Raw genomic sequence first — 45,117 nt, forward strand, 5'->3', positions numbered from 1 at the left:
AGCCAGCGCACCCACCACGGCCCCTGCGACCGGCGCGGCGGGCGGTGCCGGTGGCGACGCGGGCACCTGGGGGCCGGCTCCGTCGCCCGCGGTGGCCGCCGGGGCCGCGCCGGTCGCAGGGGCCGTGGTGGGTGCGCTGGCTGGGGCCGACGCCGCCTGGCGCAGTTGCTCCAGCTCTTGCAGGTTGCGGTTCAGCTCGGCGACGCGCTGCTCGGTCTCGCCGCGCTGGCGCGCTTCGGCGATCTGGGCCTCGGCCGGTGCCGGGGCGCCGGGCTTGGTCAGGGTGAGCTTGTCCTGGGCGCTGGCTTGCGGTTTGTCTTCGGCCACGGCCGCCTGCACGGCGCCGGTCGCCGTGCGCGAGGCCGGGGGCGCCTCCTGCGCCGGGGCGGCGGCAGCCAGACGCCGGCGGTATTCGTTGAAGTCCCGCGTCTGCGCGGCGACGATGCGGCGCGCTTCTTGCGGATCGACAGCGGCCGCCCCCGCGGTGTCCGGCAGATCGATGACCGCGCCCGCGCGCACCAGGTTGATGTTGTTGCGGATGAAGGCCTGGGGATTGGCGCGCAGCAGCGCGACGAGCATCTGCTCCAGCGTGACGTCGGCCGGCTTGTGCTCCGCGGCGATGCGACCGGCCGTTTCCCCCGGTTTGACGGTGATTTGCTTGGGCGCGGTGGCGGTCTGGGCGGCGGGCCGGTCGGTCGACGCAGCGCGCGGGGGCGTGCCGGGGGCCGCCGCCGACGGCTGGGCAGGGGGCACCGGTTGCGCCGGCCGCACGTCCGTCACGATGGGGGCGGCCGGGGTAGGGGGCGCGGCCGTGACGGCCGGTGCCACCGGGGTGGGCGGGCGCAGGTTGGGCGGATCGAACAGCAGGGTGTAGCTGCGCAGCAGTTCGCCGCCCGCCCAGCGGGCCTGCACCACCAGATCGAGGAAAGGCTCGGACACCGGACGGGCGCTGCGCACCACGATGACCGTGCGCCCGTCCGTGCGCCGCTGCACCTCCAGCGACACGTCCTGCAGCAGGGCGTTGAATTCCAGATTGGCGGCGCGAAAACGCTCCGCCGGTGCAATGCCGACCTGCAGGCTGGCGGCCTCGGCGTCGGTGATGGCGGGCACCTCGATTTCGGCGCGCAGCGGCTCGCCCAGTTGCGACTGGACCGCCACGCGACCCAGCGCCAGGGCCCACGCATTGCCCGCCAGGGTCGAGGCCAGTGCCGCCGCCAAGGCGATGCCCCGCCAAGCACCGCCCGCACACCACCCCCCGCCGCCAGCCGGGCGGCCGACGGTCGGCAGGGATGGCGGGCGCGGGGAGGAGCGGGGTTTCGGCACAGGGATCCTTTGTGGGCGCATCACGGAAGCGGCGTCAAAACACCTTAGCATCAATGTGTTACGGCGACAAGCTGACGGCGTGCCGCAACCGCCGCGCGCCACCCGTCGCCCTCCCGCCGATCCGCAGGGCGTTGCAGCCGAGCAACGCCCTGCGGGCCAGGCGCACCGGGATGCCCCGACTATACCGCCGTCAGGCCCCGAGCAGGATGCGCAGCATGCGGCGCAGCGGCTCGGCCGCGCCCCACAGCAGCTGGTCGCCGATCACGAAGGCCGAGACGTACTCCGGCCCCATGTTGAGCTTGCGCACGCGGCCCACGCCCACCTGCAGCCCGCCGGTGATGGCGGCCGGGGTCAGCTCCTTGACGGTGAGGGCGCGGTCGTTCGGCACCCACTTGACCCAGGGGTTGCCGCTCTTGATGATGGCCTCGATCTCCTCCAGCGGCAGGTCGCGCTTGAGCTTGAGCGTCAGCGCCAGGCTGTGGCAGCGCATGGCGCCGATGCGCACGCACAGGCCATCGACGGGGATGGTCTGCTCGGTGCCGAGGATCTTGTTGACCTCCGCCTGGCCCTTCCACTCCTCCTTGGACTGGCCGTTGGGCAGCTGCACGTCGATCCAGGGGATGAGGCTGCCGGCCAGCGGCGCGCCGAAGAACTCGGTCGGCACGTCCTCGCGGATCGCCTGCGCGACTTTGCGATCGATCTCCAGGATCGCCGAGGCGGGGTCGGCCAGCAGGTCAGCCACCGCGCCGTGGATCACGCCCATGCCCTTGAGCAGCTCGCGCATGTTGTTGGCGCCGGCGCCGCTGGCGGCCTGGTAGGTCATGGAGCTGACCCACTCCACCAGGTTCTCGCGGAACAGGCCGCCCAGCCCCATCAGCAGGATGGAGTTGGTGCAGTTGCCGCCGATCCAGTTGCGGCCACCGGCGGCCAGCGCCTTGCGGATGACGTGCTCGTTGACCGGGTCGAGGACGATGACCGCGTCCGGCTCCATGCGCAGCGCGCTGGCCGCGTCGATCCAGTGCCCCTGCCAGCCGGCGGCACGCAGCTTGGGGAACACTTCCTTGGTGTAGTCGCCGCCCTGGCAGGTGATGACGATGTCGCACTCGGCCAGCGCGGCCAGGTCGTGCGCGTCGCGCAGCGTCTTGTGCGCCTTGGCCTGCGCCGGGGCGGGGCCGCCGGCGTTGGAGGTCGAGAAGAAGATCGGCTCGATCAGGTCGAAGTCGCCTTCGGCGATCATGCGGTCCATCAGGACCGAGCCGACCATGCCGCGCCAGCCGACCAGGCCGACCTTGTTGCCAACGTTGCTCATCGCGTGTGCCCTTTCAGTAGAGGAAGTGGGGGAAACCCTTCTGCTGCCCGGCTCGTCTGGCCGGTGTGGGCGCACGACGAACCAGGCTGGAATCAGCCGGTAATGGTGGTCGTGGTTTTGGTGGTGGCGCGCGCGCCCACCGCGGCCGGGGCGGCAGCGGGGTTCAGCTGGAACGGGCAGGGCGCGGGCATGATGGACCGATTCTACCGGATGCGACCTGATGCCACGCTGACAACCCGCGCCGGCCGGTCAGCGGGCCGCGCGGGCGACCGCCCAATCGGCAAATGCCGGCAGCAGCGCGGCGGCGTGGGGGGTGGGTTGCAGGGCGTCGCGCACGCTGGCCGGATCCATGCCGTGTTGGCGCAGCGTCTCGGCCAGGTGGTCCACATAGGCTTGCACGGCGGGCAGCGAAAACTCGGGGTGGAACTGCACGCCCCAGGCACACGGGCCGACCCGAAACGCCGCGTGTGGCTCCTGCGCATGGTGGGCCAGAGCCACGGCCGTCGAGGGCAACCGCACCACGCTTTGCAGATGCACCATGGGGGCGGCAAAACGCGCAGGCAACGCCCCGAACAGCGGGTCCGTCTGCGCGGCCGGATACCGTTCGACGTTCACCGTCCCCACGTCCGGCCCTTGCGGGCGGTAGCCGACCTCGCCCCCCAGGGCGTGCGCCAACAGTTGGTGGCCGTAGCAGATGCCCAGCACGGGACATTCGGCGGCCACGGCGTCGCGCAGCCACGCGGCCAGGGCCTCGCTCCACGCCGCACGCTCCGACACCATGGCGTGCGAGCCGGTGACGATTGCGCCCGCCATGGCATCGGGCGCGGGCGGCAGGCCCGCACGGGCATCATGGACCTGCACGGGAAGCGGCCCGCCCGCCAGCCCGGCGGCGATCCAGTCCTCGAAATCGCCGTGCGTGCGGGCCAGATCCGCCAAGGTCTCGCCCGCCTTGATGATCCAGATCGGCTTCACGTCACCCCGGCGGTCACCCCAGCGCCCGCACCACCGCGTCGCCCATCGCCGCGGTGCCGACGACGGCGCAGCCGTCGCTGGCGATGTCGGCGGTGCGCAGGCCGTCGGCCAGCACCTTCTGCACCGCGGCCTCGATGCGCTCGGCCGCCTCGGGCTGCTTGAGCGAGTAGCGCAGCATCATCGCCGCCGACAGGATGGTGGCCAGCGGGTTGGCCACGCCCTTGCCGGCGATGTCGGGCGCGCTGCCGTGGCTGGGCTCGTACAGCCCCTGGCCGCGCTCGTTGAGACTGGCCGACGGCAGCATACCGATCGAGCCGGTCAGCATCGCCGCCTCGTCCGACAGGATGTCGCCAAACATGTTGCCGGTGACGATGACGTCGAACTTCTTGGGCGCCTTGACCAGCTGCATCGCGGCGTTGTCCACGTACATGTGGTCGAGCTCGACGTCGGGGTAGTCGCGGTGCACCTCGGTGACGACGTCCTTCCAGAGCTGGAAGGTTTCCAGCACGTTGGCCTTGTCGACACTGGTGACCTTGCGGTTGCGTTGCCGCGCGGCCTCGAACGCCACGCGCGCGATGCGCTCGATTTCGGGCCGGCTGTAGCGCATCGTGTCGAACGCCTCTTCGGCACCGGCAAACGGGCCGTCCGGCGCGGCCCGTCGCCCGCGTGGCTGGCCAAAGTAGATGTCGCCGGTCAGTTCGCGGATGATCAGGATGTCCAACCCCGCCACCAGCTCCGGCTTCAGGCTGGAGGCGTGCGTCAGCTGCGGGTAGCAGATCGCCGGGCGGAAGTTGGCGAACAGCCCGAGCGCCTTGCGCAGGCCCAGGATGGCCTGCTCCGGCCGCAGCGCGCGCGGCAGCGTGTCGTACTTCCAGTCGCCCACGGCGCCGAACAGCACCGCGTCCGCCTGCTGCGCGAGCTTGAGCGTCGCCTCCGGCAGCGGATGGCCGGCGGCCTCGTAGGCGGCGCCGCCCACCGGGGCGGTCTCCATCTCCAGCGGCAGGGCCAGCGCCTTGAGCACCTTGACGGCCTCGGCGACGATCTCGGGCCCGATGCCGTCACCGGGCAGGATGGCGATCTTCATGGATGTCCTGATGTCATGGGGAAGGCGCGGCCGGGGGCAGGCCCTGCCGCGCGGGGGAGCATGGGGCGCCCGGTCAGCCAGCGAAGGTGCGCGCCAGCCACGGGAAGCGGGCCAGCCGCTCGGCCTCGAAGGCGCGGATCTTGTCGGCGTGGCGCAGCGTCAGGCCGATGTCGTCCAGCCCGTTGAGCAGGCAGTAGCGGCGGAACGGCTGCACCTCGAACGGGATCTCGGCGCCGTCGGGCTGTACGATGACCTGGCGCTCCAGGTCGATCGTCAGCTCGTAGCCGGGGAAGGCGTGCACCTCGTGGAACAGGCGGTCGACCGTGGCCTCTGGCAGCACGATCGGCAGCAGGCCGTTCTTGAAGCAGTTGTTGAAGAAGATGTCGGCGAAGCTCGGCGCGATCAGCGCACGGAAGCCATACTGCTGGATCGCCCACGGCGCGTGCTCGCGGCTGGAGCCGCAGCCGAAGTTCTTGCGCGCCAGCAGGATGCTGGCCCCCTGGTAGCGCGGCTGGTTGAGCACGAAGTCCGGGTTGGGCTTACGCTGGCTTTCCGGTACGCCGGGCTGGCCCGGCTGGTCCAGATAGCGCCACTCGTCGAACAGGTTGGGGCCGAAGCCGGTCTTGCGAATCGACTTCAGAAACTGCTTCGGGATGATGGCGTCGGTGTCGACGTTTTCCCGGTCGATGGGCGCGACGAGCCCTTTGTGGATGGTGAAGCGCTCCATTTACTTCTTGCCAGCGTCCTGGATGACCTGGCCACCTTTCTGGATGTCCTTGCCGAGCCCCTGAACCGTGTTGCAGCCCGCAAGCAGCAGGCCCAGACAGGCGAGGGTGCAGCACAGCGCGCGTTTCATGGTGAGCTCCTGGGGGTTAGACGATCTGGCGTACGTCGACGAAGTGGCCGTGGATGGCGGCTGCCGCCGCCATGGCCGGGCTGACCAGGTGCGTGCGCCCGCCCGCACCCTGGCGGCCTTCGAAGTTGCGGTTACTGGTCGAGGCGCAGCGCTCGCCGGGCTCCAGCCGGTCGGCGTTCATGGCCAGGCACATCGAGCAGCCGGGCTCGCGCCACTCGAAGCCCGCGGCGCGGAAAATCTCGTGCAGTCCCTCGCGCTCGGCCTGCTCCTTGACCTGACCCGATCCGGGCACGACCATCGCGAGCTTGACGTTGCGCGCCACCTTCTGGCCGAGTTTGCGCACCACGGCCGCCGCTTCGCGCATGTCCTCGATGCGGCTGTTGGTGCACGAGCCGATGAACACCTTGTCCACGGCGATGTCGGTCAGGGGTTTGCCCGGTTGCAGGCCCATGTACTGCAGGGCGCGCTCCATGGCGCTGCGCTTGACGGGGTCCTTCTCCTTGTCGGGATCGGGCACGCGCTCGGTCACGGGCAGTACCATCTCGGGCGAGGTGCCCCAGGTGACCTGAGGCAGGATCTGGGCGGCATCCAGCTCGACCACGGCGTCCCAATGGGCATCGGGGTCGGAGTGCAGGGTGCGCCAATGGGCGACGGCCTGATCCCACTCCACCCCGCTGGGGGCCATGGGCCGACCGCGCACGTACTCGAGGGTCTTGTCGTCCACCGCCACCAGGCCGGCGCGCGCGCCCGCCTCGATGGCCATGTTGCAGACCGTCATGCGGCCTTCCATGCTCAGCGCGCGGATGGCGCTGCCACCAAACTCGATGGTGTAGCCGGTGCCGCCGGCGGTACCGATGCGGCCGATGATGGCCAGCACGATGTCCTTGGCCGTGCAGCCGCGCGGCAGCGTCCCCTCCACGCGGATCAGCATGTTGCGGGCCTTTTTGGCCAGCAGCGTCTGCGTGGCCAGCACATGCTCGACCTCGCTGGTGCCAATGCCATGCGCCAGCGCACCGAACGCGCCGTGGGTGCTGGTGTGGCTGTCGCCGCACACCACCGTCATGCCGGGCAGGGTGGCGCCGTTTTCCGGCCCGATGACGTGCACGATGCCCTGCCGCTTGCTCAGGAACGGAAAATACGCCGCCGCCCCGAACTCGCGGATGTTGGCATCCAGCGTGACGATCTGCTCCTTGCTGATCGGGTCAGCGATGCCGTCGTAGCCGTGCTCCCAGCCGGTGGTGGGGGTGTTGTGGTCGGCGGTGGCGACCACCGACGACACGCGCCACGGCTTGCGGCCGGCCACGCGCAGTCCCTCGAAGGCCTGCGGGCTGGTCACCTCGTGCACCAGATGGCGGTCGATGTAGAGGATGGCGGTGCCGTCCTCCTCGGTGTGGACGACGTGCTCGTCCCAGATCTTGTCGTAAAGGGTGCGTCCCATGGCGGAGGGGATAGGCGTGGGCGGCCTGCCATTGTAGGCCTAGACCGCGATGAACGGGGCGCGTCGACGGCGGTGCCGGGGACCATCCCGCGGGCACCGCCGCCCGGGTCGATCAGCGCTGGGCGATCGGCACGACGTCGCGCTTGGCCGCACCGGTGAAGAGCTGGCGCGGACGGCCGATCTTGTACTCGGGGTCGCCGATCATCTCGTTGAGCTGGGCGATCCAGCCCACCGTGCGCGCCAGCGCGAAGATGCCGGTGAACAGGTTGACCGGGATGCCGATGGCGCGCTGCACGATGCCGGAGTAGAAGTCCACGTTGGGGTAGAGCTTGCGCTGCACGAAGTAGTCGTCTTCCAGCGCGATCTTCTCCAGCGTCTTGGCCAGCTTGAACAGCGGGTCGTTTTCCAGCCCCAGCTCGCCCAGCACTTCGTTGCAGGTCTCCTGCATCAGCTTGGCGCGCGGGTCGTAGTTCTTGTAGACGCGGTGGCCAAAGCCCATCAGGCGCACGCCCGAGTTCTTGTCCTTGACCTTGGCGATGAATTCACCGATCTTGTCCACGCCGCCCATGGCCTGGATTTCTTCCAGCATGTTCAGGCAGGCCTCGTTGGCGCCGCCGTGGGCCGGGCCCCACAGGCAGGCCACGCCCGCGGCGATGGCCGCAAACGGGTTGGTGCCGGAGCTGCCGCACAGGCGCACGGTGGAGGTGGAGGCGTTTTGCTCGTGGTCCGCGTGCAGGATGAAGATGCGGTCCATCGCGCGCTCGAGCACCGGGTTGACTTTGTACTCCTCGCACGGCGTGCCGAACATCATGCGCAGGAAGTTGCCCGCGTAGCTCAGGTCGTTGCGCGGATACATGTACGGCTGGCCGATGCCGTACTTGTAGGCCATGGCGACCAGGGTGGGCAGCTTGGCGATCAGGCGGATGGCCGCGATCTCGCGGTGCTGCGGGTTGTTGATGTCGGTGCTGTCGTGGTAGAAGGCCGACATGGCGCCGATCAGGCCCGTGAGCACCGCCATCGGGTGCGCATCGCGCCGGAAGCCACGCAGGAAGAACTGCATCTGCTCGTTGACCATGGTGTGCATGGTCACGCGCTTGCTGAAGTCGGCTTTTTGGTGTTCGTTGGGCAGCTCACCGTACAGCAGCAGGTAGCAGGTCTCGAGGTAGTCGCACTGCGTGGCGAGCTGCTCGATGGGGTAGCCGCGGTAGAGCAGCTCGCCCTTGTCGCCGTCGATGTAGGTGATGGACGATTGGCACGACGCCGTGGACAGGAACCCGGGGTCGTAGGTGAACATGCCGGTCTGGGCGTAGAGCTTGCGGATGTCGATCACGTCCGGACCCACGGTGCCGGAGTAGATCGGCAGCTCGACGCTGGGCGCGCCGTTGGAAAACGACAGCGTGGCTTTGTGGTCTTGCAGTTTCATGCGGATTCCTTGGGTCTAGCGGGGGAGCTACGGGGATGACGGCGCGTCGGCCCGCGGCGGGGTGCGCAGCAGGGCCAGCACGTCGACGACCTCGGGGGTCGCCAGCGCGCCGTCGGGCTCGCGGCGGCGCAGCAACAGGTCGAGCAGATCGTTGTCGCTCAGGTCCATCAGCGCTTCCAGGCCGCGGGCCTGCCGCACGGTGAGGGCCTCGCCGTGCCGATCGAAGAAGCGCTCGATGAACAGATCGTTTTCGAGCAGACCGCGGCGGCAACGCCAGCGCAGCTTGCTGAGCTGGCGTTCGTCGAGCCGTGCGCGGTCGTCCATGGCCGGGTTCGTGAGCGCGGGGCGGTCAGACGGCGCGGCGCACCATCAGTTCCTTGATCTTGCCGATGGCCTTGGTGGGGTTGAGGCCCTTGGGGCACACATCGACGCAGTTCATGATGGTGTGGCAGCGGAACAGCCGGTACGGGTCTTCCAGGTTGTCCAGGCGCTCGCTGGTGGCCTGGTCGCGGCTGTCGGCGATGAAGCGGTAGGCCTGCAGCAGGCCCGCCGGGCCGACGAACTTGTCCGGGTTCCACCAGAAGCTCGGACAGCTGGTGGAGCAGCTGGCGCACAGGATGCACTCGTACAGGCCGTTGAGCTCTTCGCGCTCTTCGGGCGACTGCAGGCGCTCCTTTTCGGGCGGCTGGGTCTCGTTGATCAGGTACGGCTTGATCGAGTGGTACTGCTTGAAGAACAGCGTCATGTCCACGATCAGGTCGCGCACCACGGGCAGGCCCGGCAGGGGCTTGAGCACGATGGTGTCGGGCAGCGTGCGCAGGTTGGTCAGACACGCCAGCCCGTTCTTGCCGTTGATGTTCATCGCGTCCGAGCCGCAGACGCCCTCGCGGCACGAGCGGCGAAACGCCAGCGTCGGGTCGATTTCCTTGAGCTTGATCAGCGCGTCCAGCAGCATGCGCTCGGTGGTCAGTTCCACCTCCAGCGTCTGCATGTAGGGCTTGGCGTCCTTGTCCGGGTCGTAACGGTAGATCTTGAAGATGCGTTTGGCCATGGAAAAACCTCCGGCGTGGGGACGTCAGAACGTGCGGACCTTGGGCGGAATCGACTCGACCGTCAGCGGCTTGAGGTTGACCGGCTTGTAGGTCAGGGAGTTGTCGGCGCTGTGCCACAGGGTGTGCTTCATCCACACCTTGTCGTTGCGGCCCAGCGGGCACTCGGCGTCGTCCGGGCCACGCTCGTAGTCCTTGACGGTGTGCGCACCGCGGCATTCCTGGCGGGCGGCGGCGGACGTCATCGTGGCCTGGGCGGCTTCGATGAGGTTCTCGACCTCCAGCGCCTCCACGCGCGCCGTGTTGAACACCTTGGACTTGTCCTTGAGCACGATGGCGCCGACGCGCTCGCGCAGCGCGTTGATCTTGCACACCCCCTCGTCCATGCTGGCCTGGGTGCGGAAGACGCCCGCGTGCTGCTGCATGGTGGCGCGGATGTCGTTGGCCACGGCCTGCGCATACTCGCCGTCGGTGCGCGATTCCAGGCGGCTGAGCCGCTCCAGCGTGCGATCGGCGGCGTCCTTGGGCAGATCCTTGTGCTCGCGACCGCGATCGAGGTGGGCCACGATGTGGTTGCCGGCCGCGCGGCCGAACACCAGCAGGTCCAGCAGCGAGTTGGTGCCGAGGCGGTTGGCGCCATGCACCGACACACAGGAGCACTCGCCGACCGCGTACAGGCCGTTCACCACCTTCTGGCCGCCCTGGCCGTCCGGCACGACGACCTGGCCGTTGATGTTGGTCGGGATGCCGCCCATCTGGTAGTGGATGGTCGGCACCACCGGGATCGGCTCCTTGGTGATGTCGACGTTGGCGAAGTTGATGCCGATCTCGTACACCGACGGCAGGCGCTTGTGGATCGTCTCCGGGCCCAGGTGGTCGAGTTTGAGCAGGATGTAGTCCTTGTTCGGCCCGCAGCCGCGGCCTTCCTTGATCTCCTGGTCCATGCAGCGGCTGACGAAGTCGCGCGGCGCCAGGTCCTTCAGCGTCGGCGCGTAGCGCTCCATGAAGCGCTCGCCGTTGCTGTTGAGCAAGATGGCGCCCTCGCCGCGGCAGCCCTCGGTCAGCAGCACGCCCGCGCCGGCCACGCCGGTCGGGTGGAACTGCCAGAACTCCATGTCCTGCAGCGGGATGCCGGCGCGCGCGGCCATGCCCAGCCCGTCGCCGGTGTTGATGAAGGCGTTGGTGCTGGCGGCGTAGATGCGCCCGGCGCCACCGGTGGCCAGCAGCGTGGCCTTGGCCTCCAGGATGTAGACGTCGCCGGTCTCCATCTCGAGTGCCGTCACGCCCACCACGTCGCCGTCGGCGTCGCGGATCAGGTCCAGCGCCATCCACTCGACGAAGAACGTGGTGCGCGCGGCGACGTTCTGCTGATACAGCGTGTGCAGCATCGCGTGGCCGGTGCGGTCGGCGGCGGCGCAGGCGCGCTGCACGGGCTTCTCGCCGTAGTTGGCGGTGTGGCCGCCGAACGGGCGCTGGTAGATGGTGCCGTCCGGGTTGCGGTCGAACGGCATGCCCATGTGCTCCAGCTCGTAGACGACCTTGGGCGCCTCGCGGCACATGAACTCGATGGCGTCCTGGTCACCGAGCCAGTCCGAGCCCTTGACGGTATCGTAGAAGTGGTAGTGCCAGTTGTCCTCGGACATGTTGCCCAGCGACGCGCCGATGCCGCCCTGCGCGGCGACCGTGTGCGAGCGCGTCGGGAACACCTTGGACAGCACCGCGACGTTGAGGCCGGCGCGCGCCAGTTGCAGCGACGCGCGCATGCCGGAGCCACCGGCGCCGACGATCACCACGTCGAAGCGCCGGCGGGGAAGGTTCGCAGTCAGGGTCATGGCTTACAGCCTCCAAAGCACTTGAAACGCCCAGCCCGTGCAACCGACCAGCCAGACGAGGGTGAACACATGCAGGGCCAGGCGCAGGCCCACGGGTTTGACGTAGTCCATCCAGATGTCGCGCACACCCACCCAGGCGTGCCACACCAACGCGATCACCACGGCGAAGGTGAGGAACTTCATCCACTGCGCCGCAAAGATGCCGGCCCAGGTTTCGTACCCGATGGGGCCGGAGGTGAAGATGACCTGCGCCAGCAGGACCACGGTGAAGAGGGCCATGAGCACCGCCGTGACGCGCTGGACCATCCAGTCGCGCAGGCCGTAGTGGGCGCCGGTGACGACGCGCTTGGAGCCGTAGTTGACCGCCATTTGTCGTTACTCCGTCAGGGGGGAATCAGTACAGGCCGAACAGTTTGGCGCCCAGCACGACCGTCAGGCCCAGGCTCAGCGCCAGCGTGACGATGGCCGACGAGCGGCCGTAGGCCTTGTCCACCTTGTGGGTGGCGTCCATGATGAGGTGGCGCACGCCGGCGCAGAAGTGGTGCAGATAGGCCCAGATCAGCGCCAGCGCCACCAGCTTGACGAACCAGCCGGGCACGAACCCGATCCCCGCGGAGAACGCCGCCGTGAAGCTGCCGTAGGACAGCTCCGACGACAGCGAGGTGTCCATCATCCAGACCACGAACGGCAGCAGCAAGAACATCAGGGCGCCGCTGACACGGTGCAGGATCGACACCCAGCCCGCCGGCGGCAGGCGGTACGTCGTCAGGTCCTTGAAGGCGTTGATGTTGCGGAACTCGGGCCGCGCAGGGCGCAAGGGCGTCATGGGGTTTTCTCCTGGGGGTCAGAACGTGCCACCATGGTCGGCAAGGCCGTTGGCGGCCATGACGGCGAACTCGTTATGGTTCATCGGGTCGCTGACGGGGAACTGTCACATTCTATTGCAATGCAGCATGACGAAGGGGTGGCGGGAAGGGGCTAGCTGAGCTCGTTGCGGTAGTGGTGCCGGTCGGTGCGATACAGGCCGCGGCGCAGCTCCATCGGCACACCGTTGTAGGTGTAGGCCAGGCGCTCCACGCTCAGCAGCGGGGTGCCGGCGGGGACCTGCAGGCGCTCGGCAGCCGTCTCGCTGGCGGCGACCGCCTTGATGCGTTCTTCGGCGCGCACCATGCGCACGCCAAATTGCGTCTCGAACAGGGCATACATGGGGCCGGCGTGCTCGGACAGCGTCTCCAGCGTCAGGCCGCGAAAGGCGCTGCCCGGCAGCCAGAGGTCCTCCAGAATCGTCGGGGTGCCCTGGAAGGACAGCACGCGGCTGACTTGCACCACCGCATCCCCCGCGCGCAGTTGCAAGGCGGCGGCCACCTCGGCGCTGGCGCGCATGCGCCGGCAGCCCAGCACCTCGCGCTTCGCGGGGCCTTCGCTGTCCAGCGTGCCCACATCGGGGTGCAGGCGCAGAAAGCGGTACTGGATGTGCTGCTCGGCGTGGGTGGCGACGAAGGTGCCTTTGCCTTGCCGGCGCACCAGCAGGTTGTCGGCGGCCAGCTCGTCGATGGCTTTGCGCACCGTGCCCTGGCTGACCTTGAAGCGCGCGGCCAGCTCGATTTCGCTGGGAATCAGGTCGCCGGGTTTCCACTCGCCGGCCTGCAGGCTGTGCAGGATGAGCGTCTTGATCTGCTGATAGAGCGGGCTGAAGGCGGGCGTGGAGGTGCCGGCGGCAGGCGCGGCCGCGACGGCCGAGCCCTCCGCGCCCAGGGCGGGGGTCGGGGGGCGGGCGGACAGGCCGTCGGGTTTCATGACCGCAATCATATCTTATATAAGACATAAGACAAATTGACGCCCCCGGGTTTACCAGAGTACACTCGCGGGGTTCATCCCCACGTTCCCCATTGGAGATTTCCATGAGCAAAAAGCCCGTCCGCGTGGCCGTCACCGGTGCCGCCGGCCAGATTGGTTATGCGCTGCTGTTTCGCATCGCCTCCGGCGAGATGCTGGGCAAAGACCAGCCGGTGATTCTGCAGTTGCTCGAGATTCCCGACGAGAAGGCGCAAAAGGCCCTCAAGGGCGTGATGATGGAGCTGGAGGACTGCGCCTTCCCGCTGCTGGCGGGCATGGAGGCGCACAGCGACCCGATGGGCGCGTTCAAGGACACCGACTACGCGCTGCTGGTCGGCGCGCGTCCGCGCGGCCCGGGCATGGAGCGCAAGGACCTGCTGGCCGCCAATGCACAAATCTTCACGGTGCAGGGCAAGGCCCTCAACGCCGTGGCGTCGCGCAACGTCAAGGTGCTGGTGGTGGGCAACCCGGCCAACACCAACGCCTACATCGCCATGAAGTCGGCCCCGGACCTGCCGGCGAAGAACTTCACCGCCATGCTGCGCCTGGACCACAACCGGGCGCTGTCGCAGATCGCCGCCAAGACCGGCAAGCCCGTCTCCAGCATCGAAAAGCTGTGCGTGTGGGGCAACCACTCGCCGACGATGTACGCCGACTACCGCTTCGCCACCATCGAGGGCCAGTCGGTCAAGGCGATGATCAACGACGAGGACTGGAACCGCAACGTCTTCCTGCCCACCGTCGGCAAGCGCGGCGCGGCCATCATCGAGGCGCGCGGCCTGTCGTCGGCCGCTTCGGCCGCCAACGCCGCCATCGACCACATGCGCGACTGGGCGCTGGGCACGAACGGCAAGTGGGTGACCATGGGCATCCCGTCGCAGGGCTGGTACGGCATTCCGCAGGACGTGATGTTCGGCTTCCCGGTCACCTGCGCCAATGGCGAGTACACGGTGGTCGAAGGCCTGCCGATCGACGAGTTCAGCCAGCAGTGCCTGAACAAGACGCTGGCCGAGCTGGAAGAAGAGCGCCAGGGCGTCGCGCACCTGATCTGACCGGGACGGACGCGCGCATGCCCACGCCCCCGTCGGCCTCCTCGCGCCATCCGCGCGAGGTCTTGCTCGGGGCCCAGGCCGGGGCCGTCTGGCTGCCCGCCTGCGACCACTATGCGGGCGTCGAGGCGCGCATGCGCAAGAGCCTGGCCCTGCAGGCCGAGTGGTCCGCGCGCCACGGGACGTGTCTGTTCGACGTCACGCTGGATTGCGAGGACGGCGCCCCGGTGGGGGGCGAGGCCGATCACGCCGCGCTGGTGGTCGAACTGGTGCGCGGGCTGGACTGGGCCGCGCCGGTGCCGCCGCGCGTGGGCGTGCGGGTGCATCCGGTGGGCCATCCGGCGTTCGAGGCCGACGTGGCCGCCATCGTCGGCGCCGTCGGCGCGCGCCTGACGCACCTGATGATCCCGAAGGTCGAGTCGGTGGCCGACGTGGCGCGCGCCGTGGCAGCGGTCGATGCGGCCGGCGCGCCCGCGCTGCCGCTGCATGTGCTGATCGAGTCGCCGGCGGCGGTGCATCGGGCGTTCGACATCGCCGCGCAGCCGCGTGTGGCGTCGCTGAGCTTCGGGCTGATGGACTTCGTCTCGGCGCACGGCGGGGCGATCCCCGCCGCGGCGATGACGGTGCAGGGCCAGTTCGAGCACCCGCTGGTCTGTCGCGCCAAGCTGGAGATCGCCAGCGCCGCACACGCGCACGGCAAGGTGCCGTCGCACTGCGTGGTCACCGAGTTCCGCGACCGTGACGCGGTGCGGCGCGCCGCCGAGCGTGCCGCCGGGGCCTTTGGCTACACGCGCATGTGGAGCATCCACCCCGACCAGATCGAGCCCATCGTCGCGGCGTTTCGGCCGCGGCCCGATGAGGTCGAGCAGGCCGCCGAGATCATCGACCGCGCCGCCGCGGCCGATTGGGCGCCGATATCCCACCAGGGTCATTTGCACGACCGCGCGTCTTTCCGCTACTTTTGGCAGGTGCTGGAGCGGGCCCACGCCACCGGCGTGGCGCTGCCCGAGACGGTGCGCGGCCACTTTCGATGAGATTTCCACCGACTGGAGCACACACCATGTTGCAAGCCTATCGTGACCATGTGGCCGAGCGCGCCGCGCTGGGCATCCCGCCGCTGCCGCTGAATGCGCAGCAGACGGCCGACCTGATCGAGCTGATCAAGAACCCGCCCGCGGGCGAGGATCCGCAGTTTCTGCTGGACCTGCTGACGCACCGCGTGCCTCCGGGGGTGGACGACGCGGCCAAGGTCAAGGCGTCGTTCCTGGCCGCGGTGGCGCACGGTGACATCCAGGTCGGGCTGATCAGCAAGGCCAAGGCGACCGAGCTGCTGGGCACGATGGTGGGCGGCTACAACGTCAAGCCGCTGATCGACCTGCTGGACGACGCCGAGGTGGCGACGATCGCAGCCGAGGGTCTGAAGAAGACGCTGCTGATGTTCGACGCCTTCCACGACGTGGCCGAGAAGGTGCAGGCCGGCAACGCACATGCGCGCGCCGTCATGCAGAGCTGGGCGGATGCGGAGTGGTTCCTGTCGCGCCCGGAGGTGCCCAAGAAGATCACCGTCACCGCCTTCAAGGTGCCCGGCGAGACCAACACCGACGACCTGTCGCCTGCGCCGGACGCCTGGAGCCGCCCGGACATCCCGCTGCACGCGCTGGCGATGCTGAAGAACAAGCGCCCGGACGCGCCGTCCGAGCCGGACGAGGACGGCAAGCGCGGCCCGATCAGCGTGCTGCAAAAGCTCAAAGAAAAGGGGCACCTGGTCGCCTACGTCGGCGACGTGGTCGGCACCGGCTCCAGCCGCAAGTCGGCCACCAACAGCGTGATCTGGTGGACCGGGCACGACATCCCGTACGTGCCGAACAAGCGCTACGGCGGCGTGACGCTGGGCGGCAAGATCGCGCCGATCTTCTTCAACACGCAGGAAGACTCCGGCTCGCTGCCGATCGAGGTGGACGTCAGCAGGATCGAGTTCGGTGACGTCATCGACATCTACCCCTACGACGGCAAGATCGAGAAGAACGGCGAGGTCATCGCCACCTTCCAGCTCAAGAGCGAGGTGCTGCTGGACGAGGTGCGCGCCGGCGGCCGCATCAACCTGATCATCGGCCGGGGGCTGACCGCCAAGGCGCGCGAGTTCCTGGGTCTGCCGGCTTCCACGGTCTTTCGCCTGCCGAAGGCCCCGGTGGACACCGGCAAGGGCTACACGCTGGCGCAGAAGATGGTCGGCCGCGCCTGCGGACTGCCGGAAGGCAAGGGCATCCGCCCCGGCACCTACTGCGAGCCGAAGATGACCACCGTCGGCAGCCAGGACACCACCGGCCCGATGACGCGCGACGAGCTGAAGGACCTGGCCTGCCTGGGCTTCTCGGCCGACCTGGTGATGCAGTCGTTCTGCCACACCGCGGCCTATCCGAAGCCGGTGGACGTCAAGATGCACCGCGAGCTGCCGGCCTTCATCAGCAGCCGCGGCGGCGTCAGCCTGCGCCCAGGCGACGGCGTCATCCACTCGTGGCTCAACCGCATGCTGCTGCCGGACACGGTCGGCACGGGCGGCGACAGCCACACGCGCTTCCCGATCGGCATCAGCTTCCCCGCCGGCTCCGGGCTGGTGGCGTTTGCCGCCGCCACCGGCGTCATGCCGCTGGACATGCCCGAGAGCGTGCTGGTGCGCTTCAAGGGCCAGATGCAGCCCGGCATCACGCTGCGTGACCTGGTGCACGCGATTCCGCTCTACGCCATCAAGCAGGGCCTGCTGACGGTGGAGAAGAAGGGCAAGAAGAACATCTTCTCCGGCCGCATCCTGGAGATCGAGGGCCTGCCCGATCTGAAGGTGGAGCAGGCGTTCGAGCTGTCCGACGCCTCGGCGGAGCGCTCGGCGGCGGGCTGCACGATCAAGCTCAACAAGGAACCGATCATCGAGTACCTGCAGAGCAACATCGTGCTGCTCAAGAACATGATCGCCGACGGCTACCAGGACGCCCGCACGCTGGCGCGCCGCATCAAGGCGATGGAGGCCTGGCTGGCCAAGCCGGAGCTGCTGGAGGCCGACCCCGACGCCGAATACGCCGCGGTGATCGAGATCGACCTCAACGAGATCAAGGAGCCCATCCTGTGCTGCCCCAACGATCCGGACGACGCCAAGTTCCTGTCCGAGGTGCAGAACACCCCGATCGATGAGGCCTTCATCGGCTCGTGCATGACCAACATCGGCCACTTCCGCGCGGCGGCCAAGCTGCTGCATGGCCAGCGCGACATCCCGGTACGCCTGTGGGTGGCGCCGCCGACCAAGATGGACCAGAACGAGCTGATCAAGGAAGGCCACTACGCCGCCTTCGGTACGGCCGGTGCGCGCACCGAGATGCCCGGCTGCAGCCTGTGCATGGGCAACCAGGCGCAGGTGCGCGAGGGCGCGACGGTCGTCTCCACCAGCACGCGCAACTTCCCCAACCGCCTGGGCAAGAACACCAACGTGTTCCTGGCCTCGGCCGAGCTGGCGGCCATCGCGTCCCGCCTGGGGCGCCTGCCCACCCCGGCCGAGTACCACGCCGAGATGGGCGTGATCAACCAGAAGGCCGGCGAGGTGTACCGCTACATGAACTTCGACCAGATCGAGGAGTACGCGGAAACCGCCAAGGCCGTGACGGTCTGACCCCACGGCGTTTGCCCTGCTGAGCGGCCCCCTCGGGGGCCGTTTTTCGTGTTTCCCCTGCTCGGCGGCGTGCCGCTACCATTACGCATGACTTTGCGCATTCCCGAACTGCTGCTGCCCGCCGGCTCGCTGGCGCGCATGCGCGCGGCCTTCGACTTCGGCGCCGACGCCGTCTACGCCGGCCAGCCGCGCTATTCGCTGCGCGCGCGCAACAACGAATTCCGCCTGGAGCAGATCGCCCAGGGCATTGCCGAAGCGCACGCGCGCGGCAAGCGCTTCTTTGTGACCAGCAACCTGATCGCGCACAACGACAAGGTGCGCACCTACCTGCGCGACCTGGCGCCGGTGGTGGCGCTGCGGCCGGATGCGCTGATCATGGCCGACGCGGGCCTGATCATGCTGGTGCGCGAGGAGATGGAGCGCGGCCGCTGGCCCGAGGTGCCGATCCACCTGTCGGTGCAGGCCAACACGACCAACTGGGCAGCGGTGAAGTTCTGGCAGCGCGCCGGGGTGTCGCGCATCATCCTGAGCCGGGAGCTGAGCCTGGAGGAGATCGCGCAGATCCGCGACGCCTGCCCGGACGTGGAGCTGGAGGTGTTCGTGCACGGGGCGCTGTGCATTGCCTACTCCGGGCGCTGCCTGCTGAGCGGCTACTTCAACCGGCGCGACCCCAACCAGGGCACGTGCACCAACGCCTGCCGCTGGGGCTACCGCACGCACGCGGCCGGCGAGACCGACGCCGGCGACGTGCAGCCGCTGGGCGCTGTGGGCTGTGGCGCCGGATGCCGCAGCGCGGCGGGCGCGGACGGCGAGGGCGAGGCCGGCCGCTTGGGCGCCGACTTCGACTTTGCGCGCGAGCAGGCGCAGGCCGAGGCGCAGTGGGAGCCGGCGCCGTCCACCACCGGCGACGGGCGGCGCCACCCGCTCGCGGACCGCGTCTGGCTGTTGGAGGAGGCCTCGCGCCCCGGCGAGCTGATGCCGGTGATGGAGGACGAGCACGGCACCTACATCCTCAACAGCCGCGACCTGCGCGCGGTGGAGTATGTGGAGCGGCTGGTGCGCATCGGTGTCGATTCGCTCAAGATCGAGGGCCGCACCAAGAGCGCCTACTATGTGGCGCGCACGGCGCAGGTGTACCGGCGCGCGATCGACGAAGCGGTGGCGGGCCGGCCGTTCGACCCCAGCCTGTTGGCGGAGTTGGATGGCTTGTCCAACCGCGGCTACACCAGCGGCCTGCTGGAGCGCCGGCCGGCGCAGGACTATCAAAACTACGCCAGCGGCCACTCCGCGCCCACCCGCAGTCAGTATGTGGGTGACGTCGTCGGCGTGCGTGCCGACGGCTGGGCCGAGGTGGAGACCAAAAACCGCTTTGCCGTGGGCGACCGGTTGGAGGTGATCCACCCGCGCGGCAACCGCATCGTGACGCTGGCGGCGATGCAGGACGCCGAGGGGCGCGCGATCGAGGTTGCGGCCGGTAATCCGCTGCGCGTGTGGGTGCCGCTGGAGGGGCCGGCCGACGGCGCCCTGCTGGCCCGTTTGCTCTGATGGGGCGCGCCGCGCCTCAGCCCCGGATGGGGCCGGGGCGCACCAGCAGCTCCAGCGCCTGCCGCAGGGCCGGGGGCGGGGCGGGCGTGTCGGGGTCGGTGTCCACCACCTCGTAGCGCGTGCCGGCGGGCAGCAGGTGCACCCGCACGTCCAGCAGCGTCAGCGGCTCCTCGGGGTCCACCTCGCGCACGTTGGAGCGCATTTGCCGGCCGTCCACCAGGGTCACGGCACCGTTGCCCAGGACTTCGATGGACCGTCCGCGCTCGATCACCAACGCCGTGTCCTCGTCGATGCCCACCCCCAGCAGGTCCGGCCGCAGGGCGAGCGCCGACAGCAGCCGCCCGAGGCGGTGCCGTTCGTTGAAATGCTGGTCGATGATGGCGCTGGCGAGCAGCCCCAGGCCGATGTCGAGCGACACCGCGTCGCGGTACGGCCGCAGCGTGGGCTCGCCGATGGCCAGCATTTGCCGCGACAGCGCCGCCGCCCCCGCGCTGGTGCCGCCGATGCAGCAGCCGCGCACATGGAAGGCCAGGTGCAGGGCGCGCGCGGCCTGCGACTCCCAAAGCACGGACATCAGCCGCCGCTGGTCCCCGCCGCTGATGTAGACGCCGTCGGCGTCCAGAATGCGCTGCACCGCCGCGGGGTCGTTGGCTTCTTCCGCCGTGCGGAAGTCGATGGGCTCGACCCGCTGCGCGCCCAGCTCGGCAAAGACGCTGCGGTAGCCCTCCCAGGCGCCGGCCGGATCGCCGCTGGCCGCGGTGAGCAGGAGCAGCCGTGCCTGCGGGCCGCCGCTGAGCTCGATGAAACGGCGCAGGATCAGGCGGTCGCGCTGGCGGTCCTCGGCCCCGCCGACCGCGATCAGATGCCCGTAGCGGCGGCGGGCCGGGGTGGCGTACCCGGCGCCGGGCAGGCCCATCAGCCCGGTCAGTCCCGCAGCCAGACCGCCCGCCAGGCCCAACACACAGTCGCGACGGGTGGGCATGCGTGGCTTACAGGGTGGCCAAAACGGCGCGCGCGGCCTGCAGCGTCGCCTCGATCTCGGCCTCGCCGTGCGCGGCGCTGACGAAGCCGGCCTCGTACAGCGCCGGGGCGAAGTAGACGCCGCGCTCCAGCATCCCGTGGAAGAAGCGGTTGAAGCGCGGCGCGTCGCTGGCCATGACCTGGGCGTAGTTCTGCGGCAGCTGCGGCAGCAGGAAGAAGCCGAACATGCCGCCTTCGCTGTCGACGCTGAACGGCACGCCGGCGCGGTCGGCCTCGGCCTTGAGGCCCTCGACCAGCGCGCGCGTGCGCGCCGCGAGCTGCTCGAAGAAGCCCGGGCGCTGGATGAGGCGCAGCGTGGCCAGCCCGCAGGCGGTGGCCACCGGGTTGCCCGACAGCGTGCCGGCCTGGTAGACCGGCCCGAGCGGGGCCAGCTGCTCCATCACCGCGCGCTTGCCGCCGAAGGCCGCCAGCGGCATGCCGCCGCCGATGACTTTGCCCATCACCGTCATGTCCGGCTCGAAGCCCGGGATCAGGCGCGCGTAGAGGCTTTGCGCGCCGCCCAGCGCGACGCGAAAGCCGGTCATGACCTCGTCGAACACCAGCAGCGCGCCGTGCTGTGTGCAGAGTTCGCGGCAGCGGCGCATGAACGGCACGCTGGCACGCACGAAGTTCATGTTGCCGGCGATCGGCTCGATCATCAGCGCGGCGATCTGCGGCCCGTGCTCGGCGAACGCCGCCTCCAGCTGCGCGACGTTGTTGTATTCGAGCACCAGCGTGTGCTGCACCACCTCCGGCGGCACACCGGCGCTGGTGGGGTGGCCGAAAGTGGCCAGCCCGGAGCCGGCCTTGACCAGCAGCGCATCCGCATGGCCGTGGTAGCAGCCCTCGAACTTGATGATCTTGGGCCGGCCGGTGGCGCCGCGCGCCAGGCGGATCGCGCTCATGCCGGCCTCGGTGCCGGAGCTGACCAGGCGCACCATCTCCAGGCTCGGCAGCAGGCGGATGATTTCTTCGGCCAACTCGATCTCGCGCTCGGTGGGCGCGCCGAACGAAAAGCCGTCGCGCACGGCGGCCTGCACCGCCTCGAGCACCTCGGGGTGGCCGTGGCCGAGGATCATCGGCCCCCAGGAGCCGATGTAGTCGATGTAGCGCCGCCCGTCGGCGTCCCAGAAGCAGGGGCCCTCGGCGCGGGTGATGAAGCGCGGCGTGCCGCCGACGGCGCGGAAGGCGCGCACCGGCGAATTGACGCCGCCGGGGATGACGGCCTTGGCACGGTCGAACAAGAGTTGATTGCGGTCGGTCATGGTGAGGGAGAGGATTCGTCCGGGGCGTCGGCGCTGTCGTCGTCGGCCCAGAACAGTCGGTCGGGCACGGCGTGGCCCATGCCGGGCTGAAAGCCATTGGCCAGCGCCTGGTCCAGGTAGCCCAGCGCCTCGGCGCCGGCTTGCGAGAGCTCGCTGCCGTGTGCCAGCAGCGCGGTCAGGGCGGCGGAGAGCGTGTCCCCGGCCCCGATGAAGGTGGCGTCGATGCGCTCGAACTCGGCGTGGGCGAGCACGACCTCGGGCGAGGCCAGGTGGTTGTCGATGCGCTCGCCGCGCGCCTGGCCGGTGACCAGGGTGTAGGGCACGCCGTGCACCGCGGCGGCGCGGGCGATGTCGCGCGGGCCGGGCGGGCGCTCGTCGTCCCAATCGGGCAGCAGCCAGCGCGCCAGGGTGTGGTGGTTGCCCACCAGCACATCGGTCTGGGGCAGCACCAGGGCCTCGCAGGCTTCCAGGTAGGCCTCGCGCTCGCCGTCGGTCCACCAGGCCAGCTCGGGCAGGTAGGTGACCACGGGCAGTTCGTCGTAGTCGCTCAGGATGGCGCCGATGGCGGCCAGTCCGGCCGGGCTGCCGGCAAAGCCGACCTTGATCGCCGCCACGGACACGTCTTCCAGCACGGCGCGGGCTTGATCGTCGATCCAGTCGGCCTCCAGCGCATAGTGGCCGTGCAGGTGGCGCGTGTCGCGCAGCCACACGCAGGTGGCCACCGGCAGCACATGGCACGACGCACTGGCGATGGCGGTCTGGTCGGCCGCCAGTCCGCCGGCGCCGCTCGGGTCGCTGGCATTGAAGCACAGCACGCAGGGCGGGCGGGCCGGCGCTTCGCTGGCAGCGGTCGGGGTCTCGGGCATGGGGCGCGGGGGCCGTGGCTACAATGGGCCCATTCTACTTGGACGTGTCTGACCCACCTGCCATGACCACCCCGAACCGTACCTGGATGTGCCTGATCTGCGGCTGGATTTACGACGAGGCGGCGGGCGACCCCGAGCATGGCATCGCGCCTGGCACCCGCTGGGAGGACGTGCCGGTCAACTGGACCTGCCCGGAATGCGGCGCGCGCAAGGAAGATTTCGAGATGGTGCAGATCTGACACCCCGCCCCCGACGCCCGCACCGGCCATGGACCCCCGCCCTGCCGCGACTCGCAAGGTGCTGGTGGTCGATGACAGCCTGACGGTGCGGCGCAGCGCCGAGCGCGCCTTGCGCGGCGGGGGGCACGAGGTGTTGCTGGCGGCCGACGGCTTCGAGGCCTTGGCGCTGATCCACGACTTTGCGCCGGATCTGGTGTTCTGCGACATTCTGATGCCGCGGCTGGACGGCTACCAGACCTGCGCCATCATCAAGCGCCACCCCCGCTTTGCGGCCGTGCCGGTGGTGATGCTGTCCTCGCGCGACGGGGTGTTCGACATCGCGCGCGCGCGCCTGGCCGGCGCCAGCGATCATCTGGCCAAGCCGTTCACGGCCGAGGGGCTGCTGGAGGCGGTGGCGCGCTACGCCCCCTCCGGCGCGGTGGCCGAGGCGCCGTAGCGGGCGGCGGAGCGGCGGCCGTGAAGGACATCCTGGTGGTCGACGATTCGCGCACCGAGCAGGTGTATCTGCGCAACCTGCTCACGCGCCACGGCTACCAGGTGCGCAGCGCCTACGATGCCGAGCAGGCGTGGCGCGCGCTCGAGGCCCAGCGGCCCGACCTGATTCTGATGGATGTGGTCATGCCGGGGACCAACGGCTTTGCGCTTACCCGCACGATTGCCCGCCACCCGGCCTATGCCGATGTGCCCATCGTCATCTGCTCCAGCAAGCGGCAAGAGACCGACCGCGTCTGGGGCCTGCGGCAGGGCGCGCGCGACTATCTCACCAAGCCGCTCGATCCGGCCGTGCTGCTCGGCAAGATCGAGGCGATCCTGGCGGACGGCGGAGACGGCGATGGCGGCGTTGGCTGAGCACCCGGCGCAGGGGCCGCATGGCCTGACGGCGTTTCAGGCCGACCTGGCCCGGCGGCTCGCGGCCGCCGTGCGCGAGCCGGTGCGCCCCGGCTGGATGGCCTTGAGTTGGCGGGGCGTCGAGGTGCTGCTGCCGCTCACCGATGCCAGCGAGATCGTATCCCCCCTGCCGGTGCAGCCGCTGCCCCACGCCCGGCCGTGGGTGCGGGGTGTCGCCGGGGTGCGCGGGGCGGTGGTCGCCCTCATCGACTGGGTGGCGGCGCTCGGTCTGCCGCCAGCCGGTGGCGCAGTCGGGCCGGACCGGCCCGCGCCGACCCATTGGCTGATCCTGGCCCCGGCCACCGGCTTGCCCCTGGCGCTGTGCGTGGACCGGCTGCCGGGGCTGCGCGGCCCCGCACCCCTGACGCCGGCGGCTGCGCCCGCCCCATGGCGCAAGGCCTGGCGGGACGCCGATGGCCGGGTGGTTCCCCAAATGGACGCCGCCCTGATCCGCGACCGCATCGCCCCAGCGGGGCTGCACCAGCCCGCCTGGGCACCGCCACCGAGGACCGACCATGTTTGATGCCCTGCGCCAGCGCGCCGCCCCTTCCCGCGCCCCGGTCGTGGACGATGTGCCGTCCGGGCTCGACTCCACGCTGGGCGAGGCGGGCTCCACCCTGGGGGACTCCACCTACGCCCGTCCCTCCGCCGCCGCGCGCGGGGACCGGTCCGCCCGTCCGCCCGCGGCCCCAGCCGGTGCCGCTCGCCCGCGCGCCACGGCAGCCGAGCCCGTCGAGGCCCATCAAGCCGACGGGGCCGGCGGGCCGGCTTTGTGGCTGGCGGGGCTGGGCACGCTGGCCATGGCCGTGTCCGCCATCGCCCCGGTGTTCGCGGGCGACGCGCTGCCGCTGCCGCTCGCCTGGTGGCCCGCGTTGACCGCGGGGGGCGGCGCGCTCGCCGTCGCGGGTCTGGCAATGGCCTGGCGCGCGCAACGGATCCGGGTGCGCCAGCGGGAGGCCGAGCTGGAGCGCACGCGGGCCCAGGCGCTGGAGCAGCAGCGCGAGGCCAAGCGGGTCAACGACGCCACCCAGGCCGCCATCCTGCGCCTGATGAACGAACTGCAGGCGGTGGCGGAGGGCGATCTGACCCAGCAGGCATCGGTGACGGAGGACATCACCGGCGCCATCGCCGACTCGGTCAACTACACCGTGGAGGAACTGCGCACCCTCGTGGCCCAGGTGCAGGCCGCCGCGCAGCGCGTCGCCGAGACCACGGCGCGCGTGGAAAACACCTCCATCGAACTGCTGGCCGCGTCCACCGAGCAGTTGCGCGAGATCCGCGAAACCGGTCAGTCCGTGCTCGACATGTCCGGCCGCATCACCGAGGTGGCCGCGCAGGCGCAAGCCTCGGCCGATGCGGCCCGGCAGGCCCGGGCCGCCGCCGAGTCGGGCGCGCGCGCCGTGCAGGAGACCATCGGCGGCATGAGCACGATCCGCGAGCAGATCCAGGACACCGCCCGGCGCATCAAGCGGCTGGGCGAGTCCTCGCAGGAGATCGGGGAAATCACCGACCTGATCGCCGACATCACCGAACAGACCAATGTGCTGGCGCTCAACGCCGCCATCCAGGCCGCCAGCGCGGGCGAGGCGGGGCGGGGCTTTTCGGTCGTGGCCGAGGAGGTACAGCGGCTGGCCGAGCGCAGCGCCGACGCCACGCGCCAGATCGCCGCGCTGGTGCGCGCCATCCAGGCCGACACGCAGGACGCCGTGCTGGCGATGGAGCGCTCCACGCGCGAGGTCGTCGAAGGTGCGCGGCTGTCCGACAACGCCGGCGCGGCGCTGGCCGAAATCGACCGCCTGTCGCGGCAGGCGGCGGAGCTGGTGGAACAAATCGCCGGTTCGGCCGGTCGCGAGGCGGCGCTGGCCGGGCAGACGGCGACCAGCATCCAGCACATCCTGGGCGTCACCGAGCAGACCGGCGAGGGCACGCGCTCCACGGTGCAGCAGGTGCGCGAGCTGGCCCGCGTGGCGGACGAGCTGCGCCAGTCGGTGGCCCGCTTCAAGATCCGCTGAGACGTGGCCGAGCGCGACGACGCCCCGCCATCACCGCCCATCGCCGTGGGCGGGCCGGGGGCCGATCCGGGGCCGCTGGCGTGGCTTCGGGAGGCGCTGGAGCACACGCTGGACGCCACCCTGGCCGCGGTGCGGCAGTATGTGGCGGCGCACGAGCGCTCCCGCGCGGGCGATCTGGCCGCGGTGGACGACAGCGAGCTGCGCTGGCAGGTCCAGGCCCTGCACCAAGCCGCCGGCGCGCTGGACATGGTGGAGCTGCCGGCCGAGGCCCGCACCGTCGCGGCCCTGCAGGCCGTGTTGGAGCGGCTGGTGCAGCGCCCGCTGGCGGCAGAGGCCGCCGTCCTCCCGCTGGTCGAGCGCGGCGTGTGGGCGCTGCGCGATCAACTGCAGCGCCACCTGCGCCAGCAGGGGCTGCCGGGGCTGGCGCTGTTCCCCACGTACCGGGATTGGCAGCAGTGGGCGCAGGGCCGCGCGCACCCGGCCGACCTGTGGGGGGCATCCCTGCCGCCGGCGGTGGAGCCGCCCCCGGGCCCGACCGTCGCGCCTGGGCCGCGCGTGCGCACCCACCTGGAGCGGTTGGCGCTGCCGCTGTTGCGCGAGGGGCGCCCCAGCGCGGCCGCGGCCTTGGCCCGGCTGGCCGGTGGCGTGTCGCGGGCGGTGGACGATGGGGCGCAGCGGCGGTTCTGGCTGATCGCCGCCGCGGTGTTCGAGGGGCTGGCCGCCCAGCGGCTGCCGCTGGATGTGTGGGTCAAGCGGGCGCTGGCCGCGCTGCTGCGCCAGCTGGCGGCCGAGGGGGCCGTCGGGGCGCCGAGCGCCGACGGGGCCGCATCGGCCCGCTGGGACGCCGCCGCGCGCGAGTGGCTGTACCTGGCGGCGCGCATCGACCCGGCGCCCGACGATGCGCTGCCGCATGCCGCCGTGCTGTGGCGCGCGATGGGCTGGCAGGCCCCGTTGCGGTGGGATCCCGAGCAGCGGGTGCTCGGCGCCGTGGACCCGCACGTTGTCGCCCGCGTTCAGGCTGCCGCGGCCGATGTGCAGCGCCGCTGGGAGGCGGCCGATGCTCAGGGCGGCACCGCCCCGCCGGCTGCCGCCGTGACGGCCCTGGCCGATGCCTTGGCCGACGGGCCCGATCCCTGGCCGACCCTGGCAGACGCCTGGCGGGCCTGGGCCGCACACCCCGAGGGGGCCGGCACACCGTCGAGCGAACCCGTGCTCGCGCTGCTGGGTTTGCAGGCGGAGCTGGAGTCCGTCGATCCCCTGGACCCGGCACAGGCCGACCGGCTGCGCACCCTGGCGGACCGGCTGCGTGCCGCGGCGGCAGGACAGGCGCTGCCCCCACCGCCACCGTGGTTGAGCGAGCGCTACCGCGCCTGGAGCGAGCGCGAGGGCGCCCGGCGCCTGACGGCCGAGTGGCGCCACGAACTGGCCGCGCTCGAAGCCGCTTTCGAGGCCCTGTGGCGCCAGGGCGATGCCGCGGCATGGACCGGCCTGCGGGCGGTGCCCCAGCGCCTGCAGCGGCTGCGCGGCCATGCGGCCCTGATGAACATGCCCGCCGTGGCCGACGCCTTGACCATCATGGACAAGGCTGTGACCGAATGGCTGGCGCAGGGCGCCTTGCCCGCCCCGGCCGAGCGGCAGGCGCAAGTCGAGCGCATTGGGGCCAACCTCGCCGCCCTGGGGGCTTGGATCGACGTGTGGGAGCGCGAGCCGGCGCTGGCGGCGCAGACCTTCGGCTTCGATGCCGAGGCAGGGGTGTTGCGCGCGGTGCAGGCCGCCGCCACGGCCGTGCGCGCCGAGCCGGCGGCCGCCGACGCGAGCGCCGAGGCCCCTGCCGACACCGATGCCGAGTCCGACGCCCCCGACATCGACGAGCGGGCGATCTTTCTAGCCGAGGCGCGCGACCTGCTGGCCGGCATGGCCACGGCGCTCGACGCCCTGCGTGCCGCCCCCGGCGACCAAGCGGCCCTGGCGCGGCTGCGGCGGCTCTTTCATACGCTCAAGGGCAGCGCGCGGCTGGTCGGGCTGACGGCGCTTGGCGAGGCCGCCTGGCAGGCCGAGCGGCGGCTGAACACCTGGCTGGCCGAAGCGCGGCCGCTGGCGCCCGCCGAGCGGGACGCGATCGCCGCGGCGCACGCCTGTCTGGTCCCGTGGGTGGACGCCTGGGCGCATGGCGGCCCACCGGCCGACGACGCGCGGCGCCTTGCCGAGGTGGAAGCCGCGTTGCAGGGGGCCGAACCCCAGGCGGCGCAGCCCCCCGCCCCGACTGAGCCGGCGCCCATCCCGGTGCCTATGCCGGCGCCGATCCACATTGGCCCGTTGGTGCTGGATCCCGAGCTGTACCAGGTCTTTTTGCAGGAGGCGGATGGGCATTCCCTGGCGTTGGAGCAAACGCTGGAGGATTGGGCCGACGGGGTGGGCGGCGCCGGCGAGACCGCCGACGTGCAGGCCGCGGCCGAGCGGGCCCATGCGCTGGCCGGTCAGGCCGCCACCATCGGGCATGCCCCGCTGGCCGCGCTCGCGCGTGCGCTGGAGGAGGCGCTGCTGCGCGCCGCCACCCACCCCGCGCCGCCAGCGAACGACCGGGCCGTCGTGGCGCGTGCCGCCCGCGAGTTGCGTGGGCTGCTGCACCAACTGGCCGCGGGCTGCTACCGCGAACCCGCGGCCGACACCTTGAGTGCCTTGGCCGACTGGCCGCCGGCGCCGACCAATATTGCTCCCGACGCCCCGGCGGCGCTCGACGACTTTCGGACGGAAGCCGCCGATCTGCTGCCGCGCCTGTCGGCCGCGCTGGTCCGGTGGGCCGGCCGGGGCGACGGTGCCGCCCAGGCGGAGCTGCTGCGCTTGCTGCACACCGCCAAAGGCGGGGCGCGCCTGGCCGGTCTGGCGGCGCTGGCCGAGCAGGCGCACGCGCTGGAAGCCCAGGTGCTGGCCGTGCCCGCCGACGGCCCCGTGCCGCCGGCCCTGCGCCAGGCCCTGGACGCCTGGATGGCCCAGGCCGAACAGGCGGGCCGCGGCGATTCGGCCGAACCTCCGCCCGCCGCCCCGGCCCTGCGGCCCCCGCTTTCCGCATCCGCCTCGCCCCTTTCGCCCCCCGCGCCGGGGGAGCCCGAGCCGGTGCTGCGCGTGCGGGCGGACCTGATCGAGCGGCTGCTGGCGGGCGTGACCGACCAACTGGCCAACCGCCAGCGCCTCGGCGGGGAGCTGGGGGCGCTGCGCCGCTCGCTGCGCGACATGGCGGCCAACGTCGAGCGGCTGCGCCAGCAATGGCGCGAGCTGCAGCGCCAGACCGAATCCCAGACGCCGGCGCGCGTTTCGGGTCCCGTGCCGGACGGCTTCGACGCCCTGGAGCTGGACCGCTACACCCGCGTGCAGGAGCTGACCCGGTTGCTGGCCGAGTCCATCGACGACGTGGCCACCGTGCAGCACCAGATGCAGCGCGCGGTGGCCGCTGCCGAAGGGCATCTGGCCGCGCAGGAGCGCCAGGCCCGCGACGGACAGCGCGCGCTGCTGGAGGCCCGGCTCGTGCCCTTCGACAGCGTGGCCGAGCGCCTGGCCCGCGGTCTGCGGCAAGCCGCCGAGGCCCGCGGCCGCACCGTCGAGTGGCACCTGGAGGGCGGTGCCGCGGTGCTGGACCGCGCCGTGCTCGAACGGCTGGTGCCGGTGCTGGAACACCTGCTGCGCAATGCGGTGGTGCACGGCATCGAGTCGCCCGAGGCTCGGGTCGCCGCGGGCAAGCCGCCCGCGGGACGCATCGCCCTTGCGTTGCAGGTGCAGGGGCAGGACCTGAGCCTGACGCTGACCGATGACGGCGCCGGGCTGGATCTGGAGGGACTGCGCCGTCGTGCCGTGGCGGCCGGTCTGCACCCGGCGGATGCGCCGTTCACGCGCGGCGACGCGGTGCGCTGTGCGCTGGCGCCGGGCATCAGCACGGCAACCCAGGTGGACGAGTGGGCGGGGCGCGGCATCGGGCTGGATGCGGTGCGCAGCGAGCTGCTCGCGCTGGGGGGGCGGATCGAGGGCTTCGAGCCCGCCGGGGGCGGGACCGGCTGGCATCTGGTGGTCCCGCTGACGACGGCGATCACCGCCGTGGTGCTGGTGCGGGTGGACGACCGGGTGATCGGCCTGCCCGTGCCCTGGGTGGAGGCGGTGCGCCGCGTCCACGGCCCGGAGCTGACCGCGGCCGAGCTGGCCGGCCAGTGGCGCGAGGGGGCGGCGCTGATGCCCTTGTTCTGGCTGGGCGCGCTGCTGGGCGTGTCGCCGCGCCCGTCCCCGCGTGCCGATCGCCGCGGCATCCCCGTGCTGGAGTGCCACAGCGCAGGCCGCCGGGTCGCGCTGCGCGTGGACGCCGTGCTGGGGCGTCAGACGGTCGTGCTGCGTCCGCTGCCGCCGTTGCTGGCGCGCCAGCCCGGGCTGGTCGGTGCCAGCGTGCTGCCCGACGGCGGTGTGGTGCTGATCTACCATCCGCTGGCGCTGATGGCCGAGTATGGCGAGGGGGCGCGCCGCTGGGCGGCCGACACGGGGGGCACCCCGGCAGCGCAGGCTGCGCGCAGCGCGTCGCCCCCTGCCGTGGCCCCTCTGGTGTTGGTGGTGGACGACTCCATCACCGTGCGCCGCGTCACCCAGCGCCTGCTGCGCCGCGCCGGCTATCGGGTGGCGTTGGCGGGCGACGGGGTCCAGGCGCTGGAGCGCCTGCGCGAGGAGGCGCCGGTCGTCGTGCTGTGCGACATCGAGATGCCGCGCATGGACGGCTTCGAGCTGGTGCGGGCCTTGCGCAACGATCCGCGCTGGACCGATCTGCCGGTGGTGATGGTCACCTCCCGCCTGGCCGACAAGCACCGCGCCCATGCCGAATCGCTGGGCGTCAACCACTACCTGGGCAAGCCCTATGCCGAGGACGAGCTGCTCGCGCTCGTCGCGGCCTATGCGCGGCTGGCGCCGCCGGGCGGGCGCGGGCTCAGCCCTTCCTGACCACGGCGTAGCGCTCCAGCGTGCGGGCGCGCGCCTCGGCATGGTCCACGATCGGCATGGGATAGTCGCGCCCCAGCACCACCCCGGCGGTCTGCAGGTCGGCCGGCTTGGCCAGCCAGGGCGCGTGCAGCGCCTCGGTCGGCAGCGCGGCCAGCTCGGGCAGGTAGCGGCGGATGAATTTGCCCTGCGGATCGAACTTCTGGCTCTGGTTGACCGGGTTGAAGATGCGAAAGTACGGCTGCGCATCGCAGCCGCTGGAGGCCGCCCACTGCCAGCCGCCGTTGTTGGCCGCCAGATCGAAGTCGATCAGGTGATCCGCAAAGTACTGCTCGCCCCAGCGCCAGTCCAGTCCCAGATCCTTGGTCAGAAAGCTGGCCACCACCATGCGCAGGCGGTTGTGCATGTAGCCCGTGCGGTTGAGCTGGTGCATTGCCGCATCCACCAGCGGGTAGCCGGTGCGCCCCTCGCGCCAGGCCGCGAACAGCGCCTCGGCGTGCTTGCCGCGCTCCCAGCGGATGGCGTCGTACTCCGGCTTGAAGGCGCGGCCTTCCCCGACCTGCGGAAAATTGGCCAGGATTTGGTGGTAGAAGTCGCGCCAGATCAGCTCGTACAGCCATGCGGTCGCGCCCGCCAGCCCCTGCCGGTGCAGCCCGTGGGCCAGGCCCGCCGCGGTCCGAATGCTCAGGGTGCCAAAGCGCAGGTGCACGCTCAGGTAGCTGGGCCCCTTGACCGCTGGGAAATCGCGCGCCTGGTGGTAGTGCTCGATGCGGGTGGCGAAATCCTCCAACAATGCGCGGGCACCGCGGCTGCCGGTGCGCACCTTCAGCTCGCGCAGATTGGTGCGCGCAAAGCCCAGGCTTTCCAGCGGCGGCACGCCCGGCGGCAGATCGGCCGGGCAGGGCGCCAGCGCGTCGGCGTAGCGCTCCACCGGGTAGGCCTTGAGCTGAAAGTCGGTCAGCGCCCTGAGCCACGCATTGCGGTACGGCGTGAACACCGTGAACGGCCGGCCGTTGCCCGTCAGCACCTCGTGCCGCTCGAAGATCACATGGTCCTTGAAGGTCTGCAGCACCGCCCCCCCGTGTGCCAGCGCGCCCAGCACCTGGGCGTCGCGCGCGCGGGCATAGGGCTCGTCGTCGTGGTTGGCAAACACCGTCTGCGCGCCAAGCTGGGCCGCTACGCGCGGGACGACCTCGGCGGCCGCGCCGTGGCGCACGATCAGCCCCACCCCGTCCACCCCGTTGGAGCGCCCCAGGGCACGCAGTTGCTCGTCCAGGTCGATCAGGCTTTCGTGGATGAACTCCACACGGCGGTCCGCCGCCAGGCCACGCGCCAGCAGCGGCTGCAAAATCGCCGTGTCGAACACGAACACACACCACACCCGGCGACAGTGCTTGAGCGCGTGGTAGAGCGCGGCGTTGTCCTCGGCCCGCAGGTCACGGCGAAACCACATCAGGCCGGTGTCGTAGTGTTTGGGGGCGGTGGGCATGCCAGTCAGGGGTTGATCAGCGGCAGACAGTCAGCCGGGCTGATGATGGTGCTGCCCGGGCGCGGGTGGACGTGCAGCAGCCGGTCCCCGGTGACCAGTGCCGCGGTGGGCTCCATCGCCAGCAAGGCCCACAAATGGGCATCCCCTGGGTCGGGTGTCGTATGCAGGCGATCGTCCGGAGGGTCTCGCCACAGGGCGTTGGCAACGATCTCGGTCAAGATCGTGTCGATCTCGGCTTCGGTCAACCCATGGACTCGGCGCAGCTTGGGCCGCAGCAGGACGCACCGGTATTCGTCCAGCAGCGCGGGCGACAGCAAAAATGGCAGGCGCCCGGCCAGCATCGCATCCAGGACCTGGGCGGTCGGGCTGTTTCGATCCCCCGTGATCAGCCCCGCCGCCAAGACGTTGGTGTCGATGATGAAACACCGGCTCATGCGCCGCGGATTCGCCGGGTTTCCTCGACGGACAGCGCTAGTGTGTCGGCCTCCGCCAGCCCCGCTCGCTGACGGGCCTGCGCCACCAAGGCGCGTGCGCTGTGCACCGGCTTGATGCCCCGCATCACCAGGCTTTCTTCGATGATTTTGTTGATCGAGCGCCCTTGACGAACGGCAGCCTCCTTGAGGGCCTGGTGCAGACCGTCGTCCAGCGTGATGGTCAGTCGGCTCATGGCGAATGCAGCGGTGGGGGAGCTGGCAATCTAGCACAGGCGCACCAAGTCACCAACACCGCCGAGGCCGGCCACTAAAATCGGCCCATGTCCGCAGACGACGCCCCCGTCAACTTGACGCATCACTTTTTGATCGCCATGCCCGGGCTGAATGACGAGCTGTTCGGCCGCAGCGTGGTGTATGTGTGCGAGCACACGCCCAAGGGGGCGCTGGGGTTGATCGTCAACAAGCCCAGCGGCATCACGATCGACGACTTGTTCCAGCGGCTGGACCTGCCGCTGGGTCGCCCGGACTGGGCGGGGATGCCGGTGCTGCGGGGCGGGCCGCTGCAGACCGAGCGCGGCTTTGTGCTGCACGAGGACATGGGCGAGCCGCTGCCGCTGATGGTGGCGCAGCCCCCCCGCGCGGTCGCCGACACCCCGGCGCCGGCGTCGGCCGTGCCCGCGTTGCTGCAGGCCGCGGGCGCCGCGCCTGCGGTGGATGCGCCGGCTTCTTCCACCGGGGAGGGGGCTGCGTCGCCCAGCGGGCGCCCCACGGTCTACGCCTCGTCGCTCAAGGTGGCGGGCAGCGGCCTGGAGCTGACCACGTCGCGCGACGTGCTGGAAGCCGTCTCCGCCGGGGCGGGGCCGCGCCAGATCCTGATCACGCTGGGCTATGCCTCGTGGGGCGAGGGGCAGTTGGAGTCGGAGCTGGGCGACAACGCCTGGCTGACGGTGCCGGCCGATCCGGCTCTGCTGTTCGAGGTGCCGCTGGAGGAGCGCTACGAGCGCGCCATGGCCTTGCTGGGCGTGCAGCCGTGGATGCTGGCGCCGGGTGCGGGGCGGGCATGACCACCTGGGGGGCGGTGCCCGCGGGCGCGCAGACCTTTTTGGCCTTCGACTGGGGCGAGCGGCGGGTGGGTGTGGCCAGCGGCAACGCCATCACCCGCACCGCCACGCCGTTGCCCACTGTGCAGGCGCAGGGCGACGCCCGCTGGCAGCGCCTGGTCGCCGTCATCCGCGAGTGGCGGCCAGACGCCCTTGTGGTGGGGGTGCCCTGCCACCCGGACGGCACCCCGCACGAGCAGACGCAGCGCGCCCGGCGCTTTGCGCGGCAGTTGCACGGCCGCAGCGGCTTGCCGGTGGTGGAGGTGGACGAGCGCTACAGCAGCACCGAGGCACACGCCCTGGGGGCCGACGATGCCGACGCGGGCGCGGCCTGCATCATCCTGGAACAATTTTTGAGGAGCCTGCCATGACCGCCGATCCCGCCCCCGCCGCCGCGGGCGCCGCCGGTGTCCTGCCGTTGGACGCCGAGGCCCTGTATGCCGAGCTGCGCCGCGCCGTTCAGGCCCTGCTGGCCAGCGGGCCGCAGCCCACGCACCTGGTGGGCGTCGTCTCGGGCGGGGCGTGGCTGGCTGCCCGGCTGCACCGCGAGCTGGGCCTGCCCGGCGCGCCCGGCGTCATCGCCGCCACGCTGCACCGCGACGACTACGCCCAGCGCGGCCTGGCCCCGGCGGCCGCACAGACCCACCTGCCTTTCGAGGTGGAGGGCGCGCATGTGCTGCTGATCGACGACGTGCTCTACACCGGGCGCACCCTGCGCGCGGTGCTCAATGAACTGTTCGACTACGGCCGGCCGGCCAGCGTGCGGCTGGCGGTGCTGGTGGACCGTGGCGGGCGCGAGTTGCCGGTGGCCGCCGACGCCGCGGCCGTGCGGCTGCCGCTGCCCGCGCACCAGTCCTTCGAGCTGGTGCAGGATGCGGACGGGCGTTTTGGCTTCGTGCTGCTGGACCGCGCCGCCTCCCGCCTGGGCTGAACCCCGGAGCCCCCTGCCATGAAAAACCCCCAACTCAACCGCCATGGCGAGCTGATCCACCTGCTGTCCACGGAGGGGCTGCCGCGCGCCATCCTGACCCAGATCCTGGACACGGCGGCGCAGTTCGTCAGCGTCAACGACCGCGAGGTCAAGAAGGTGCCGCTGCTGCGCGGCAAGAGCGTGTTCAACCTCTTCTTCGAGAACAGCACGCGCACCCGCACGACCTTCGAGATCGCCGCCACGCGCCTGTCGGCCGACGTGTTCAACCTGGACATCGCGCGCTCCTCCACCGCCAAGGGCGAGACGCTGCTGGACACCATCGCCAACCTCTCGGCGATGGCGGCCGACATCTTCGTCGTGCGTCACAGCGAATCCGGCGCGCCCTACCTGATTGCCCAGCACGTCGCGCCGCATGTGCATGTCATCAACGCCGGCGACGGGCGCCACGCGCACCCCACGCAGGGGCTGCTGGACATGTACACCATCCGGCACTACAAAAAGGACTTCACCCAGCTCTCGGTGGCCATTGTGGGCGACGTGCTGCACTCGCGGGTGGCGCGCTCCGACATCCACGCGCTCACCACCCTGGGCTGCCCGGACGTGCGGGTGGTCGGCCCGCGCACCCTGGTGCCCAGCGACCTGTCGCACCTGGGCGTGCGTGTCTGCCATTCGCTGGAGGAGGGCATTCGCGACTGCGACGTGGTGATCGCCCTGCGGCTGCAGAACGAGCGCATGAGCGGCGCGCTGCTGCCCTCCAGCCAGGAGTTCCACCAAAGCTTCGGCCTGACGCCGGAGCGGCTGCGCTGGGCCAAGCCGGACGCCATCGTCATGCACCCCGGGCCCGTCAACCGGGGGGTGGAGATCGACTCCAGCGTCGTGGACGGCGCGCAGAGCGTGGTGCTGCCGCAGGTCACCTTCGGCATCGCGGTGCGCATGGCGGTCATGGGCATCATCGCGGGGAACGAGGCATGAAGATACTCATCCGACAGGGCCGAGTCATCGACCCCGCCAGCGGCATCGACCGCGTGACCGACGTCGCCATCGCCGCGGGCCGCATCATCGGCATTGGCAGCGCGCCGGCCGACTTCGCGCCCAACCGCGTGATCGACGCCAGCGGCTGCTGGGTGCTGCCGGGGCTGGTCGATCTGAGCGTGCGCCTGCGCGAGCCGGGCCAGGAACACGCCGGCATGCTGGAGAGCGAGACCGCGGCGGCCGTGGCCGGTGGTGTCACCAGTCTGGTCTGCCCGCCCGACACCGACCCCGTGCTGGACGAGCCGGGCCTGGTGGACATGCTCAAGGCGCGCGCCGAAAAGCTGCACCGCGCGCGGTTGTTCCCGCTGGGTGCATTGACGCGCGGCCTGCAGGGCGAGGTGCTGGCCGAGATGGTGCAGCTCACCGAGCGGGGCTGCGTGGGCTTTGGCCAGGCGGACCGGCCGATCGTCAACACCCAGGTGCTGCAGCGCGCCTTCCAGTACGCGGCCACCTTTGGCTACACGCTGTGGCTGCGGCCGGAGGAGCCGTGGCTGTCCAAAGGCGTGATGGCCAGCGGGCCGCTGGCGACGCGCCTGGGCCTGTCCGGCGTGTCGGCGGCGTCGGAGGTGGTCGCGCTGCACACGCTGTTCGAGCTGCTGCGCGGTGTGGCCGCCGCGGCGGGGGCGGCTGCGGCGACACCGCCCGTGCGCTTGCATGTGTGCCGGCTGAGTACCGCGGCCGGCGTGGCCCTGGTGCGCCAAGCCAAGGCCGAAGGCCTGCCCGTGACCGCCGACGTCAGCGTGCACAACCTGCTGCTCACCGACACCGACATCGGCTACTACGACACCCGGCTGCGCCTGCAGCCGCCGGTGCGTCAGCAACGCGACCGCGACGCCCTGCGCCAGGCGCTGGCCGACGGCACCATCGATGCGCTGGTGTCGGACCACAACCCCGTGTCGGCCGATGCCAAGGCGGTGCCGTTTGCCGAGGCCGAACCCGGCGCCACCGCCGTGGAGCTGCTGGCGGGCCTGGCCCTCAAGTGGGCCGAGCAGGATGGCGTGCCGGCGGTCCGCGCCGCCGAGGTGCTGACGGCCGGGCCGGCGCGCGTGCTGGGCGCGCGGCTGGGGACCCTGCAGGCCAGCGTCGGCCGCCTGGCCGTGGGCGGCGTGGCCGATGTGTGCGTGCTGGATCCGGCGGCCACCTGGCGCGTGGACCCCGCCCGGCTGCGCAGCCAGGGCCGCCACACGCCGTTCGAGGGCCACGCGCTGCCCGCGAGCGTGCGGGCCACGCTGGTCGGCGGGCATGTGGCCTTCGATGCCGCGGCCTGAGACGGGCCCGGCGCGGCGCGGCCGCGGGGTGCGCGCGCTGTGGCGCGGCGCCCGTCTGCTCGCCCATGTGGTTGGGGGGCTGTGGACGGTCTGGCGGCATTTTCCGCAGTGGGACGAGGCCGCCCGTGCCGCCCGCATCCAGGCGTGGTCCGCCCGCGCGCTGGCCATTTTGGGTGTCGTGCTGCGGGTGGACGGCGCGCCGCCTGCCCGCGGTCCGCTGCTCGTCGTGTCCAATCATGTGTCGTGGCTGGACATCCTGGCGATCGACGCGGCGTGGCCGTGCCGCTTCGTCTCCAAGGCCGACGTGCGGCACTGGCCCCTGCTGGGCCGGCTGGTCGCGGGGGCCGGCACGTTCTTCATCGAGCGCGACCGCAAGCGCGATGCCCTGCGGGTGGTGCACCACTTGGCCGAGCGGCTGCAGGCGGGCGATGTGCTGGCCGTGTTCCCGGAGGGCACCACCAGCGACGGCCGCTCCGTGCTGCCCTTTCACGCCAACCTGCTGCAGGCGGCGGTGGCCACGGGTGCCCCGGTCCAACCCTTGGGCCTGGCCTACCGGCCCATGGGGGCGGCGGCGGATGCCCTCGCCCGCCACGACGCCCCGGTGTATGTGGGTGATGCGACGCTGCTCGCCTCCGTCTGGCGCGTGCTCACCGCCACCGATCTGGCCGTCCACCTGCGTTGGGGGGAGCCCCAAACGGCGGACGGGCGCGACCGCCGCACCTGGGCTGCCGATTTGCGCGCCCATGTCGCCGTGCTGGCGGGACTGCCGCCGCCGGCCGACTGACCCGCGTCACCCAACCGACAGCACCCCCGCCGCGCGTTTCGTGACAATCGGGGGACAATTGCGCTTTTACCCATCCGGGTACCCGAAGGAGCCGTCACCTTGCCACTGCCACCCCCTGCTGCCCGCCAGCCCATGCACACCCGCCGCGTCGAGTTCCGCGGTTACCGGCGCGACGACGGTCTGTGGGACATCGAGGCGGAGCTGACCGACGTCAAGCCCTACGGATTCGAAATCGAGGGCGAGGGCGCCTGGTCGCCCGGCCAGCCCATCCACCACATGCACCTGCGCGTGACGCTGGACGACGCATGGACCATCCGCGACATCGCCGTCGCGATGGATGCCCATCCGCACGCGCCGTGTCCGCAGACCATGGCACCCTTGCGCGGCCTCATCGGTGAGCGCATGGGGCGCGGCTGGCGCAAGATCATCGAACAGCGCATGGGGGGCGAGCGCGGCTGCACCCATCTGCGCGACTTGCTGGTGCAACTGGCCACGGCCGCCTTCCAGACGCGGGCGCCGGACGCTTTTGCGCCAGGGGACGACGGACGCCCCCCGCCGCACTTGGGCACATGCCTGACCTGGGCGTTCGACAGCCCGGTCGTCCAGCGGCGCTACCCCTTGTTTTACCGACCGCGCGCGTCGCAGGAGGCCGTCTCGTGATCCGGGATTTCCGTTTTTCGCTGGTGTTTTCGGCCGTCTGCCTGGGGCTGGCGGCGTGGTGGGGGCTGCAGTCTCCCATGGGGCTGTGGACGGCCTTGTGGCTGACCGCGGTGCTGGCCATTCTGGAGGTGAGCCTCTCCTTCGACAACGCGGTCGTCAACGCCGGGGTGCTGCGCTACATGAGTCCGCTGTGGCGGCAGCTCTTCCTCACCATCGGCATCCTGATCGCGGTCTTTGGCATGCGGCTGGTGTTTCCCATCATCATCGTCGCGGTGTCGGCCGACATCGGCTGGGGCGAGACGGTGCGCCTGGCGCTGCAGCAGCCGGACGAGTACTCGCGCGTGCTCACGGGGGTCTATCCGGTCATCTCGGCCTTTGGCGGGATGTTCCTGCTGCTGGTGTTCCTCAATTTCCTGTTCGATCGCAACAAGGAGACGCACTGGCTCGGGCCGCTGGAGCGGCGCATGGTGCGGGCCGCCAAGTTCGACGAGATCAGCGTCTTCATCGCGCTGGTGGTGGTGTTTTCCACCCGCTGGTGGGTGCCGGAGGCGGAGCAGACCCGGGTGTTCGTCGCCGGCATCGCGGGCATCCTGCTTTATCTGGCCGTGGATGCCGTGGGTGCGCTCTTCGAGTCGGAGGAGGCGGGCGACGCCGCCGTCGCCGCCATGCACCGCTCGGGATTTGCCAGCTTTTTGTATCTGGAGGTGCTCGACGCCTCGTTCTCGTTCGACGGGGTGATCGGGGCGTTTGCCATCACCAAGGATGTCGTCATCATCATGCTGGGGCTGGCCATCGGCGCCATCTTCGTGCGCTCGATGACCGTGTACCTGGTCAACCGCGGCACGCTGGAGGCCTATGTCTACCTGGAGCACGGCGCCCACTATGCGATCGGCGCGCTGGCGGCGATCATGATCCTGGGCACCGTCGCCCACGTCCCCGAGGTGGTCACCGGCCTGATCGGGGTGGGCTTCATCGCGGCGGCGGTCGCCTCGTCGGTGCGCGAGCGGCGACGCCAGAGCGGTTGACGGCCGGCCGTCAGCCCTCCAGCAGGTCGGCCAGCGCCCGCGCCACCACCCGGGTGGCGCGCCGCAGGTCTTCCAGCACCAGGTGCTCGTCGGCCCGTTTGGCGTTGGACTCGCGCACCGTGCGCGGCCCCGCGCCGTAGATCACGCCGGGGATGCCGCGCTCCACATACAGCCGCACATCGGTGTAGAGCGGCGTGCCGACGGCGGGGATGGCCTCGCCCAGCACGGCCTGCGCATGGCGCTGCAGCGCCTGCACCAGCGGGCGGGCACCGGGCAGCGGGCGCATGGCGCGTGCCAGCAGCAGCCGGCGTACCGTCACCGTCAACGCCCGGCCGCCGCGCGGCGGCGCAAAACTGGCGGCCGCCTGGGCGATCGTGCGGCGCAGCGCGGCTTCCACCTCGGCCGGGTCTTCCTCCGGGATCATGCGGCGGTCCAGCTTGAACACCACCTTGCCGGGCACGACATTGGTGTTGGTGCCCCCTTCGATGCGGCCGATGTTCAAGTACGGGTGGGTGATGCCCTCCACCCCCGAGCGCACCGCCAGGTACTCGGCATTGAGCCGATAGAGCGCCTGCAGAATGTGCACGGCGCCCTGCAGCGCGTCCGTGCCGGTGTCGGGGATGGCGGCGTGCGCCATCTCGCCCTCCACCGTCACTTCGAGCTGCAGGCAGCCGTTGTGTGCCGTGACCACCTGGTAGCTGAAGCCGGCGGCCATCATCAGGTCGGGGCGGGTCAGGCCGCGCTCCAGCAGCCAGCCCGGCCCCAGCTCGCCGCCAAACTCCTCGTCATAGGTGAAGTGCAGCTCCACCGTGCCGCGCCTCGGGCGGGCGACGGCCTCCAGTGCCCGCACCGCATAGACGTAGGTGGCAAAGTCGCTCTTGCTCACCGCCGCCGCGCGGCCGTAGAGTTTGCCGTCCACGATCTCGCCGCCATACGGATCGTGCGTCCAGCCATCGCCCGGGGGGACCACGTCGCCGTGGGCGTTGAGCGCGATCACCGGGTGGCGCGCCGCCTCGCCGTCGCCGTAGGGCCGGCGCACGATCAGGTTGGTGATCGAGGTCAGCCCGGCGGCCTGGACCACCTCCGCGGGTACCGGGTGGCGCTCCACCGCCCAGCCCAGGGCCTCCAGGGCCGCGGCGGTCACTTCGGCATGGCGGGCGTTGTCGCCGGGCGGGGTGTCGGTGGGCACGCGCACCAGCGTTTGCAAAAAGCGCACCTGTTCGTCGAAGTGCGCATCGATCCAGGCGTCCAGCGCAGCGTGGTCCAGGGGGGGGCGGGTCATGGCAGTGGGGTGGCAAAGCGAGGGGAAGGGGTGGCGGGGGCGGTCAGGCCAACTCGGCCGCCAGATCGCGCAGCAGGCGCGCAAAGGCCTGCACCGCCAGCTCGATGTCGTCGCTGGTGGTGGACTCCAGCGGGTTGTGGCTGATGCCGCCGTTTTCGCCGCGCACGAACAGCATGGCCTGGGGCAGGCGGCGGTGCAGCATCATCGCGTCGTGGCCGGCGCCACTGGGCAGGTGGTGCAGGGGCAGCCCCAGAGCGGCGACGGCGCGTTCCCAGCGGGCTTGCCAGGCGGGGTCGCTCGGGGCGGCGCTGGCGCGCAGCGTCTCGCGCAGCGTCAGTGTCAGGCCGCGCCGCGCGGCGATCGCATGGGCGGCCTCCAGAACGGCCTGCGCCAGGGCGTCGCGGGCGGCGTCCGTGGGGGCGCGCAGGTCCAGGCTGAAGCGGCACCGCCCGGGCACCACGTTGATCGAGCCCGCGGGCACCTCCAAGATGCCCACCGTGCCGACCGTGCCCGGGTGCTGGCGCGCCAGCCGTTCCACGGCCAGGGTCAGCTCGGCGGCGCCCGCCGCGGCGTCGCGCCGCTGCGTCATCGGGGTGGTACCGGCGTGGCAGGCCACGCCGGCGTATTCGCCCAGCCAGCGCACGCTGCCGTTGATGCCGGTGACGATGCCCAGCGGCCGGTTGGCCTCCGACAGCACCGGCCCCTGCTCGATGTGGACTTCCACGAAGCCCAGGTAGCGCCCCGGGTCGCGCGCGCAGGCGGCGATGGCGGCCTGGGTGCCGGGCAGGCCCGCGCGGCGCATGGCCTCGGCCATGGGGATGCCGTCCGCGTCCGTCAGGTCCAGCCAGGCGGGGTCGAAGGCGCCCACCAGCGGGGCCGAGCCCAAAAAGGTGGCCGGGTAGCGCTGGCCTTCCTCTTCGGCAAAGGCCACCACCTCGATGCCGAAGGGCAGGCGCTCGCCCCGCGCGTGCAGCGCCTGCACCGCCGCCAGCGGCACCGCAATGCCCAGCCGGCCGTCGTGGGGGCCGGCGCGGCGTACCGTGTCGTAATGGCTGCCGGTCAATAACCACGGGGCATCGGGCCGCTGCCCGGCGTAGCGCCCCACCACATTGCCCACGGCGTCGGTGTCCACCGTGTCGCAGCCCGCCGCACGCATCCACCCCGCAATGTCGGCCGCGCAGGCGCGGTGCGCCGCGCTCAGGTAGGTCACGGTCAGGTGTTCCGGGTGTTCGCTGTGGCGTGCCAGGGCCGCCAGTTGGTCCCACACCGCATGGCCGGCGGTGGGCTCCCAGCCCAGCTTGTCGTGCAGGCGGATTTCCGCGATGCGGTGGATCTGCCGCAGGCACTCGCGCCGCTCGTCGTCCGGGTGCGCGTGCAGCCGGCGCTCGAAGGCGGCGATGATCTGCGCGCGCGACAACCCCCGGCCGCGCGGTCCGCGCACCGCCAGAATGAACGGCCAGCCAAAGCGGGCCCGGTACTCGGCGTTGAGCCGTTGCAGCGTGGCGTATTCCTCGGGCGTGCAGTGCGTCAGACCGGCGCGGCTTTGCTCATCGGTGGATTCGGCGGTCAGTGTGCCGGCCACCATGGCCTTGCCGGCCAGCTCCGGGTGGGCGCGGATGAGCGCCAGTTGCGCCTGCACATCGGCCCGGGCCACGACGTCGGCGCAGGCGGCGACCAGGGCCGCGGGGGTGGCGAACGGCCGCCGCGCCAGCGCAGAGCGCACGATCCACGGTGAATGTTCGTACAGCCCGTCCAGCCGCGCGCACGCCTCGTCCAGCGGGGCGGCGTTCAGGGCGTCGAGGGCGGGGATGCCGGTCGTCATGCCGTGCCCTCCGATGCGGTGGGATAGGGGTGGGTGTCGCGCCAATGGCGGGCGATGTCCACGCGCCGCGCCACCCAGACGTGCGGATGCCGCTGCACATGGTCCAAAAAGCGTTGCAGTGCCCCGATGCGGCCGGGGCGCCCGAGCAGCCGGCAGTGCATGCCGATGCTCATCATCTGCGGGCGGTCCAGCCCGTCCGGATCGCCCTCGGCATACAGCGCGTCGAAGGTGTCGCGCAAATAGTGGAAGAACGGATCGGCGTGCGAATAGCCCTGCGGCAGCGAAAACCGCATGTCGTTGCAGTCCAGCGTGTACGGCACCACCAGGTGCGGCACCACGGTGCCGTCGCTGCGGCGCACGCGCATCCAGAACGGCAGGTCGTCGCCGTAGTAGTCGCTGTCGTACAGGAAGCCACCGTGGTCCACCACCAGCCGCCGCGTGTTCGGGCTGTCGCGCCCCGTGTACCAGCCCAGCGGGGGCTCGCCGGTCAGGGCGGTCTGGATGGCCACCGCCTGCGCCAGGTGGGCGCGCTCGGTGGCCTCGTCCACCTGCTGGTAGTGGATCCACTTGAGGCCGTGGCAGGCGATTTCGTGGCCGGCGGCCCGGCAGGCGGCCGCCACCTCGGGGTGGCGCTGCAGTGCGCTGGCCACGCCAAATACGGTCAGCGGCAGACCGCGGGATTCGAACTCGCGCAGAATGCGCCAGACCCCCACGCGCGAGCCGTACTCGTAGATGCTCTCCATGCTCAGGTGGCGGTCGGGGTAGGCGGCCGGCGCGAACATTTCGGACAAAAACGTCTCGCTGGCCGCGTCGCCGTGCAGCACGCAGTTCTCGCCGCCTTCTTCGTAATTGAGGACGAATTGCACGGCGATGCGCGCGCCCCCCGGCCAGCGCGCGTGCGGCGGGCGGCGGCCATAGCCGATCAGGTCGCGCGGATAGGGGGCGGTGCTGTCGTACACGGTGGGCATGGGTCGGGCGGGGGTCAGGTCAGCGCGAGCGCCAAATCGGCGCTGGGCCGGGGGTGGTCGAACGACAGGCCGGCCACCACGTGTTCCAGGTGCTCGGCCATCAGGCGCGCGGCACGCTCGCCGTCACCCGCAGCCAGCGCGTCCACGATGGCCACGTGCTCGTCGCTGGAGTGGCGGGCGGCCGGGTCGTTTTGGTACATCAGCGTGATGAGCGCGCTGCGCGAGAGCAGCTCGCCCAGTATCTCTGCCAGGACCCGATTGCCCGACAGTTCGGCCAGCCGCAGGTGGAAGTCGCCCAGCAACTGGTTGCGGCCCGCGACGTCGTGCCGGGCAATGGCGTCCTGCTCGGCCCGCAGATGCTCGCGCAGGGTGTGCAGATCGGCGGCGCCGAGCCGTCCCGCCAGCCCGCGCACCAGGTCCACCTCCAGCGTGCGGCGCACGGCCAGCAGTTGGCGCGCCTCGTCCGCCGAGGGGGCGGCGACGAAGGCACCGCGCGCCGGCTCCAGCCGTACCAAGCGGTTTTGCGCCAACTGGTGCAGGGCCTGCCGCACCAGCGTGCGCGAGACGCCAAAGTGCGCCGCCAGACGCAGTTCGGGCAGTTTGGTGCCCGGCAGCAGCCGGTGCTCGACGATGGCGCGCGTCAGCGCATCGACGATGTCGCGGGTGCTGGTGTGGGCCATGGGCGCATCATAGCCACAAAGCCCGCAATCTGTATACACTTTGGTGCACAACACAACCCGATCTGGAGGCGCCATGGGCCTGAGCACGCACGTCCTCGACACCATGCACGGCTGCCCGGCCGCTGGCATGGCGGTTTCCCTGTTCGCCACGGGCGCGGGCGAGCCCCGGCTGATCAAGCGCGTGGTGCTCAACGCCGATGGGCGCAATCCGGACGGCCCGCTGCTCGCGACGGGCGAGCTGAGCGCCGGCACCTACCGGCTGGTGTTCGAGGTGGCGGACTACTTTCGGTCCCGCCAGGTGGCGCTGCCGCAGCCGCCGTTTCTGGACCGCGTGGCGCTGGATTTTGGGGTGGCCGATCCGCAGGCGCACTACCACGTGCCCCTGCTGGTCAGTCCCTGGAGCTATGCCACCTACCGCGGCAGTTGAGCGGGTTGGGTCGCCGCGTCCTCGCCTTGCGCGATGCGGGTGGCGGCGCTGCCCGCCGGCGCCTTGCGTGCTGCCGTCGTGGGCGCTTGACGCGATTTGGCCGCAGCCGCCGGGCGGCTGGCCGCGGGGCTTGTGGCGGGCTTGGTCGCCCGTGCCGGCGGCGGGGGCATGCGGTCGAGCTGGCCTTCGGTCAGCGTGTCGAGCTGGAAGGTGCCGCTCTTGTCCCACAGCCAGGTGTCGGTGTAGCTGACGCCCCCCAGGCGCTGGGGGGCGGGGAAGGGGGCCGCCGCCCGTACCAGCCGTTCGATCTCGGCCTTGACGTGCGGCACGTGGTCCGGCGCGCGCATCCATTCGAAGCGCCGCAGCTCGCCGCGCGGGCCGATGTCCAGCCGCATCACGCCCACGGCCTGGATCAGCGGGGGCAGCTTGCCGCGAAACACCCGGTCGCCATAGTGTCCGTACAGGTGCTGGGCGCCGTCGCGACGGTAGTCGCGCTCGTTTGCCGCGAGGGAGACCTTACCCGTGAACGGCGGCTCTAGCGCCGGCGCCGGGGGCGGCGGCGCTAGAGCCGCCGTTCACGGGTAAGGTC

Annotated in this window: 43 protein-coding genes and 1 pseudogene; 19 read left to right on the forward strand and 25 right to left on the reverse strand. The window is 71.2% G+C overall.

What is annotated here, in order from left to right; genetic code table 11:
* The 14 genes from Tfont_RS10835 to Tfont_RS10900 all read right to left on the reverse strand — a co-directional run.
* Nucleotides 1-1,323: type IV pilus assembly protein FimV (locus Tfont_RS10835; RefSeq protein ID WP_313906463.1), on the reverse strand; the 1,323-nt coding region annotated here is incomplete at its 3' end.
* 190 nt (nt 1,324-1,513) lie between these two features.
* The gene (asd, locus tag Tfont_RS10840; RefSeq protein ID WP_143969457.1) at nt 1,514-2,632 is read right to left on the reverse strand and encodes an aspartate-semialdehyde dehydrogenase; all 1,119 of its coding nucleotides are present in this window, start codon (nt 2,630-2,632) and stop codon (nt 1,514-1,516) included.
* 249 nt (nt 2,633-2,881) lie between these two features.
* Nucleotides 2,882-3,604 (reverse strand): glutamine amidotransferase, encoded by a 723-nt coding sequence (locus Tfont_RS10845; protein ID WP_143969459.1) that lies wholly within the window; start codon nt 3,602-3,604, stop codon nt 2,882-2,884.
* A gap of 13 nt (nt 3,605-3,617) precedes the next feature.
* Nucleotides 3,618-4,688 carry a 3-isopropylmalate dehydrogenase gene (gene leuB, locus Tfont_RS10850; protein ID WP_143969461.1) on the reverse strand — a complete coding sequence of 357 codons (1,071 nt, stop codon included), beginning with the start codon at nt 4,686-4,688 and terminating at the stop codon, nt 3,618-3,620.
* 73 nt (nt 4,689-4,761) lie between these two features.
* The gene (gene leuD, locus Tfont_RS10855; protein ID WP_068606620.1) at nt 4,762-5,415 is read right to left on the reverse strand and encodes a 3-isopropylmalate dehydratase small subunit; all 654 of its coding nucleotides are present in this window, start codon (nt 5,413-5,415) and stop codon (nt 4,762-4,764) included.
* Nucleotides 5,416-5,544, reverse strand: a complete 129-nt coding sequence (locus Tfont_RS10860) for an entericidin A/B family lipoprotein (protein WP_068606618.1) — start codon at nt 5,542-5,544, stop codon at nt 5,416-5,418.
* A 16-nt stretch (nt 5,545-5,560) separates the two neighbouring features.
* Nucleotides 5,561-6,982, reverse strand: coding sequence for a 3-isopropylmalate dehydratase large subunit (gene leuC, locus Tfont_RS10865; protein ID WP_068606616.1), 1,422 nt, complete (start codon nt 6,980-6,982; stop codon nt 5,561-5,563).
* A 112-nt stretch (nt 6,983-7,094) separates the two neighbouring features.
* Nucleotides 7,095-8,405, reverse strand: a complete 1,311-nt coding sequence (gene gltA, locus Tfont_RS10870; protein ID WP_143969463.1) for a citrate synthase — start codon at nt 8,403-8,405, stop codon at nt 7,095-7,097.
* Nucleotides 8,406-8,432: 27 nt separating this feature from the next.
* The gene (locus Tfont_RS10875) at nt 8,433-8,729 is read right to left on the reverse strand and encodes an FAD assembly factor SdhE (RefSeq protein WP_068606613.1); all 297 of its coding nucleotides are present in this window, start codon (nt 8,727-8,729) and stop codon (nt 8,433-8,435) included.
* A 25-nt stretch (nt 8,730-8,754) separates the two neighbouring features.
* Entirely contained in the window at nt 8,755-9,456 is a 702-nt protein-coding gene (locus Tfont_RS10880) for a succinate dehydrogenase iron-sulfur subunit (RefSeq protein ID WP_068606612.1), read from the reverse strand.
* 24 nt (nt 9,457-9,480) lie between these two features.
* Nucleotides 9,481-11,286: a succinate dehydrogenase flavoprotein subunit gene (sdhA, locus tag Tfont_RS10885; RefSeq protein ID WP_143969465.1), complete on the reverse strand. Its 1,806-nt coding sequence runs from the start codon at nt 11,284-11,286 to the stop codon at nt 9,481-9,483.
* 3 nt (nt 11,287-11,289) lie between these two features.
* Entirely contained in the window at nt 11,290-11,655 is a 366-nt protein-coding gene (sdhD, locus tag Tfont_RS10890) for a succinate dehydrogenase, hydrophobic membrane anchor protein (RefSeq protein ID WP_068606608.1), read from the reverse strand.
* A 25-nt stretch (nt 11,656-11,680) separates the two neighbouring features.
* Entirely contained in the window at nt 11,681-12,112 is a 432-nt protein-coding gene (sdhC, locus tag Tfont_RS10895; RefSeq protein WP_068606606.1) for a succinate dehydrogenase, cytochrome b556 subunit, read from the reverse strand.
* 152 nt (nt 12,113-12,264) lie between these two features.
* Entirely contained in the window at nt 12,265-13,083 is an 819-nt protein-coding gene (locus Tfont_RS10900) for a GntR family transcriptional regulator (RefSeq protein WP_143969467.1), read from the reverse strand.
* Nucleotides 13,084-13,187: 104 nt separating this feature from the next.
* On the opposite strand from Tfont_RS10900, the gene Tfont_RS10905 reads away from it, so the two are divergent.
* The 4 genes from Tfont_RS10905 to trhP all read left to right on the forward strand — a co-directional run bounded on the left by Tfont_RS10905 (nt 13,188) and on the right by trhP (nt 19,371).
* Complete coding sequence (locus Tfont_RS10905) at nt 13,188-14,174, forward strand: malate dehydrogenase (RefSeq protein ID WP_068606604.1); 987 nt, start codon at nt 13,188-13,190, stop codon at nt 14,172-14,174.
* 17 nt (nt 14,175-14,191) lie between these two features.
* Nucleotides 14,192-15,205, forward strand: coding sequence for an HpcH/HpaI aldolase/citrate lyase family protein (locus Tfont_RS10910; protein ID WP_068606602.1), 1,014 nt, complete (start codon nt 14,192-14,194; stop codon nt 15,203-15,205).
* A 26-nt stretch (nt 15,206-15,231) separates the two neighbouring features.
* Complete coding sequence (acnB, locus tag Tfont_RS10915; protein ID WP_143969469.1) at nt 15,232-17,826, forward strand: bifunctional aconitate hydratase 2/2-methylisocitrate dehydratase; 2,595 nt, start codon at nt 15,232-15,234, stop codon at nt 17,824-17,826.
* Between the two features lie 87 nt (nt 17,827-17,913).
* A complete protein-coding gene (trhP, locus tag Tfont_RS10920) occupies nt 17,914-19,371 on the forward strand; it encodes a prephenate-dependent tRNA uridine(34) hydroxylase TrhP (RefSeq protein WP_143969470.1) in 1,458 nt (485 codons plus the stop codon).
* 16 nt (nt 19,372-19,387) lie between these two features.
* On the opposite strand, the gene Tfont_RS10925 is transcribed toward trhP, so the two are convergent.
* Genes Tfont_RS10925 through thiD form a run of 3 tightly spaced genes read right to left on the reverse strand, consistent with a single transcriptional unit; the run spans nt 19,388 to nt 22,522 of the window.
* Complete coding sequence (locus Tfont_RS10925; RefSeq protein ID WP_082955267.1) at nt 19,388-20,353, reverse strand: cyanophycinase; 966 nt, start codon at nt 20,351-20,353, stop codon at nt 19,388-19,390.
* 7 nt (nt 20,354-20,360) lie between these two features.
* Nucleotides 20,361-21,656 (reverse strand): glutamate-1-semialdehyde 2,1-aminomutase, encoded by a 1,296-nt coding sequence (gene hemL / locus Tfont_RS10930; protein WP_068606596.1) that lies wholly within the window; start codon nt 21,654-21,656, stop codon nt 20,361-20,363.
* Nucleotides 21,653-22,522, reverse strand: coding sequence for a bifunctional hydroxymethylpyrimidine kinase/phosphomethylpyrimidine kinase (gene thiD / locus Tfont_RS10935; RefSeq protein ID WP_068606595.1), 870 nt, complete (start codon nt 22,520-22,522; stop codon nt 21,653-21,655). Before thiD ends, hemL begins: the two co-directional genes overlap by 4 nt.
* Nucleotides 22,523-22,584: 62 nt before the next feature.
* Between thiD and Tfont_RS10940 the strand changes: the two genes are divergently transcribed.
* The 6 genes and pseudogenes from Tfont_RS10940 (at nt 22,585) to Tfont_RS10965 (ending at nt 30,629) form a co-directional block, all read left to right on the forward strand.
* Nucleotides 22,585-22,761, forward strand: coding sequence for a rubredoxin (locus Tfont_RS10940; RefSeq protein ID WP_082955266.1), 177 nt, complete (start codon nt 22,585-22,587; stop codon nt 22,759-22,761).
* 28 nt (nt 22,762-22,789) lie between these two features.
* Entirely contained in the window at nt 22,790-23,197 is a 408-nt protein-coding gene (locus Tfont_RS10945; protein WP_143969471.1) for a response regulator, read from the forward strand.
* A gap of 20 nt (nt 23,198-23,217) precedes the next feature.
* Entirely contained in the window at nt 23,218-23,610 is a 393-nt protein-coding gene (locus Tfont_RS10950; RefSeq protein ID WP_068606588.1) for a response regulator, read from the forward strand.
* On the forward strand, nt 23,594-24,172 hold the full coding sequence (locus Tfont_RS10955) for a chemotaxis protein CheW (protein WP_068606586.1): 579 nt from the start codon (nt 23,594-23,596) through the stop codon (nt 24,170-24,172). Before Tfont_RS10950 ends, Tfont_RS10955 begins: the two co-directional genes overlap by 17 nt.
* A gap of 469 nt (nt 24,173-24,641) precedes the next feature.
* Nucleotides 24,642-25,661, forward strand: a pseudogene (locus tag Tfont_RS10960) (methyl-accepting chemotaxis protein); the annotation flags it as partial.
* A gap of 3 nt (nt 25,662-25,664) precedes the next feature.
* Nucleotides 25,665-30,629, forward strand: coding sequence for a hybrid sensor histidine kinase/response regulator (locus tag Tfont_RS10965; protein WP_143969473.1), 4,965 nt, complete (start codon nt 25,665-25,667; stop codon nt 30,627-30,629).
* Here the strand turns inward: Tfont_RS10965 and Tfont_RS10970 are convergent.
* From Tfont_RS10970 to Tfont_RS10980, 3 genes are read right to left on the reverse strand one after another with little or no spacing between them, the layout of a single operon-like run.
* On the reverse strand, nt 30,616-32,115 hold the full coding sequence (locus Tfont_RS10970; RefSeq protein WP_143969474.1) for a cryptochrome/photolyase family protein: 1,500 nt from the start codon (nt 32,113-32,115) through the stop codon (nt 30,616-30,618). The genes Tfont_RS10965 and Tfont_RS10970 overlap by 14 nt on opposite strands.
* Nucleotides 32,116-32,120: 5 nt before the next feature.
* Complete coding sequence (locus Tfont_RS10975) at nt 32,121-32,549, reverse strand: putative toxin-antitoxin system toxin component, PIN family (RefSeq protein WP_068606580.1); 429 nt, start codon at nt 32,547-32,549, stop codon at nt 32,121-32,123.
* Nucleotides 32,546-32,782, reverse strand: coding sequence for a CopG family transcriptional regulator (locus Tfont_RS10980; RefSeq protein ID WP_068606578.1), 237 nt, complete (start codon nt 32,780-32,782; stop codon nt 32,546-32,548). Before Tfont_RS10980 ends, Tfont_RS10975 begins: the two co-directional genes overlap by 4 nt.
* An 87-nt stretch (nt 32,783-32,869) precedes the next feature.
* On the opposite strand from Tfont_RS10980, the gene Tfont_RS10985 reads away from it, so the two are divergent.
* The 8 genes from Tfont_RS10985 (at nt 32,870) to Tfont_RS11020 (ending at nt 39,349) form a co-directional block, all read left to right on the forward strand.
* Nucleotides 32,870-33,613, forward strand: coding sequence for a YqgE/AlgH family protein (locus Tfont_RS10985; RefSeq protein ID WP_143969475.1), 744 nt, complete (start codon nt 32,870-32,872; stop codon nt 33,611-33,613).
* Nucleotides 33,610-34,020 (forward strand): Holliday junction resolvase RuvX, encoded by a 411-nt coding sequence (gene ruvX / locus Tfont_RS10990; protein WP_068606574.1) that lies wholly within the window; start codon nt 33,610-33,612, stop codon nt 34,018-34,020. The genes Tfont_RS10985 and ruvX overlap by 4 nt, the downstream gene beginning before the upstream one ends.
* The gene (pyrR, locus tag Tfont_RS10995; protein WP_143969476.1) at nt 34,017-34,580 is read left to right on the forward strand and encodes a bifunctional pyr operon transcriptional regulator/uracil phosphoribosyltransferase PyrR; all 564 of its coding nucleotides are present in this window, start codon (nt 34,017-34,019) and stop codon (nt 34,578-34,580) included. The genes ruvX and pyrR overlap by 4 nt, the downstream gene beginning before the upstream one ends.
* Before the next feature lie 18 nt (nt 34,581-34,598).
* Complete coding sequence (locus Tfont_RS11000; protein ID WP_068606570.1) at nt 34,599-35,552, forward strand: aspartate carbamoyltransferase catalytic subunit; 954 nt, start codon at nt 34,599-34,601, stop codon at nt 35,550-35,552.
* Complete coding sequence (locus Tfont_RS11005; protein WP_068606568.1) at nt 35,549-36,880, forward strand: dihydroorotase; 1,332 nt, start codon at nt 35,549-35,551, stop codon at nt 36,878-36,880. The genes Tfont_RS11000 and Tfont_RS11005 overlap by 4 nt, the downstream gene beginning before the upstream one ends.
* Nucleotides 36,867-37,664: a lysophospholipid acyltransferase family protein gene (locus tag Tfont_RS11010; protein ID WP_143969477.1), complete on the forward strand. Its 798-nt coding sequence runs from the start codon at nt 36,867-36,869 to the stop codon at nt 37,662-37,664. The genes Tfont_RS11005 and Tfont_RS11010 overlap by 14 nt, the downstream gene beginning before the upstream one ends.
* A gap of 99 nt (nt 37,665-37,763) precedes the next feature.
* On the forward strand, nt 37,764-38,324 hold the full coding sequence (locus tag Tfont_RS11015) for a DUF2889 domain-containing protein (protein ID WP_143969478.1): 561 nt from the start codon (nt 37,764-37,766) through the stop codon (nt 38,322-38,324).
* Nucleotides 38,321-39,349 (forward strand): DUF475 domain-containing protein, encoded by a 1,029-nt coding sequence (locus Tfont_RS11020; RefSeq protein WP_068606561.1) that lies wholly within the window; start codon nt 38,321-38,323, stop codon nt 39,347-39,349. The genes Tfont_RS11015 and Tfont_RS11020 overlap by 4 nt, the downstream gene beginning before the upstream one ends.
* Nucleotides 39,350-39,359: 10 nt before the next feature.
* Here the strand turns inward: Tfont_RS11020 and Tfont_RS11025 are convergent, their stop codons facing one another.
* From Tfont_RS11025 to Tfont_RS11040, 4 genes are read right to left on the reverse strand one after another with little or no spacing between them, the layout of a single operon-like run.
* Nucleotides 39,360-40,631, reverse strand: a complete 1,272-nt coding sequence (locus Tfont_RS11025; protein ID WP_143969479.1) for a M20/M25/M40 family metallo-hydrolase — start codon at nt 40,629-40,631, stop codon at nt 39,360-39,362.
* A gap of 43 nt (nt 40,632-40,674) precedes the next feature.
* Nucleotides 40,675-42,453: a 2-oxo-4-hydroxy-4-carboxy-5-ureidoimidazoline decarboxylase gene (gene uraD, locus Tfont_RS11030; RefSeq protein WP_143969480.1), complete on the reverse strand. Its 1,779-nt coding sequence runs from the start codon at nt 42,451-42,453 to the stop codon at nt 40,675-40,677.
* Nucleotides 42,450-43,421, reverse strand: a complete 972-nt coding sequence (gene puuE / locus Tfont_RS11035) for an allantoinase PuuE (protein WP_068610612.1) — start codon at nt 43,419-43,421, stop codon at nt 42,450-42,452. Before puuE ends, uraD begins: the two co-directional genes overlap by 4 nt.
* A gap of 14 nt (nt 43,422-43,435) precedes the next feature.
* Nucleotides 43,436-44,101 carry a GntR family transcriptional regulator gene (locus Tfont_RS11040; protein WP_068610610.1) on the reverse strand — a complete coding sequence of 222 codons (666 nt, stop codon included), beginning with the start codon at nt 44,099-44,101 and terminating at the stop codon, nt 43,436-43,438.
* Between the two features lie 73 nt (nt 44,102-44,174).
* Here Tfont_RS11040 and uraH point away from each other — a divergent pair, with 73 nt between their 5' ends.
* Nucleotides 44,175-44,528: a hydroxyisourate hydrolase gene (uraH, locus tag Tfont_RS11045; protein WP_068610608.1), complete on the forward strand. Its 354-nt coding sequence runs from the start codon at nt 44,175-44,177 to the stop codon at nt 44,526-44,528.
* On the opposite strand, the gene Tfont_RS14965 is transcribed toward uraH, so the two are convergent.
* Nucleotides 44,513-44,968, reverse strand: coding sequence for a hypothetical protein (locus Tfont_RS14965; RefSeq protein ID WP_185974520.1), 456 nt, complete (start codon nt 44,966-44,968; stop codon nt 44,513-44,515). The genes uraH and Tfont_RS14965 overlap by 16 nt on opposite strands.
* Between the last annotated feature and the right edge of the window lie 149 nt (nt 44,969-45,117).

This window comes from Tepidimonas fonticaldi, from assembly GCF_007556755.1.
In the GTDB taxonomy this organism is placed as follows: Bacteria; Pseudomonadota; Gammaproteobacteria; order Burkholderiales; family Burkholderiaceae_C; genus Tepidimonas; species Tepidimonas fonticaldi.

Bases quoted from the DNA above. Each gene is read 5' to 3' on its own strand.
- asd (WP_143969457.1), bottom strand. From the start codon at position 2,632: ATGAGCAACGTTGGCAACAAGGTCGGCCTGGTCGGCTGGCGCGGCATG.
- leuB (WP_143969461.1), bottom strand. From the start codon at position 4,688: ATGAAGATCGCCATCCTGCCCGGTGACGGCATCGGGCCCGAGATCGTC.
- leuD (WP_068606620.1), bottom strand. From the start codon at position 5,415: ATGGAGCGCTTCACCATCCACAAAGGGCTCGTCGCGCCCATCGACCGG.
- Tfont_RS10860 (WP_068606618.1), bottom strand. From the start codon at position 5,544: ATGAAACGCGCGCTGTGCTGCACCCTCGCCTGTCTGGGCCTGCTGCTT.
- leuC (WP_068606616.1), bottom strand. From the start codon at position 6,982: ATGGGACGCACCCTTTACGACAAGATCTGGGACGAGCACGTCGTCCAC.
- gltA (WP_143969463.1), bottom strand. From the start codon at position 8,405: ATGAAACTGCAAGACCACAAAGCCACGCTGTCGTTTTCCAACGGCGCG.
- Tfont_RS10875 (WP_068606613.1), bottom strand. From the start codon at position 8,729: ATGGACGACCGCGCACGGCTCGACGAACGCCAGCTCAGCAAGCTGCGC.
- Tfont_RS10880 (WP_068606612.1), bottom strand. From the start codon at position 9,456: ATGGCCAAACGCATCTTCAAGATCTACCGTTACGACCCGGACAAGGAC.
- sdhA (WP_143969465.1), bottom strand. From the start codon at position 11,286: ATGACCCTGACTGCGAACCTTCCCCGCCGGCGCTTCGACGTGGTGATC.
- sdhD (WP_068606608.1), bottom strand. From the start codon at position 11,655: ATGGCGGTCAACTACGGCTCCAAGCGCGTCGTCACCGGCGCCCACTAC.
- sdhC (WP_068606606.1), bottom strand. From the start codon at position 12,112: ATGACGCCCTTGCGCCCTGCGCGGCCCGAGTTCCGCAACATCAACGCC.
- Tfont_RS10900 (WP_143969467.1), bottom strand. From the start codon at position 13,083: ATGAAACCCGACGGCCTGTCCGCCCGCCCCCCGACCCCCGCCCTGGGC.
- Tfont_RS10905 (WP_068606604.1), top strand. From the start codon at position 13,188: ATGAGCAAAAAGCCCGTCCGCGTGGCCGTCACCGGTGCCGCCGGCCAG.
- Tfont_RS10910 (WP_068606602.1), top strand. From the start codon at position 14,192: ATGCCCACGCCCCCGTCGGCCTCCTCGCGCCATCCGCGCGAGGTCTTG.
- acnB (WP_143969469.1), top strand. From the start codon at position 15,232: ATGTTGCAAGCCTATCGTGACCATGTGGCCGAGCGCGCCGCGCTGGGC.
- trhP (WP_143969470.1), top strand. From the start codon at position 17,914: ATGACTTTGCGCATTCCCGAACTGCTGCTGCCCGCCGGCTCGCTGGCG.
- Tfont_RS10925 (WP_082955267.1), bottom strand. From the start codon at position 20,353: ATGCCCACCCGTCGCGACTGTGTGTTGGGCCTGGCGGGCGGTCTGGCT.
- hemL (WP_068606596.1), bottom strand. From the start codon at position 21,656: ATGACCGACCGCAATCAACTCTTGTTCGACCGTGCCAAGGCCGTCATC.
- thiD (WP_068606595.1), bottom strand. From the start codon at position 22,522: ATGCCCGAGACCCCGACCGCTGCCAGCGAAGCGCCGGCCCGCCCGCCC.
- Tfont_RS10940 (WP_082955266.1), top strand. From the start codon at position 22,585: ATGACCACCCCGAACCGTACCTGGATGTGCCTGATCTGCGGCTGGATT.
- Tfont_RS10945 (WP_143969471.1), top strand. From the start codon at position 22,790: ATGGACCCCCGCCCTGCCGCGACTCGCAAGGTGCTGGTGGTCGATGAC.
- Tfont_RS10955 (WP_068606586.1), top strand. From the start codon at position 23,594: ATGGCGGCGTTGGCTGAGCACCCGGCGCAGGGGCCGCATGGCCTGACG.
- Tfont_RS10970 (WP_143969474.1), bottom strand. From the start codon at position 32,115: ATGCCCACCGCCCCCAAACACTACGACACCGGCCTGATGTGGTTTCGC.
- Tfont_RS10975 (WP_068606580.1), bottom strand. From the start codon at position 32,549: ATGAGCCGGTGTTTCATCATCGACACCAACGTCTTGGCGGCGGGGCTG.
- Tfont_RS10980 (WP_068606578.1), bottom strand. From the start codon at position 32,782: ATGAGCCGACTGACCATCACGCTGGACGACGGTCTGCACCAGGCCCTC.
- Tfont_RS10985 (WP_143969475.1), top strand. From the start codon at position 32,870: ATGTCCGCAGACGACGCCCCCGTCAACTTGACGCATCACTTTTTGATC.
- ruvX (WP_068606574.1), top strand. From the start codon at position 33,610: ATGACCACCTGGGGGGCGGTGCCCGCGGGCGCGCAGACCTTTTTGGCC.
- pyrR (WP_143969476.1), top strand. From the start codon at position 34,017: ATGACCGCCGATCCCGCCCCCGCCGCCGCGGGCGCCGCCGGTGTCCTG.
- Tfont_RS11000 (WP_068606570.1), top strand. From the start codon at position 34,599: ATGAAAAACCCCCAACTCAACCGCCATGGCGAGCTGATCCACCTGCTG.
- Tfont_RS11005 (WP_068606568.1), top strand. From the start codon at position 35,549: ATGAAGATACTCATCCGACAGGGCCGAGTCATCGACCCCGCCAGCGGC.
- Tfont_RS11010 (WP_143969477.1), top strand. From the start codon at position 36,867: ATGCCGCGGCCTGAGACGGGCCCGGCGCGGCGCGGCCGCGGGGTGCGC.
- Tfont_RS11025 (WP_143969479.1), bottom strand. From the start codon at position 40,631: ATGACCCGCCCCCCCCTGGACCACGCTGCGCTGGACGCCTGGATCGAT.
- uraD (WP_143969480.1), bottom strand. From the start codon at position 42,453: ATGACGACCGGCATCCCCGCCCTCGACGCCCTGAACGCCGCCCCGCTG.
- puuE (WP_068610612.1), bottom strand. From the start codon at position 43,421: ATGCCCACCGTGTACGACAGCACCGCCCCCTATCCGCGCGACCTGATC.
- Tfont_RS11040 (WP_068610610.1), bottom strand. From the start codon at position 44,101: ATGGCCCACACCAGCACCCGCGACATCGTCGATGCGCTGACGCGCGCC.
- uraH (WP_068610608.1), top strand. From the start codon at position 44,175: ATGGGCCTGAGCACGCACGTCCTCGACACCATGCACGGCTGCCCGGCC.